Origin of the sequence: Pseudogemmobacter faecipullorum, assembly GCF_020539525.1 — a bacterium.
In the GTDB taxonomy this organism is placed as follows: domain Bacteria; phylum Pseudomonadota; class Alphaproteobacteria; order Rhodobacterales; family Rhodobacteraceae; genus Pseudogemmobacter; species Pseudogemmobacter faecipullorum.
This window is the reverse complement of the sequence record NZ_JACDXX010000021.1, coordinates 1-45,797: the sequence shown is the minus strand read 5'-3', so window position 1 is coordinate 45,797 and position 45,797 is coordinate 1. Positions and strand designations below refer to the sequence as shown.

Genomic DNA, 45,797 nt, shown 5'->3' with positions numbered 1-45,797 from the left:
TAGAGCACGCAACCATGTCTGACTATGTCCCCGAATGGGAAATTGCCCATCACTGCACGCTGCCCTATCAATGTTAAAGAACAAAGGGGACCTTGATGACCGATATCAACCTCGACGCGCTTTCGCTAAGCGAACTGAAACAACTGGAAAAGTCAGTCGCCAAGGCGATCACCTCCTTTGAAGATCGCCGCAAAGCCGAGGCCCGCGCCAGGGTCGATGAGTTGGCCCGCGAACTCGGTTATTCGTTCGAGGAACTTGCCGATGCGGCAACCGCGCGCAAACGCTCTCCCTTGGTAGCGAAATATCGTCATCCAGAAAACCCGGAACTGACCTGGTCCGGCCGGGGGCGCAAACCCGGCTGGATCGGTGACGCGCTGGCCTCCGGAAAGTCGCTGGAAGATTTCGCGATCTGATCAACAGGGCGGGGAACGACAGGCCCTCGCTCGCATTGCGAGAGGAGGAAGCCATGCCCACCGACCTTGAGCGCAAGATTGCCTCTGTCATGTCCAAGGCCATGGCGCTGATCTGTGTTCGCAATACCTGTCTTGAAACCCTGCATGCGGGTCCCGGCGTCGTCAGCCATACCGGGGACTATTCCGATGTGATCGTGACCGATGCCAACGGCCGGGAGTTCCAATGGTCGGAGGTCTCCAGGATCAGCGATGACGAGATGGGCGAATTGATGCGCGAAATCGTCAATCGGCTCTACTCATTCCAGCTCCGGGTCGGTGAACAAGAGTTCCGCGACTACCTGGACCTACAACTCACCTCGACCCAAAGCTGGGATGAACCCAGGCACGACTGGAACCTTGCAGGTCGAAAGCTGCGCGAGGCGATGGGCCTGATGCGCCAGTTGCCCCCGCGACCGAAGACCCTGGCGCCTGACCAGAGCGCTCTGGAACCGAGCAACGCAACATCTTGCTCCTAACCGCCTGAAACCGATATACTGCCCTTGGGGACGCCACGCGTCGTCCCCGGGGCGTGGAAACCCCTGAACCTGTCGGTATTGGCGTCGGCCGAAACGGCGCCGATTCCTTGACCATGCGGTCGGGGAGCCTGTGACGTATGTCCAGGCGCTCCGGTGCTAAAGGTCATAGGGACCGGACAGGTTCGGTTTTCCAACTCCCCGATCATGGGTCAGGAAGCGATTGCGGGGGCGTACCGCAGCATTCGCTTCTGCCCGGTAAAGGGTAAACCGAGTTGGACGGTGATCTGGATGATTTCGACAGACGCCTCGGCGAGAGGCTGAAGACGCTGCGGAAAAAGCGCGGCCTGTCACTGGCAGATGTCGCCTCCGAAATCGGCATCAGCTATCAACAGCTGCAAAAGCACGAAGCTGGCCGAAACAGCCTCTCAACGCACCGATTGCTGAAGATCGCCAAAGTTCTTGAAGTAGGCCCGCAAGCGATCCTCAACATGGCGGCCTCACAGGCGGATGCAGGGGAACTGTCAAAATTTTCGACCTTGCAGCGCCTCGGCGAGCGTCATCGGCTCCTGAAGGCCTACTTTGCGCTGCCAGAAGAAATCAGGCTCGTATTTTTGGGCCTCATCGAGAATTCAAGACGCCACAACAATCAGGAAAGCTGACACTGGCGGGCGGGCCTCAGCGGCTCATGCTCTACTTGAAAAGCGATGGTCGGCGAAACAAGGCAACACTTCAACATGACGCCCACAGTCTTGACCTTCACGAACGAAATGGGCGGAAAGCCGTCATTCAGGAAGTGGGTCCACCCGGGTGGTCAGCGAACAAAGCTGCCACTCGGTTTCAATGTCGACCACCTTAAAGCATTGAGACTGCATTTCCGCCATTCACTCAGCCCGCACGCCGGCGCCGCAGTTCTGACAGGCGGGGATCGGCCTGGGTTTCGCGCGCCTCGGCGAGGGCTTCAAGAACCTCCTCGGTGTTGTAAGGCCAGAGCATCGCATCCTCGGCGAGGATCGCCCAGAGAAGGTTGAGCATGACGGCAGGATAGATCGTCACCAGATTGTTTTCAGCCCCTGAGTGGACTTGCAGTCCACGCAGCACTCCCCCCCGCACAGGCACCAATCGCGGCAGGATCACTTCCACAATCTGCGGAAACAAGTCGCCGCTCGCCAAAGCAAGATGTACGAGGCGGGCGGACATTTCCGGCGTCCGCATCGCCCGGTGCCTCGGCCAGACATCCGTGAGGAATGGCACCAGGCGTGCGCGCCACTTGGCTTCCGGCTCCGTCGACCAACGCTCCAGATGCCACAGAATCTGCCCGCGCAGGTCATCATCACTCTCGACGAGAATCTCGCGAAACTCGGCACTTGTAACGAGTTGCTCGGGCGGATCGGCGTCGAGACTCCCGCCCCAGCCGCTCAGCAGGAAGCCACTGATGACACTGGCTTCGGCGCGACGCCGCTTGGGCGACATCGCACGCGAAAGAAGCCCCGGCTTCAGGCGCTCGTATAGCGTCCGGCTCGGCACTCGCGCCGCCCAAAGGATGCCATCCCATAGGGCGTCGCCGTCGTCGCCCTCGTCATTCACCACGGTCAGCAGGTTTGCCGTGGTCCAATCGGGCGCGATGGCGAACAGCCAGTTGATTTGAAACCCCAGCATCACGAGCGAGTGGCGGCGCATGTCGCTTGGCAGCGCAAGCAGTTGCTCCTGACGACGCGTCCAATCTTCGGGGAAACCCTGGCCAAGTTCGCGACCCTTGGTCGACGGATCCTGCATGAGCAGGCTGGAGAGCTTGCCGGCCGGCGCGTTCAACGCGTCGTTCGCCCAACTACTGTCGACGCGGTGCTTGCGGTCGTCATTGCGCAAAGGAAGTGCGGCCATCAAGGGGGCCCACAAGCGCTCCAGCACAGTTGCGAGTTCGACGAAAAGGCGCTCGCCTAGGCCATGCAGCCATTCGGTCACCGGATAGGCGACGGTGCTGAGTTCGGCCGGTTGTAAGGACGCGAGGCGACCGCCGATTGTCCGTGCGAGCCGCGCGGGATCGGACTTGCGCTTCTCGGCATGGAGGAAGGCAGACCAGAAGGAGAGCGGGACGTCGCCCTTGCGCGCGGCATCGGTGAGGGCTGCGAGCGCGCGGGCGGGTTTCTCCTCTGCGAGGCCAATGAATGGTCGGCGCCCGACATTGTCGAAGAAGTCAGATTCGCCTGCTTGCCGGGCACGGTCTAGGATCTCACCAATCGGCACATGGTCAAGCACGCGCGGGTTGGCATCAGTGTCGATGCTGCGGACGACCGGCGCATTCGAGTTCGCCGCCTCCTCGCCAGAGCGCTCGGACCACGTTTCCGCTATCGGACGAAGCGCTGCCATTTCCGCCTCGACGTCGAACGAGAAAACCAGTCCCTGGCGGGACAGCCAATGCAGGCGATCGAGCCGACGATGAGCCTCGACGCGCGCCTTGCCAGCGGGGGTGCTCTCCGCCCAAGGGAAAGCCGTAGTGAGGATGCGTTGCTCGAATCGAGCTCGATCTTCGGCCGAGAAGTCGGGCCAACGGTCGCGGATCGCATAAAGAAGGTCGCGCTGATGCTCCGAGCCCCAGAATAAATTGTCGGGGAAACCGAGCAGGATGTTCGCCGCTTCCGCTGCCGGGACGATCCTATTGCTCGCAGCCCAAATGCGCAGGCGGCCAAAAATATAGTGGTCGTCTCCGGGCCATTGGGCAATCTCGCTAAGTGCACGCTCGGGCGCAAAGTCAACCAACCGTTCCATCAGTTGGAGGAACAGCGCGATCGGGCCTGTGATGCCATAGCTATCATGGGCGATCGGAGGTCCGCCGTCGTCTGGCCGTGTCGTCTGCATATAGACATAGTCGTGGCCAGATATTTCGGCCTCAAGGGAACGTGCCAGGTCGAGGTTCTCGCGAAAGCGCGTGACCGCATAAGCGAGCCGTTCGTCGGGGATCGGCAACAGCTCGTAGGGATGCGGATAGTCGACATCATATGAGACCAACGGACTCGGACGGCTACTGTCGGTCCAGGAAAGCGGATGCGGCACGTCGAACTTGCGGTCGACCCGCAGCCGGGGCCGGAACAGCGCCGCATAGTCGCGCACGCGCGCTTCCGACCAGCCTTCGCGTGCGACCCGCGAGACAAGCTCGAAATAGCCCTGATTGGGTTCCACCCGGCTATCGGACCAACTTTCGAACAGGAAGCGCCAGCCGCGCCGAATGTCATCCGGCCAGCGGCTCGGGTCCTGACGGAGCCAGGCTTCGATCATCGCGACGATGCGCGGATGGAGGGGGCCACGTGCCGCCGCCCACCACAGGGCAACAGGCTGATGAGCGACGCGGTGGAACCAGATGCCGAGGTGGTCGAGGCGCGTGTTGAGCGGACCGGTTAGGTTGGCTTGGCCGCCGCAGAAGGCGCCGAAGCCGGCTTCCTGCCCATCCTCCTGATCGAAGCGGGTCGGCACGAACGCACTCCACGAGCCTTCGGGCACATGGCGCTTTTGAAGGGCATCGTCCTCGTCGATCGGCTGCGGCGGTGTGTCAAAGTCGAGCGACAGACTCTCATAGGGATCGATCCGCTCGCTGGATTCGCCATAGGGATCGATGGGAGCCGGCTTATCGAAGCGCTGGCGCGGATCGAGCGCCAGCAACCATGATGCCGGAAGTGGCGTGTCGGCGGTGCTGATGCGCCGGGCGCCCTCTCGGGTCGAAAGCACATGGGCGATTTGGCCGCGCACATGCGGATCGAGTGCAGCGGGTCCCGTAGACGCGGATTCGAGTAGACTGGCGTACCAACCATCGACGTCGCGCGCACGCTCGGCCCAAGCCGCAAGACTATCCCATAGCGGATCATAGCCCTGACTATTGTCGAACGGGATCGCTCGCACGCCGCGATGCTCCCAAAGCGCGGCATCGTCGGTATTGCTTCCTGGCTGGAATGCGAACAGCCGGCTGCGATTGCCGGCGTGGAGATTGAGCGCTTCCAGCAAATACTGAATAGGCGGATCGTCGGCACCGTAGCCGACGAAGACAATCTGAAAGCGCGTAAGCAGCGACTGCATAAAATGGGTCGCCCAGCCGTCGGACAGATAGGCGCGACCGAAGTCGGCGCTGGAGACAATGAACTCTTCATCGCCCGGGCCTGAATATTCGGCATTCACGCGTCCGTGGAGATGCACAATCCCGCTAAAGCCAGCACCGCGAGGATTGGGCAGGTCCGGTGGCCCGGAGCAGTCTATGGTGGGGGCTGCCGCCTCGAACAGCAGGTCGAAATTGGTGGTGACCAAGCGGACCGTGCCGTCGCGGCCCCGGGACAGGTCGATCAGGGTCCGGTGCGCGCTGAGGTCTGGATCGCCCGGGGGCTTGATGGCGCGCGCGACGGCATTCCGGACATCTCGCTGCTCGAACTCGCGTTCGAGCAGGCTGAAGATGCGATCAGTGGCAATGAGTCCGCCCACGCCGTCGATCGGATCGAGTTCCTTGATCCGGCGGAATAGCTTACGGGCGAGGCTTTCCTCGCCGGCTCCGAGGAGATCGATGACATCGCCGCCCAGCTTGAGAAAGTCGGGTAGACCAGCGCGGTGGCGGGACACGCCTGCGCCGCAGAAGAAGATGACATCGCCCGCGTCGCGCGCGATCAGAAGATCATCTGGGATAGAGGGACCGTTGGCGAAGAAGCGCATAGAGCAATGTCTAACCCGGATCGGTCAGTGTTGTCGAATGACTGCTACGGGGAACCCTACCATGTGGTATCCAGTAGGCGCGAGCGTCAGCTTTGGGCCGAAAAGGGCAATGCCTCGCACGCTCTGGCTCAGGACATTTCACTGAACATGGCCAGCACACGATGCGCGACTTCAATGAAAATCCCGGCTCGAGAACAGCTTCTTCGCCTGCTCCCTCGGGTGCCGCGCCCTCCCCGCCGTCCTGGTCGGCCTGACGGTCTCCCCTGCCCTCTCCGTCTCGGCCCCGATCCGCAGCTGGTGCCCGATGGTGGAAAGCCGTGCTGACAGATCCTCGATGCGTTCAGCGATCAGATGGGTGACCTGACCGTCGCGCTCGATCCGGCCGGTCACCCGCAATAGCCGCCCGGCGACCACAGCGGCGCGGAACGCCTCATAGACCTTTTTCCAGACCACGACATTCGCAGTGCCAGTTTCGTCCTCAAGGGTGAGGAAGACCACACCAGAGGCCGTGCCGGGACGCTGCCGGGTGATGACCAGGCCTGTGAGTTGAATCCGGCCCTTCGCCTGAAGGACTGACGCCGCTGGCAGGCATTCCGGCAGGTTAGGGCGCAGGATCTCTATAGGATGGGCGCGGAGCGACAGGCGCAGAGCCAGATAGTCTTCTATGATCTCCTGGCCGAGCGTCATACGGGGGAGCTCGACCAGCGGTTCATGCCCCCCTTCGCCATCCAGTCCGAACAGCGGCAGCGGTTTCCGCGCCTTCAGGGCCTTGGCCTGCCAGAGCGCATCTCGCCGGGAGAGGCCAAGGCCGGCAAAGCCATCCGCCTCGGCCAGCCGATCCAGTGCGTCTGGTCGCAGCCCTGCGCGGCGCCAGACGCTTTCGACATCTGGATAGCCGTTGCCGCGCGCGGCCTTGATCCAGATCGCATCCTCCTCGCGCATTCCTTTTACCTGGCGAAAGCCGAGCCGCAGAGCGTGAGAGCCATCAGCCCGGGGTTCAATGGTGCAATCCCAGACCGAGTCATTGACCGAAACCGGCCGAACCTCGACGCCGTGATCCCGCGCATCGCGCACCAGTTGGGCAGGCGCATAGAAGCCCATCGGCTGCGCATTCAGCAGCGCGCAGGTGAAGATCGCCTGATGGTGGCGTTTCAGCCAGGCCGAGACATAGACCAGCCGGGCGAAGCTGGCGGCATGGCTTTCCGGGAAGCCATAGCTGCCGAAACCCTCAATCTGGGCAAAGCAGCGCGCCGCGAACTCCGCGTCATAGCCGCGCTCCAGCATGCCACCGACAAAGCGATCCCGGAAACCGCCGATGGTGCCCATGCGCTTGAAAGTTGCGAGCGATCGGCGCAGCCGGTCGGCCTCGGCGGGCGTGAAGCCTGCCGCGACCACGGCGATCTGCATCGCCTGCTCCTGGAAGAGCGGCACGCCATAGGTGCGGCCCAGCACCTCCATCATGGCGGGACCCAGATCCTCGACCTTCTCCCTACCCTGCCGACGATTGATGAACGGATGGACCATGCCACCCTGGATCGGCCCGGGGCGAACGATGGCCACCTCGCAAACCAGATCGTAGAATCTCCGAGGCTTCATCCGGGGCAGGAAGTTGAGCTGCGCCCGGCTTTCGACCTGAAACACCCCGATCGCATCTGCCTTGCAGAGCATGTCATAGACCCGGCCGTCCTCGGGCGGGATGTTTGCCAGCGTCAGCTGCTCGTCCCTGTGATCCTCTATCAGGCCAAAGGCCTTGCGGATTGCTGTCAGCATGCCAAGCGCGAGGATATCCACCTTCAACAGGCCAAGCGCGTCGATATCGTCCTTATCCCATTCGATAACAGTGCGGTCCTCCATCGCGGCGTTCTCGATGGGGCAGAGCTCGTCGAGCCGTCCTTGGGTGATGACAAAGCCGCCGACATGCTGCGACAAATGCCGAGGGAAGCCGATGATCTCGCCGATCAGCTTCACGGCCAGGGCCACACGGTTGTCCTCGGGGCTGAGGCCTGCCTCGCGCAAGCGGTCCTCGCCGGGTGCCGAGGAGGACCAGCCCCAGATCTGCCCCGCGAGCCGGGCGATCACGTCCTGCGAAAGCCCCATGACTTTGCCTACCTCACGGATCGCGGCGCGGGAGCGGAAATGGATCACCACAGCGGTCAGGCCGGCGCGCTCGCGGGTATAGCGCTCATAGATCCACTGGATCACCTCTTCGCGGCGCTCGTGTTCGAAATCCACGTCGATATCCGGCGGCTCGCCGCGTTCTTTCGAAATGAAGCGCTCGAAGATCAGGGTGATGCTCTCGGGCGGAACCTCGGTGATGCCCAAGAGGTAGCAGACGACGGAGTTCGCGGCCGATCCCCGGCCCTGACAGAGGATGCCTTTCGAGCGCGCGAAACTGACGATGTCGTAGACGGTCAGGAAATAGGGGGCGTATTCGACCTCGGCGATCAGGTGCAGCTCCTTCTCGACACGAGAGACGATTTTTGGCGGCGGCCCGCCCGGATAGCGCCAATGCAGCCCTTCGCGTGCCAGTCGCTCAAGCCGGGACTGAGCAGGCTCCCCGTCCCGGGCCTCGTCGGGGTATTGGTATCGCAACTGGTCCATGCGGAAGGCACAGCGATCAGCGATCTCGACGGTCCGGCGCAGGGCAGCCGGATAACGGTGAAAGATACGGGCGAGTTCCTCGCCGGATTTGAGGCGGTGCTCGCCATTGGCAAGCCTCCGGTCGCCAATGCTGTCGATGGTGCAGCCCTCGCGGATGCAGGTCAGGACATCTGCGAGCGGCCGCCGGTTCGAGCGGTGCATCAGAACATCGCCTACAGCGACTTTGGGCAGGCCGGTCGCCTGCGAAATCTCGGCCAAACGATCAAGCCGCTCCTGATCCTGCCCGTCATAGCGGGGTGCAGCACCAAGGAAGCACTGGCCGGCAAAGCGAGCGGCGATCCTACGCAGATCCCGCTCGAAGCCGGTCGCTTCCAGCGGATCGGGCGGCAGAGCGATCAGCACCATCCCCCTACCCCATTCCTCGAGATCGGCGAGGCCGATATGGCAGCTGCCCTTTTCGGCGCGCCGCTTGCCGAGTGACAAGAGCCGCGTCAGCCGTGACCAGGCCGCCAGATCGGTGGGCAGCGCCACCCATTCCACCTTGCTGTCGGTCAGCATGAGCCGCGCTCCTGGGATCAGCCGGGGCAAAGGCGATCCCTGCCCCGCTTCCTCCGCAACCCGCGACAGTTCCTTCAGCGCCGAAAACGCCCGTACCACACCGGCGACCGAGTTCCGGTCGGTGATGGCTATGGCCGTGAGGCCAAGCTCGGCCGCCCGCTTTACCAGCTCCTCGGGATGCGAAGCACCGCGCAAAAAGGTGAAGTTCGAGGTCACGCAAAGCTCGGCGTGAGGAATCACAGGAATACCCCCTGCGCATACCAGTCCCGAGCTCCCGACTGTGGGGTGCGAAAGAGCCAAAGCCGGGGCCCCTCATTGGTTTCGATCCGCCAATAGTCGCGGACGCCAGAACGCCAGGCGGGGTCGTCAAACCACCATTCGGGGGTGATCCGCTCCGGGCCATGTGCCCGCAGGGTGGTGAAACCCATCCGCCGCCAGCTGAACCGGGCGGGCGGACTACCAGAGACCTGAGCTAGGACTTCCGCCGGAAAGAGAGTGATGGGACGGCGGGGGCGCCGCTTTGCCGGAAACGCTTCTGTTGCCGCATAGGCGGCCGGGACGGTCAGGAAGCTGCGTTCTGGAATGCGGCTGCTTGCCGGAAGGAAACGCTGCACCGCATCGAAGCCCAGCCGATTGCCGATCCGCGAGATCAAGTCAGAAAGCTCATCTTCGGCCCGCGCCTGCGCGTTGCCGATCTGCTCGGGAGCCAGCGATTCGGTCACCGTGGCGGTGAGGCGCAGCCCGTCGATCCCGAAGCCGGAATCCACCTCATCCACCCCCTTGAGGAACAGGGCCGAGATCCGGACCGGGTCGCGCATTGCGCGAGCTATACCGACGTTAACCACGGCAGCCGAACGATCTACGCGCATGAGTTCCAGCCGGACAGCCCGGGCCCCCATCTGGGCCGATGCCAGCTTGTCGCAAAGCCGGATCAACAGCCGGTCGAGCACCCCCATGACATCGGCTGTGAGCCCGATCGGCTCGGGCAGGGTCATCCGCACCCCGAAATGCAGGGCATCCGCCTCGGCAGCGACGGGTTCAGCCTGGGTCCCGAGCGCCTGATCCAGACGGCGAAGAAGTTCCGCGCCGAACCGGCGCGCCAGTGGTGCCCGGGGCACAGCGGTCAGGTCGGCGATCTTGTGCAGTCCGAGGCGGGTCAGACCGTCGGCGACCGGAGCTTCAATCCGCAGCGCGCTCACCGGCATCGGGCCGAGCTGAGAGAGCAACCCGCCTTCCGGGATCACGCCTCCTCCACGGCGGGCAAGTGCCCAGGCACCGCCCCGGGTCTCGGCAATGGCGCTTTTCGAGGAGACCCCTGCCCTCCGAAGGCGGATGTCAAGTCCGGCAATGTGAACGAGTGAGTAAAAAAGTAGAAGTAAAACAGTAACTTGCGGGCTTCGATTTTTGGGGTTAACACTCGCTCGAAAACCGCGTAAGCACTGCGTAAGCAGTAGGCACCCATAGCTCAGCTGGATAGAGCGCCACCCTCCGAAGGTGGAGGCCTCAGGTTCGAATCCTGATGGGTGCGCCATTCTCCCCTAATCGTTGATTGCTGGTTCTTCGAAACGGGCAGAGAATCTCCCGTGCTGCGGCGGATGGCGAGAATGTCAGCGGGAAATTCACCAGCGAACGATAATCCCTTTCTCGCAAGCTAGTCTCTACGGTGAAGGTGACATCGGCCAAGGTGCCTAGGTCAAGCACCTGCTCCATAGTTTTATCGGGGCGGAGCCGCAGACTTCCTGAGCGAACAGGACCAATCGACTAGCTGTGTGCGAACATGCTCGGGACGAAAGCCAAGTCCGATGAGGCGGCCGGTCAGCCGGGGCAACAGTGGCGACCGGGCAATCAGGCGCATGAAGAGAGGAGGCTTCGGACTTCGTGCGCTGTCTGCCTCACCCGCACGCTTTCGGCTGCGCATCATCAGTTGTAGTTTTTGGGTCGCTCTGGTTGGAAAGGCGCGTCGGCGCTGCACGGCCTCCAGCAAGCGCGTTTTCATTCGTCCTTCGCGCAAGGCTTCAGCCAGTAGGTTGGCCGTCGCTATAGCGTCCTGAATAGCGAGGTTCACACCAACGCCGCCAATCAGCGACATGGCGTGTGCGGCATCCCCGATAAACAACAGGCCGGGTTTCCACCACGTCTTCAGGCGGTCGATCCGAACGCTCAGCAGATGCACGTCATCCCAAGAGCGGATCTCCTTGAAGCGGTCCGCAGGCAAAGGTGCGACCTCAGCGATCCTTGCGCAAAGCGCACCAATTCCGCCGTCCTTCAGCGCGTCGACGGTCCCCTTGGTGATGACGTAGCCGCACTGCCAGTAGTCGCCTCGGTCGATCAGAACCAGCCCCTGTCGCGGGCCGGCATGGCTCATCGCTTGCTGGGGATCGCCGGCCTTTTTCGAGACCTTCATCCATAGAATATCTGTGGCCGTGCCAAAGCTCTGAAACTCAAGTCCCGCAGCCTTGCGGGTGGCGGAATTGCGTCCGTCGGCACCGATTACGAGATCGGCATCAAGAACCAGATTGCGGTCGCTCTGGCGAGCATTCACGCCGACAACTCGACCTGCTTCCCAACGGAGCGACGTTATCTCGGTCGACATCAGCAAGCGGAAGCGCGGAAATCCCGCTGCCTTCCGTGCCAGAAAATTCAGGAAATCCCATTGGGGCATGAACGCGATGAACTTGGCGCGCGTCGGCAGTTTGGAGAAGTCTGCGATCGTGACCTTGCGTCCTTCGATCTCAGCGTGGAGCTGATAGGCTTTCTGATGGGGAAGCGTGAGAAGTTCGTCGAGATAGCCAAGCTCGTGCATTGCTTCGAGTGTCGAAGGATGGATGGTATCTCCACGAAAATCGCGCAGGAAGTCCTGGTGCTTCTCGATGACCGTTACGTCGACCCCGGATCGGGCCAGAAGGAGTCCGAGCATCAGGCCGGCCGGTCCCGCCCCCACGACGACGCAGCTCTGGCTCCTTTCCAGATTGGAATAAAGGTATCTCAACTCCATACCTCCTGTCGTTTCGAGGCTAGTGGAGGGGCTTATCCGCATGATCTGTCGCCGTGCTGCAGCAATAGGGCGCGTCGTCCCCATCGCTCTCGCCTTCGGCGACCCGCTTGATCACCTTTTCAAGGTCTTCCAGTTGAGCGATCTTCTCCTCGACGGAAGCGAGCTGCTGTTTTGCGATACGGAGTGCCTCGGGCGAACGCGAGGCCGAGACGTCGGCTAGATGAAGCAGATCCCTGATCGCATCGATGTCAAACCCGAGATCCCGCGCCCGGCGAATGAACAGTAATCGTTTGACCGCATCATGATCGTAGCGTCTCTGATTGCCCTTGTTTCGCAAGCCCTCGGGCAAGAGACCGATCTGCTCGTAATAGCGGATCGTTGGAATCTTGACCCCCGTGATCTGGGAGAGTTTGCCGATGCCCAGGTCCATGGCTGTTGTCCTTTCTGAAGGGTGGTGCCAGTTCATGAATGGGTTTTCCGAGCGCGATGTTCGCCGTTGCTACGATTGGTTCCGGCCGGGCAAAGCCGCCCGTCAAGTTTGACGGACGGCTTCTTCGACGGGAGGGATCAGTAGCTCTCGGCTGGTATCAGGGGGCGTGAAGACGTGCCGTCGTCACGTTCGTCGTCGTTCGACTTCGCCCCCTTGAAGCGCAAGAGCCGGAGCGCATTCAGCGTCACGATCGCGGTGGCGCCGGTATCGGCGAGGACTGCGATCCAGAGGCCGGTGATCCCTAGGACGCTGGTAACGAGAAACAGGCCCTTCAGCGCCAAAGCGAAGACGACGTTCTGATGGATGTTGGCCATTGTCGCACGGGACAGCGCCACAAGATGGGCAACATCCGTCACTCGGCTCTTCAGCAGGGCGGCGTCCGCCGTCTCGATTGCCACGTCGGTTCCGCCGCCCATGGCGATCCCGACATCGGCGGTTGCGAGCGCAGGGGCATCGTTGATTCCATCACCGACCATAGCCACCTTGGTCGTTCGTTTCATCTCGTTCACGAGATCGAGCTTGTCCTGCGGCAGAAGCTCGGCGCTCCATTCGATACCAAGACCCTTGGCGATCGCCTGAGCGGTGCGCCGATTGTCGCCGGTCAGCATCACGGAACGAACGCCCATCGCTTTGAGCCGGGCAATCCCCTCGGGCGCGTCTCGCCGCGGTTCGTCGCGCAAGGCGATCAGGCCGATTGCTTCCCGCGTCCCCTCATCAAAGAGGACGGCAACGGTGTTGCCGCGATCTTCGAGCCCTTCGATTGCGCTCTGCTCGTGCTTACCGATCACTACCACGTTCGCGGCATGGCTCGGGGAGCCGACGGCAAGGCGGCGCCCGACGACCGTGGCATGGACTGCCTTCCCGGCCGTCGCAGAGGCGTCCTGCGCCGGAGGGACCGCTATGCCGGAAGCCTCTGCTCGGTTGATGATCGCCTTGGCAAGCGGATGGCTGGAACCCGTCTCGACCGCTGCCGCCAATGCGATGACGTCCTTCTCCTCGTTCTTGCCGAAGGCCACCGTTTCGGTGACGCGCGGCTTGCCCTCAGTAAGCGTCCCTGTCTTGTCGAAGGCGATAGCATTCACCTTGCCGATGGTTTCGAGGGCGTTGCCGCCCTTGATCAGCAGGCCGCGGCGGGTGCCGACGGCAAGGCCCGAGGCGATCGCCGCAGGCGTCGAGAGAACGAGCGCGCAGGGACATGCGATCAGCAAGAGCGCGAGGCCGCGATAGATCCAGGTGTCCCAATCGCCGCCCATCGCCAGTGGCGGCACGATGACGATCAGCGCAGCGATCAGCATCACGGCCGGGGTATAGTAGCGGCTGAAATTCTCGATGAAACGTGCGGTAGGAGCCTTGGCGGACTGAGCCTGCTCGACGAGCTGGATGATGCGCGAGATCGTGTTGTCGGCAGCGGCCTTTTCGACGCGAACCTTGAGAACGCCATCGACATTGATGGACCCAGCATAAATGCTCTCGCCCTTGGCTTTGGCGCGCGGGACCGATTCTCCGGTGATGGGCGATTCGTCGAGGCTGGAAGTGCCTTGGACGATCTGTCCGTCGGCCGGCACTCGGTCGCCGGGCCGCACAAGAACAAGGTCGTTCACGCGCAAGGAAGTCGCCGGGACGCTGCGCTGAGCGCCGCTGGGATCAAGCAGAATTGCGGTCTTTGGCACCAGCGACGCAAGGGCCTTTATGCCAGCGCGAGCGCGTCCGGCTGCAACGCTTTCAAGCAACTCGCCGACCGCGAACAGGAACACCACCGCAGCCGCCTCTTCGGCCTCGCCGATCACCAAGGCGCCGATCGCGGCCACGCTCATCAGTGTCTCAATCGAGAATGGCGACCCTGACGTCGCGAGAGCAAACGCCTTGCGGGCGAACGGCAGGACGCCTGCGACGACGGCGAGTGCAAAGATCCACTCTGCATAGAGGGGGATAAACTGGGCGATGAGGTAGGCCGAGCCCATCAGCAGACCGAGGCCGATGACGTGCTTGCCCTTGCGAGTCTGCCACCAGCGTTGATTGCGCATGGCTGGCGCGGGCGCAACGTCCACGGCGACGTCGGACGAAGACGAAAGTTCGCGTGTGTTGGATACCCCGAAGCCGAGGCTCTTGATGGTCCTTTCGATGTCGGCAACCTTGGTGCCCGAGCCGGGAACCAAGTTGAGTTCAAGCATTTCGGTCGTGAAGTTCACGCGAATGTCGGAAACATCGGGCATTCTTGCAAGTGCGACTTCGATCTTGCCGACGCAACTCGCGCAATCCATGCCCTCGACCCGCATCGAGACATTGGGCGGAGATGTCGGATCTGTGCGCGAGACCGGCGTTTGCGCGAGCTGACCATGATCGTGGCCACCGCAGTCGCTGTGATCATGATGATGCGCATGGTGGTGATCGTGCCCATGATCATGCTCACCGGAGCAGCCGCTGTGGTCATGCCCGCTGTGCGCTTCGGAATGCCGGGCGGGCGTCGATGGAATGACGGCGGGCGGTAGCTCGGTCACATCGAAGCCGAGCGCGCGGATCTTCCTGGCGATGTCGTTCGACGTCGTTGTGCTGGCCGTATCGCGGGAAAGCTGCAGCGTCTCGGTGGCAAAATTGACGGTAACGTCAGTGATGCCTCCCAGACGGTTCAGTGCAGTCTCGATCTTGCCGACGCAACTTGCGCAATCCATGCCCTCGACGCGAAAGCCCAAGCGCTCACCGCCGCTAGGTGCTGAAAGTCCCGTTGTCATTCCGATCTCCTTTCTCACCACGCGGTGGGCGCGTGCGCAGGCCCCGCATGGCCACGAAAGGAGTCAATACCACGATTGAACAACTATTCAAGCGTATGTTGATAGTATCGGCTTTCGCGGTTTCAGATCACTCCTCGGCGTGATCCTCGGAGATGTGCGTCGCCATGTCGTGGAGAACCTGACGGACATGCTCGTCGGCGATCTCGTAAAAGATCTGCTTGGCCTGGCGCTCGCCCTTGACGAGACGGGCACCGCGCAGCAGGCGCAGATGATGGCTGACCAGGGATAGGGACAGGTCGATTTTCTCCGCGATCTCGCCGACCGAAATCGGACCGGGCATGCAGCTCAGGAGGATTTTCAGCCGTGAAGGATCGCCGAGAAGCCGGAAGGTTTCCGCCAGGATCGTCACCTCGTTCTGCGAGAGCGAGGAATGGTCGAGGTGGCTGCGTGTCTCTGTTGCGCTCGGGGTTGCGGCCTCGGCCTGCTTTTCGACCCGTAGTTTCGGTTTACCGGCAGTCATCAGCGATTTTCACCTGTGTCTTGAGGCGGTTCACGCCCGTTTGATGGCAACGTGTCGGCCACGTCGATTTGTCTCGTCCAATCTACCGGAAGGCTGCGCGATCTCAATGCGCAACAGGCCCGATACTTCCCGATCAGCGAGTCGGAGCGATCGTAGCCGGCACCACGTCAGTCTTCATCTGCTGATGTCGTCCTGCGCTTCGGAAATTTCGACCCCGGAGCAAGAACAGCCTTGACTTTACAAGCGCTGGAAGCCGCACGCTGACGGCAATCCACTCTTCCGGGAGGCCGTTTGACGGTCTGCCGGAAGCCAATCCACGTCTAAAGCAAGAAGGGCAAGGACATGCCAGAAGCCAACACGCCACACATCCTCATCTATACGACGCCGACCTGCCCGGACTGCCATGCACTCAAGCGTTGGCTGGCCCAGCAGGGTCTCGCCTATGAGGAGCGTGACCTGACCGACCCCAAGATCGCCGAGGAGGCAAAGGCACGCACGGGTGTCAGGGTCGCTCCTATTACAATCGTAGGGTCGGAAGTTTTCTACGGAACCTTCCCAAGCCAGAAGCCGGGACTCGTCAAGGCTCTAGGTTTGACCGGGAGTGCATGATGACGACCAGGTTCGTTGATATTCGGCAGGCACGGGTCAGTCTGGAGGTCCAGGAGGGACAAACCATCCTCGACGCAGCACTTGCCGCAGGCATACCTTATCCCCACGGCTGCCGTTCCGGCCGCTGCGGCTCGTGCAAGTCACGTCTGATCGAGGGCGAGGTGGAACTGCTCCAGCATTCTCGCTTCGCCCTCAGCGAGGAAGAGAAGGCCGACGGCCTGATCCTGGCATGCCGCGCGGTGCCGCAGACCGATGCGGCTGTCGCCTGGCTTGGCAGCGATGACGATGATGCGGTTGAGGCTCCTCGACGGGTGGAGGCCATCGTGTCCGGCCTCGATGACCTTACCCACGACATCAAACTGGTGCGAATCTCGCCTGTGGATGGCTCCCCGTTGCTCTTCACGGCCGGACAGTATGCCCAGGTCGGATTCGATGGTGTGCCCGCGCGCAGCTACTCCATGGCCAATCGTCACGGCGACGACAGCCTCGAATTTCACATTCGCAAGGTTCCGGGCGGCGTCACCTCGCAGCACGTCCATGAGGCACTGAAGGCCGGTGACAAGCTGACGCTCGAATTTCCACTAGGCTCCTCCTATCTGCGCCAGCATCATTCCGGCCCGATCCTGTGCATCGCCGGCGGTTCCGGTCTGGCGCCGATCAAGTCGATCGTGGAAACAGCCCTTGCGCACGGCATGAAGCAGCCGATCCATGTCTACTTCGGCGCACGCGGCGCGCGTGATCTCTATCTCGTCGAGCATTTCGAGACCCTGGCGGACCGCCACAACAATCTCAGCTTTACGGCTGTCTTGTCCGATACACAGGTAGCCCCCCATCGGCACGGGTTCGTGACCGACGCGGTGGCCGAGGATCTCGCGGACTTCGACGGGTGGAAAGCCTATGTCGCAGGCCCGCCCCCGATGGTTGATGCGGCGATGGCAATGGCATTTGCGCGCGGGCTGCGACCCGAGGACATGCACGCCGACGTTTTCTTCACGCCCGAAGGGCAGGAAGGCTAGTCGCCTCGTTCAATGAAATCAGGCGAGAGCCTGCGCTGCGAGGAATCGCGGCGCAGGCTTTTTTCATTCATTTCAGGCGGATATGCTGAGCTCGGTCATCATGCCGGTCTGGAGATGCGGCATATGATGGCAGTGCAGCATCCAGCGCGCCGCCTCTCCGGCGTCGAGCGCGACGGTCACCATGGCCATCGGAGGAACATAAACGGTGTCGCGCCGTGCCCCATCGAAGCGCTTGCCGTTGATGTCCACGACCTGGAAGACATGGCCGTGCAGATGCATCGGATGCCCCATCATCGACATATTGTGAAACATGATCTCGACCCGCTCGCCCGTCTTTGCAAGGAGGGGCTTGTGATCTCCCCAGACCTTGCCGTCGATGGTCCAGACATAGGGCTGCATCGAGCCGCCCAGCATAACCATGTGGCTGCGCTGTGGCGCACGCGAGGGAAGGCCGTCCGAGGCGCGCAGCTTCAGCTCTTGCGACAGGTCGATGTCGAACGCAGGCGCATCCGCTTCGCCAAGCGCCGGGATCTTCTCAATGGTCGCGCCGGGCGTGGCGAGGATCAACCCCGTGCGCTCCTTCGACCCCTCGCGCGACGCAAGCACGGGCCACGCCCCTTCACCGGCAAGCTCCAGATCCAGATCGAGGCGTTGGCCCATGGCGATACCGAAACGACTGCCTTCGAGGCCCGCGATGGCATGGCCGTCGACTGCCACGAGTCTCGCAGACAGCCCACCCGTATCGATCCAGAAAACAGTGGCCGAGGCGCCGTTGATCACCCGCAGCTTTACCCGTCCGCCCTTCTCGACCATGATGATCTCCGGGTCGGACAAGGTGCGGTCGTTGGTCAGGTAGGCGTCCCAATTGTAGTCATTCAGATCCATGGCCATGCCCTGCATCGAGGACATATCCATCTGCATGCCTGAATGGTCCATCGAGGCGCCGGGGGCGGCGTGGCCTCCCATGGCGCTCATATCGTGGCCGCCGCCGTGCCCGCCGGTGATCTCCTGCATGACCTCTTCGGGCGCCTTGAACGAGAAGTCATGGAGAAACATCACGACTTCCTGGCGGTCGGCCGCCACGTCTTCGGCGCTGCGCACGATCAGCGGCGCGGCGAGCAGGTTCATCTCCTGGAGCGGGATGTGCGCGTGCATCCAGTATGTGCCGGGGAGCGGCTCGTAGTCATAGGAGCGCGTTTCGTCGGGTTGCAGCATCGGCTGTGGCAGATCCGGGACGCCATCCTGCTCGTTGGGCGGGATCTGGCCATGCCAATGGATGAGGGTCGGAACATCCAGGCGATTGGTAAGACTGGCGCGAAAGCGTTGGCCTGGATTGAGAACCAATCCCTGTCCACTCGGGCCTTCCAAGCCGAAGACTGTGGCGGCGCGTCCATTGACGTCCAGCACCCGTGTCGCGGCGCTGAGCGATATGGCGTTTTGCGCCATGGCAAAGCGCGGTAGAGCTGCTGTGGACAACGTGGCAGCGCTTGCGGCAAGAAAGCCGCGTCGTGAAATAAGTGTCATTTTCGGTCTCCTGGGAGAACTATGCTCCCTCTGAGTTCAGATCGGCGTGCGCTTATGCAGCCACTGGTTTTCAGCGAGACTGGGATTGGGAGGGCGTTCATTCCGTTCGGGGCTGAGACCGGCGAGGTTCGTCGTCTCCGGTAGTGCCCAACGCGCCGAGGTAGGCTGAATCGCATTTCCGGGCTGGTCAGACACGAACCAAGAGCCCATGCCAGAGCATACGAAGTAGCAGAAGCCATCGCTTCCGGAACAGATTCGATCTTCCTGACATGCCTCGGGAGAGGAGTATGCGGTGCGATGCGGCGCTTCGTGTTTTGAGGCGATCGTTTGGGAGACGGTGGCCATGCGGGCGCCGTGCGCCGGCACAGCCAACGCCACCGTGACGAAGGAGAAGATCATCAGCACTGCGATGAACAGACGACGCATCGGCGTCAAAACTCCTTGTCAGACAACATTCCGCGCATCCTTGGCTGGATGAATCTTATATGTCGCAACCGCCGCCGCGCATCATTGCTGACGCACCGCGGCGGTTCCTACATATCAAAATCACTGGCCGCGCGCGGCGAGCCATTCCCGCATCATAGCGATCTCACCTTCTTGGGCCGAGATCACCTCCTCGGCGAGTTTGCGGACCTCGGGGTCAGTGCCGTATTGCAGCACGATCCGCGCCATGTCGATCGCGCCCTGGTGGTGCGGGATCATGCCGCGCATGAAGTCGATGTCGGCGTCGCCGGTGAAGTCGACTGTCATGTCGGCGTGCATACGGTTATTGGCTTCGATGTAAGCCTGCGTGGATGGGTTGTCGGAGGCCGGCATCGAATGCCCCGGCATGTCGTGGCCTTGCATGGTGGTATCCGTGTTCAGTTGGCTTTGTGCGATGGCGAGGCCGGCGCTGATGGCGAGTGCGCCGCCAATGAAAATCGGGGTCAGCTTGTGCATGATCTTGCTCCTGTTCACTTCACGGTCGCCGGATAGCCAGCCTCTTCGAGAACCTGCCGAAGGGCTGCCGGGGTTGCGGTCGTCTCGACCTTGACCATCCGCTGGGCGGGGTTGGTATCGATCTTGGCGGTCGGATCGACCGACTGGATCGCCTTGGTGACGGACTTGGCGCAACCGCCGCAGGTCATGCCTTCGATCTTGAGTTCCATGAGCTTTCTCCTTTGGGTTCGGTTCTCATGGTCCTCAAGTTGGGGTTTCCAACGATGGTAAGGTCAAGAGGAAACGAAAAGGAATTTTTACCCTTGACCTTCCCATCGTTGGAAGGAGCATATCAGTGTCCGAACTCGAATTCTGACTTAGAAAGGAGGCGGCAATGGATGCCCCTGTTCGAGCTGCGGACAAGATGAATGCAGCAATTTCCCTGCCTATCGAGGGCATGACCTGCGCATCCTGCGTCGGCCGTGTCGAGAGAGCCCTGAAGGCCGTCCCCGGCGTCGCCAACGCGGTCGTCAATCTGGCGACCGAGAAGGCCAGCATCACGACGAACGACACGGTTGATCGCATAGCGCTCGTCAAGGCGGTCGAAAATGCTGGCTATGAAGTGCCGGCCAGCTTCAGTGCGCCGAAAGCTGCCCTCCTTGAAGTGCCGATCGAAGGCATGACCTGCGCTTCTTGTGTGGGGCGGGTGGAAAAGGCCCTCAAGGCCATCCCCGGCGTTGCCAATGCCGTGGTCAACCTCGCTACCGAGAAAGCCAGCATCACGACGAGCGGCCCGGTGGACCGAGCGGTCGTCGTGAAGGCCGTGGAGGACGCAGGCTACGCGGTTTCGGCAAGTTTCACCGCGCCGGCGGCGGCTTCGCTTGAGGTCGCGATCGAGGGCATGACCTGCGCCTCCTGCGTGGGACGTGTCGAAAAGGCGCTCAAGGCCGTGCCGGGCGTCACCAACGCCGTCGTCAACCTCGCCACCGAGAAGGCCACCGTCCAGGGAACCGCCGATGCTGCGGCCATCGTCGCGGCAATCGCGAACGCGGGCTACGAGGCCAAGGTGATCGCGGCGGCGACCGGGGCGGGCCAGGCCGAGGTCGATGACCGCGCCGAGAAGAAGGAAGCCGAACGCCGTGAGCTGACCCGCGATTTCACCATCGCGGCGGTTCTGACCGCGCCGGTCTTCATCCTGGAGATGGGGTCGCACCTCATTCCGGGCGCGCACGACATGATCGCCGCGACCATCGGCATGCAGAACAGTTGGTATCTTCAGTTCGTGCTGACGACGCTGGTGCTGTTCGTGCCCGGCATCCGCTTCTACGACAAGGGCCTCCCGGCGCTCTGGCGGCTGGCTCCCGACATGAACTCGCTGGTCGCCGTCGGCTCGCTGGCCGCCTACCTCTATTCGCTGGTGGCGACCTTCGCGCCGGGCTTCCTGCCCGCTGGGACGGTGAACGTCTATTATGAAGCCGCCGCGGTTATCGTCACCCTGATCCTGCTCGGCCGGTTGCTCGAGGCCCGCGCCAAGGGGCGCACTTCGGAAGCGATCAAGCGGCTGGTCGGACTTCAGGCCAAGACCGCGCGTGTCCGCCGCGACGGCAAGACGGTCGATCTGCCGATCGATTCGGTGCTGTCCGGCGACATCGTGGAGGTCCGCCCCGGCGACCGTATCCCGGTCGATGGTGAAGTCATCGAGGGCGAAAGCTATGTCGACGAGTCGATGATCACCGGCGAACCGATCCCGGTGTCCAAGACGAGCGGCAGCGAGGTCGTGGCCGGAACCGTGAACCAGAAGGGCGCCTTCGCGATCCGGGCCACGGCGGTCGGCGGCAACACGGTGCTGTCGCAGATCATCCGCATGGTCGAGGAAGCACAAGGGTCGAAGCTGCCGATCCAGGCGCTGGTCGACAAGGTGACGATGTATTTCGTGCCGGCGGTCTTCGCCGTCGCCGCCCTCACCTTCGCTGCATGGCTCTATTTCGGCCCGTCGCCTGCGTTGACCTTCGCGCTGGTCAATGCCGTCGCCGTGCTGATCATCGCCTGCCCCTGCGCCATGGGTCTGGCAACGCCGACCTCGATCATGGTCGGCACCGGCCGGGGCGCGGAGCTGGGCGTGCTGTTCCGCAAGGGTGAAGCGTTGCAACTGCTGAAGGATGCCAAGGTGGTGGCCGTCGACAAGACCGGCACGCTGACCGAAGGCAAGCCGGCGCTGACCGACCTCGAACTGGCCGCCGGCTTCGACCGGACGACGGTGCTGGGCCTGGTCGCAGCCGTCGAAGCCAAGTCGGAACACCCGATTGCCCGCGCCATCGTGGATGCGGCCGAGGCGGAAGGCATTGCACTGCCCGCCGTGTCGGACTTCGAGTCGGTGACCGGCTTCGGCGTGAAGGCCGTGGTCGACGGCAAGCGCATCGAGATCGGCGCGGATCGCTACATGGTCGAGCTTGGCCATGACGTGGCGGGCTTCGCCCAGGTTGCCGAACGTCTGGGCAACGAGGGCAAGTCGCCGCTCTATGCGGCGATCGACGGCAAGCTGGCGACGATCATCGCCGTGGCCGACCCGATCAAGGAGACGACGCCGGCGGCGATCAAGGCGCTGCACGACCTCGGCCTGAAGGTCGCGATGATCACCGGCGACAACAAGCGCACGGCCAAGGCCATCGCGGCTCGCCTGGGCATCGACGAGGTGGTGGCGGAGGTGCTGCCGGACGGCAAGGTCGACTCGATCCGCCGGCTCAAGGCCGAGCATGGCAAGGTCGCCTTCGTCGGCGACGGCATCAACGACGCTCCGGCGCTGGCCGAGGCGGATGTGGGTCTCGCCATCGGCACGGGCACGGACATCGCCATCGAGGCGGCGGACGTGGTGCTGATGTCGGGCAGCCTGACCGGGGTGCCGAACGCCATCGCGCTGTCCAAGGCGACGATCGGCAATATCCGGCAGAACCTGTTCTGGGCCTTCGCCTACAACACGGCCCTGATCCCGGTCGCCGCGGGTGCGCTCTATCCGGCCTACGGCATCCTCTTGTCGCCGGTCTTTGCCGCCGGCGCCATGGCCCTGTCGAGCGTCTTCGTCCTCGGCAATGCGCTCCGGCTCAAGACCTTCAAGGTCCAGGGCTGATGAAACCAGACAGCCGATCCTATATTTAGGGTCGGCTGTCCTTACATATGGGAGATTGTTCATGAACATCGGACAGGCAGCAAAGGCATCGGGCGTTTCGGCCAAGATGATCCGCTACTACGAGCAGACAGGTCTCATCCCGGCTGCTGATCGGAAGGACTCCGGCTACCGCGATTATTCGGCTACCGATGTCCACATGCTGCGCTTCATCCGCCGCGCGCGCGACCTCGGTTTTTCGGTGGCCGAGATCGGCGACCTGCTCAACCTCTGGCGCGACGAGACGCGACAGAGCGCAGAAGTGAAGCGCTTGGCGCAGGGCCATATCGACGCGCTGGAGAGGAAGATCGCGGATATGCAGGACATGGCCCACACGCTCACCATGCTGGTGAACGCCTGCCAAGGGGATCATCGGCCGCATTGCCCGATCCTACAGCGCCTTGAGACCGATCAGGACGATGAAGATCTTTCGATCCGGCCTCGGTCCGGCGCGGTCAATCGCTCGCTGCAATAACCGCATGCCCAAGCAGCCTTTCGGCTGCGAGGGCGCAGAGCGAGGACCTGACCCGGTGCGTCCCCGCCAAAATGGCGGGGACATTGCGTTTCAGGCTTGCGGTTTGCGTGCCGCTTGCCAGAGCAACGGCACGAGGATCAAGGCGACCGGCGGAAACAATAGCCAGTTGATTGCCGCCCAGCCCGAGTTGTGCAGGACGCTGCCTGCCAGAAACGAGACGGCGGCGGTCGTGCCGAAGACCATGAAGTCGTTTGCGCCCTGCGCCTTGGCGCGCTCGCCCGGCGTATGGCAGTCTGTGACCATCGCCGTCGCTCCGATGAAGCTGAAATTCCAGCCGATGCCCATGATGGCCAGAGACCCCCAGAAATTGATTAGCTCAAGCCCGGCCAGCGCGACGATGGCCGAGACGGCGATGAGCAGCATCCCCGCCGCCGTCACACGCTCCTTGCCGAAGCGTGTCATGAGGCGGCCGGTGACGAAGCTCGGCGCGAACATCGCCAGTAGATGCCACTGGATTCCGAGTGCTGCGCTGTCGACCGAATGGCCGGTATTGACCATCGCGATCGGTGCGGCCGTCATGACGAAAGCCATGAGGCCGTAGGAGACGACGCCGGCCGCGACGGCAAGCATGTAGCGGGGCATCATCAGGATCTGGATCAGGGAACGGCCGGAGCTTTCCGACGCGGATTGCGAAGCGGATTGCGGCGTGCGCAGCATCAACAGAATCGGGATCGACAACAACGGAAGCGCCGCCTGGCTGAGGAAGCTGCCGACATAGGGGGTGCCGGGGAAGGAATCGCGTGTCCAGATGACGAGCTGCGGACCGATTACAGCCGCGATCAGCCCACCGACCATCACCCAGGAGATTGCTCGTGCCTTCAAAGCGCCTTCGGCAGCATCGGCGGCAGCGAAGCGATAGCTTTGGACGTAGGAACCGTAGAGACCGGCGGTAAAGCAGCCGACGCAGAACAGTAGGAACGACGATACGAAGATGCCAAACGCCGCGATGAGTCCCGCTGCGAGGCCGAACAACGCGCCGAACAGATAACCGCCACGGCGCCCCCAGGCGCGCATGACGAAGGCGGCGGGCAGCGTGCCGATTGCGAGGCCGAGACCGAAGAGACTGACCGGCAGCGTCACCCATGCGGGGTTGTCGGCAAGCTGCTGGCCGACCAGGCCGCCGAGCGACATGACGATCGGCGCGCTCGATCCTCCGAGCGCCTGCGCGGCAGTAAGGACGGTGATGTTGCGCCGGACAGTTACCGTATCGTCCATTGGACCTCCCACGATTATTTGCTTCGACGTTGACATGCCGGCAAAACTCTTGGGTTTTGCGGGAACCAAACTTTTGCTCTAACGTATATATACCCATACCGGGTAGGGGTAGCTGGATGTGCAACAAAAATTCCAAGCAGATCATCGCGTCGCTCAACCGGATCGCCGGGCAGGTTCGCGGTGTCGGCCAGATGGTCGAGGACGAGCGATACTGCATCGACATTCTCAACCAGATCCACGCGGTTAAAGCCGCGCTCTCCAAGGTGGAGAACCAGGTGTTGCGATCGCATGCCGCCTGCTGCGTCGAGGAGGCGATCGCATCGGGCGATGCAGACCATCAGCGCGCCAAGTTCAATGAACTGGTGGAGGTGTTCGCGAAAGCGAAACTTTAGATCGAAGGGATCAGACTATGGCGACCCATGCAGCCAAACGCGCCGAACTTCATAGAATGGTGATGGAAAACCATACCTGCCCCTACGGGTTGAAAGCGCTCGATCTGCTCAAGCGGGAAGGCTACGAGGTCGACGATCACCATCTGACGACCCGCGCGGAGACGGACGCCTTCAAGGCAAAGCATGATGTTCAATCGACGCCGCAGACCTTCATAGGCGGCAAGCGGATCGGCGGTTACGATGATCTCGTCCGGTTCTTCGGCGGCAAGGTCGAGGACAAGGATGCCGTTACCTACAAGCCGGTGATCGCGCTGTTCGCGATGGCTGCCCTAATGGCTTTGGCCGCGAGTTGGGCGGCGTTCGGGAACCTCGCGACGGTCCAAGCCGCCGAATGGCTCATCGCCATCGCGATGTGCCTTCTTGCCCTTCAGAAACTGAAGGACGTGGAAGGCTTCGCGACCATGTTCCTGAACTACGACCTTCTGGCGCAGCGATGGGTCCGATATGCCTACATCTATCCCTTCGCGGAGGCGCTCGCCGGCGTCCTGATGATCTCCGGTGCCCTGATGTGGGTGTCGATCCCCGTCGCGCTGTTCATCGGCGGCATCGGCGCGGTCTCGGTGTTCAAGGCGGTCTATATCGACAGGCGCGAGCTGAAATGCGCCTGCGTCGGTGGCGACAGCAACGTGCCGCTCGGCTTCGTGTCGCTCACCGAGAACCTCATGATGATCGGCATGGCGGTCTGGATGATCTTCAAGCCGATGGGCATTGGACACTGACAACCGCGAAAGGACGATCAAATGGCGAGCGACCACATGGCTCATGGCGGGCATTCGGGGAATAGCCACGGCTCCCATGGCCGTCCCTATCTGATGTTCTGGATCAACATGATCCTCGGCCTCATCGTGATGTATGTCGTGATGTTTTCGATGATCGACGGCTGGGGCGACTTCCGGAACAATCTGAACATGCTTTACATGGCGATAACCATGTGGGCGCCGATGGGCATCTTCATGCTGGCGACGATGCCGGGCATGTTTCCGAACCGCAGCGTGAATATTGTCCTCTATGTGCTTTTTGTCGTCCTTACCCTGGGATCATTTTGGGCGACTCGATCCCAAGCCATGATCGATGACCGCCAGTTTATCGACTCGATGATTCCGCATCACTCGGGAGCCATCTTGATGTGCAGAGAGGCCAACCTGTCGGACGCCGAGCTTCTGGCGTTGTGTGAAGAGATTGAGGTCGCCCAGCGTCGCGAGATCGAGCAAATGCAGGCGATTGCTGGCCGGCTGAACGATTAGTCGGGGCTTGGTTCGCATGCGGTGGCAACCTGCATGCGGGGAGATAAGGGAAGCGGAGGCTTACTATGGTTCACGACCATAACCATCATCAAGGCGCCGCCCATGCCCATAACAAGGGGCACGGTGGCGGATCGGGCCATCACACCGCGACTGCGGAGGCAAGCGATACTGTGAAGGACCCCGTTTGTGGGATGTCCGTGGACCCCACAACGGCTAAGCACCGAGCCCAATACCAGGGCGCGACGTATTATTTCTGCTCCGAGAACTGCCAGACCAAGTTCATGGCCGATCCGGGCAAATATGTTGGACCATCGGAACCGACCCAGGCAGCGGTAGTGCCGGAGGGCACGATCTTTACCTGTCCGATGCACCCCCAGATCCGTCAGGTCGGTCCAGGATCATGCCCGATCTGCGGGATGGCGCTGGAACCCGAAATGCCGACGGCCGAAACCGGACCCAGTGCGGAACTGGTCAACATGACTCGACGGTTCTGGGTGGGTGCCGCCCTTTCTGTTCCGGTGGTCTTCCTTGGGATGGGCAGCGAACTTTTCGGCCTGCATCGTTACATTCCTGGCCAGATCAACAACTGGCTGCAACTCATACTGGCGACGCCGGTGGTGCTGTGGGCAGGCTGGCCGTTCTTTCAGCGCGGCTGGGCGTCCGTGGTGAACCGATCGCTCAATATGTTCACGCTCATCGCGATGGGCGTAGGCGTTGCCTGGATTTACTCCGTGGTGGCAACGCTCGCCCCCGACCTGTTCCCGGAAACGGCGCGGATGATGGGAGACACCGTTGCGGTTTACTTCGAGGCGGCCGCGGTGATCACGGTGCTGGCGCTGCTCGGCCAAGTGCTGGAGCTACGCGCGCGCGAACAGACCTCGGGCGCGATACGCGCGCTTCTTGACCTGGCTCCGAAGACAGCCCGACGTATCCGGCCAGATGGCACCGACGAGGAGGTGGCGGTCGAGCATATTGCCGTCGGCGACAAGCTTCGTGTTCGCATGGGCGAGAAAGTTCCGGTGGACGGGACGGTGCTGGAGGGGCGTTCGGCCGTCGATGAATCGATGATTACCGGCGAATCGATGCCGGTCACGAAAGAGCCGGGTGCAAAGCTCATCGCAGGGACCATCAATCAATCTGGCGCTCTGGTCATGGATGCGGCTCGCATTGGTCGCGATACCATGCTTTCGCAGATCGTCCAGATGGTGGCGCAGGCGCAGCGGTCCCGCGCCCCGATCCAGCGCTTAGCAGACCAGGTGTCCGGCTGGTTCGTTCCACTGGTCATCGTTATCGCCTTGATCGCTTTTGTGGCCTGGACCCTTTTTGGCCCGGAACCCCGGTTGAGTTACGGCCTGATTGCGGCTGTTTCTGTTCTCATCATCGCCTGCCCATGCGCCCTTGGCCTTGCAACGCCGATGTCGATCATGGTTGGCGTCGGCAAAGGCGCCAATCTCGGATTGCTGATCAAGAACGCCGAGGCGCTCGAAAGGCTGGAGAAGATCGATACCCTCGTGGTCGACAAGACCGGCACGCTTACGGAGGGGAAACCGGCCGTCACGGCCATCGTTCCGGTCGATGGGCGGAGCGAGACGGAACTTCTTCAAGCCGCGGCGAGCCTTGAACGTGCGAGCGAACATCCGATTGCACAGGCTATTGTCCGTGCCGCGGTGGAGAAGCAGCTCGCACTGTCGGAACCCTCGGACGTCGACTCTCCTGTCGGTCGGGGAGTCTTGGGAACCGTCGCCGGTCAGCGCGTGCTGATCGGTAGCGCCAAGTTTTTGGAGCTGGAAGGCGTTCAGCCGGGCGCAGCGGCGATCGAGGCGGACGTCATTCGCTCACGCGGGGCCACCGCCGTCTTGGTCGCCATCGACGGCCGGCCCGTCGGCGCCATCGGCGTGGCCGATCCCATACGATCCACTACGCCGGCAGCGCTGGAAGCCCTCCGAAAGGACGGCATCCGCGTGGTCATGATGACTGGTGACAATAAGCTCACGGCTCAGGCGGTGGCAAAAGAGCTGGGCATCGCCGATGTGGAGGCCGAGGTGCTTCCAGAACGCAAGAGCGAGGTTGTTACACGTCTTCGCAAGGAAGGCCGTATCGTCGCCATGGCGGGCGATGGGGTGAATGACGCCCCAGCGCTTGCGGCTGCCGATGTCGGCATAGCGATGGGCGGAGGAACGGATGTCGCCATGGAATCCGCGGGAGTCACGCTGCTAGGCGGTGACCTATTGGGGATCGTGAAGGCGCGTCGCCTGTCGGGAGCGACAATGCGCAATATCCGGCAGAACCTGTTCTTCGCATTCTTCTACAACTCGGCAGGCGTGCCGGTGGCGGCCGGGTTACTGTATCCCGTGATGGGGCTGCTGTTGTCACCGGCGCTTGCCGCACTGGCCATGGCGCTCTCTTCGGTCAGCGTCATTGCCAACGCTTTGCGATTGAGAACTACCAAGATCGACATTTAGTGTCACAGGCCAGCGAAGGGCTGCTCAAGAACGAGGACCGATGATGTCGCGTTTTGGGTCGCCTTCCCTTTCCTCACGCGCATGCGAGAGCATGTCGAGCAGAACGTCACCGACATGCCTGTCGGTGACCTCGTAGAACATTTGCTTCGAGTGGCGAACACGGGTCACCAGGCGCGCGCCACGAAGAAGACGCAGGTGATGGCTGACGAGCGACTGCGAAAGCTCCAGCGCCTCGGAAATATCGGTCACGGATTTCGGACCGTCTTCGCAGTGCAGGAGAATCTTCAGCCTGCTGGGATCACCCAGCAGGCGGAAGGTTTCAGCGAGAAAGTTCAACTCTTGGGACGAAGGGGCTTCTGCGATATTCATGTCGAACCTTCCCGATCAACTGAGTGAACCATCAGGCGCGACCGATCAGTGCGAATGACCCGCATGGGATAGCGCCGCGGTGTTCGGCTCCTCCAAGGTGCAACTGGCTACTCCGTCCCAGTCGATGCCGATCGTCGGGTGTTCGATTTTGAACTTCGTTTTCAGTTCGGCCTCGACCTGTTTCATGACGCTGCGAACATCGACGCCTTCCATCGGCTGCACCTGAAGCGTCGCCAGCACACGACCGGAGGTCAGCGACCAGACATGGATATGGTTGACGCTCTGGATACCAGGAACAGTCTTGAGAAGATGCTCGGAGATCTTGTCGGCGCCGGCGTTGTCAGGTGCGCCTTCGAGCAGGATATGCAGAGTGTTCTTGAGCAGGCTCCATGCACTGCGCAGGATCAGCAGAGACACGAATACCGACAGGATGGGGTCGATAGGAGTCCAACCCGTATACCAGATGACGACAGCGGCGACGATCGCACCCACCGAGCCGAGCAGGTCGCCCATGACGTGCAGGACAGCGCCCTTGACGTTGACGTGTTCGGAATCTCCGCGCGTCAGATACCAAAGCACGAAGAGGTTCACGAGCATGCCGATGATGGCTACGACGAACATCGAACCAGCGAGGACCGGCTGGGGCTCCTGGAACCGTTCGATAGCCTCATAGACGATAAAGCCGACGATGCCGAACAACGTAAGAGCGTTGACCAGGCCGGCGATCACCTCGAAGCGGGCATAGCCGAAGGTGCGCTGGCCGTCCGCGGCCCGCCGACCGAGGCGGAAGGCGACATAGGCGAGGCCGAGCGCGATTGCGTCGGTCAGCATGTGGCCGGCATCGGCAAGCAGCGCGAGCGAGCCCGAGATCACGCCGCCGACGGCCTCCACGATCATGAAGGTGAAGATGATGAAAAAGGAAATGAGGATTTTGCGCTCGTTGTCCTTCGTGACTGTCGGGACATGCGAGTGGTCATGATCGTGATCGTGACCATGATCGTGGCCGCCGCCGTGGTTATGGTCGTGCTTGGAGTGGTCGTGACCGTCATGGTCGCTGTGGGAGTGTGATGAGTTTGCCATTGCTCGTTTCCGGTTGCATCAAGTCAACACTTGAATAGTTGTTCAAGTGTATGCTTGTCAACCAGCCGTGCGAATTTTTTTGCCATCTGCCCGAAGCCTCTAGGACCGACGGGTCGTGACGGCGCACAGGGCAATGCCGACGCCTTCGACGTTGAAGATCTGGCTGATCCTAGAAATCAAAATGGGCAGCCCGAGGACTGCCCATTTTGACACTGCAATGAACCGGGGGACACCTACGGGAGCAGCTTGACGCTCATGATCAGTGGGCAGGAGGTAGCATCAGGCGGCTGCCGGGGCGCCTTCGGCCGGATAGCCCGCCTCGGTGAGAACGGCACGCAGGTCCGCCTCGGTCGCGGATGATTCAACACGGACCTCACGCTTGGGCGGATCAGTCTCGATCTTCGCGGCGGCATCGACGATTTGCAGCGCCTTGGTTACCGACTTGGCGCAACCGCCGCATGTCATGTTGGGAACGGTGAAGAGATACATGGAGGGCTCCTTGATTTGAGTCCTCTGGAAAATGGGGCTTTCCACCGTTGGAAGGTCAAGGGGCAAAATTCAGAAAACTTTCTGCTTGACCTTGCCACCGTTGTAAGCCGCAAGCATCCGTCATGCCACGACCGCAATCCTCAAGCGCCACGGGCTCGTTTTGAGACTTCGGCATCTTGACCTGGCGGTGGCATCGCCTCTCTCGATTATCTTCCTCTTTCATACAAATATTGAACAGTTGTTTATGTGTTCAAATGTTGTATGATCTGGCTATGACCCGCTACGCGCGATACGTCTCGTCATCGCGTGAATGCTCGACAATCGGAGAGGGACAGTTGGCTTGCCTATGGTCCGAGAGCATATGTCAACGGCGGAGCAAAAATCGGCCATGGCGGCGGAGTAAAACCAGGCCAGTTGGTGAGGATGTGCGCCATGGCGCGCGCGCTTCCCAGATAGCTGGCGCGTGGCATGGTGCACTGGCCGGTCAGAGCCAATGATGCGCAGTTTTTTGGATGGCGATCAGGGCCGTTTACGGGCAGAACTGTTTGCGAGGCGGTAGCTCTCGCCGTTCATCTCAAGGATGCTGACGTGGTGGGTCAGCCGGTCGAGAAGCGCACCGGTCAGGCGCTCCGAGCCGAATGTCTCGGTCCATTCATCGAAGGGCAGATTGCTTGTGATGAGGGTCGATCCGCGCTCATAGCGCTGCGAGATCAGTTCGAACAGCAACTCGGCACCTGTTTTCGACAGGGGCACGAAGCCGAGTTCGTCGATGATGAGAAGCTTGTAACCGGCCATCTGCTTCTGGAAGCGCAGCAGGCGGCGCTCATCGCGGGCCTCCATCATCTCGCTGACCAGCGCTGCGGCGGTGGTGAAGCCAACCGAGAGGCCCTTCTGACAAGCGGCCAGCCCGATGCCGAGGGCGACATGGGTCTTGCCGGTGCCGGACGGGCCGAGGGCAATGACATTCTCGCGCCGTTCGATCCATTCGCACCGGGCCAGATCCAGCACCTGCATCTTGTTCAGCTTCGGAATGGCCGCAAAGTCGAAGCTGTCCAGGCTTTTGACGGCCGGGAATTTCGCGGCTTTGATGCGCCGCTCGACCATTCGCCGTTCCCGGTCGATCAGCTCGAGTTCGACAAGCCGTGCCAGGTATCTGACATGGTCCAGCCCTTCCACCGCGCATTGGCGGGCCAGCTTCTGATGCTCGCGCAGGAAGGTCGGCAGCTTCAGCGCCTTGAGATGATGGGCGAGCAGAATTTCCGGGGCATCACTCATGCCGCGTCCTCCGCATCGCCCGACAGCAGCCGCATGTAAGACCCGGCTCGGGTCTTCTCGACCGTTGCCTTCGGCAGGTAGGGATAGCAGTCGAGGTCAAGTCGCGGCGGACGATGCTCCACCCGGCACAGCAGCAGATGCTTCACCGCATCGAAGCTGAGCGCCCCCATCCGAAGAGCCTGGAGCACTGCCGCCCGCACGTCCGCCAGATCGAAGGCCTCCAACAGCCGCAGGACCTGAACATATTCGCGCCGACCCTGTCGGTTCATCCGCACCTCCATCAGGCGGCGCAAGGTGGCGAACTCCTCCGGCAGGTCCCAGCCCTGTAACGGGGCGGCTTGATCCAACGCATTGATCTTCTGCTCGATCAGCGGGAGATAATGGATCGGGTTGAAGACCAGTTCGTCGCGATCCCAGCATCGGGGATGGCGGGCGATCACCTCGCCCCGGCAGCCAATCACCACCTCATGGATATAGCCCCGGATCCAGACATCCTGGTGGCCGTATGCAACCGGCACCGAGTAGTCGTTGGTCTTGTAACGCACCAGAGATTGCGACGAGACCCGGCCGTTGTCCTGATCGCAGGCATCGAACGGCGCCACCGGGAGGGCGCGCATCGCAGCAAGGTCACGCTGCAATCTCTCACCGATCGTCTCGCTTTCGCCGCGCAGGACTGCGCGCTGACGCTTGCGGCACTGCTCCTCCAGCCACAGATTGAACGCGTCCCAAGTGGCGAACTCCGGTAGCGGCACCATGAAGTTACGCCGAGAGTAGCCCACCAGGCCTTCGACATTCCCCTTGTCGTTGCCCTTGCCTGGCCGGCCATAGCGATCTCGGATCAGGTAGTGCGACAGGAACCCGCTGAACAGCGAGGCGCGCTTTCTGGTTCCATCCGGCAGGATCTTCGCCACCAGGCACCGGTCGTTGTCGTAGAGCACAGACTGGGGAACCGCGCCGAAGAACGCGAAGGCATGGATATGGCCATCCACCCAGGCCTCGGCCACCGCTGCAGGATAAGCCCGGACGTAGCAGCCATCACTGTGCGGGAGGTCCAGCACGAAGAAGTGTGCCTTCTGCTCGACCCCGCCGATCCGAACCAGGGCTTCGCCGAAGTCGGCCTGAGCGTGGCCCGGCGCATGCGACAGCGGCACGAATACTTCCTGGCCACGTCGCTCACGTTCCCGGATGTAATCCTTGATGATCGTATAGCCGCCGGTGAAGCCACACTCATCGCGAAGCCGGTCGAATACCCGCTTCGCCGTATGCCGTTGCTTGCGCGGCATCGTCCTGTCCGCTTCCAGCCAGCCCTCGATGATAGGGATAAACGGATCGAGCTTCGGGCGCCGGACCTTGACCGTTCGTCGGTAGCCCGGCGGAACAGAAAACGACATCATCTTCCGAACCGTGTCCCGCGACACGTTAAACAACCGTGCCGCTTCCCGCTGGCTCATGCCCTCCGCACAAGCCTGACGAACTCTCAGATATAGCTCCACGCTGTAAATCCCCACGCCCTCCCTGCTGCTGCAGAAAGGGAAAACTGGACGACTTTTAAGCCGCCCGCAGCCGCATCATGCCGCCGCTACCGTGGTCGAATTTCGCACCGCCGTTCTCAGACGCCTCCAACCAATAAATCTTCCGATGTGTCGGAATATATATTGGAGGCGCCCCAATTTCAAGGCTGACCCACGATCCGCCAGCCGTTTCCGCCATCCTCAAGCCGCCAGAGGCTGCGCCACGTCGGCGGTTCTGTCGTCGTTGCCTGCTGCCTTCTGAAGGAAGCGCGCGAGCGACGTCTTCCGGGAGTCCCGATCCAGCGCGTAGGCGGTCTGCTTGAACTCGATGCCATCGAGCAGGCCCTGAATGTAGCCAGCAATCGTGTCGGCCGCCATGATGAGGGCCGTGTCGACGGTGTGGATGTAATTGCTCGTGACAGACCCCTTGGCGTGACCGACGAGAGCGGCGATGGTGATCTCCGTGAACCCGAGATCATTCGCTATGCTCGCGAAGCTATGGCGAAGAACGTGGGGAGTGACATCGGCAAGCGGGGAGTCCGTGAAGATCTTCTTCCAGTGATTGGGGAAGCTGCCGAACGCTCTGTCCTCATCACGGCCGGGAAACACATAAGTGCCGATACGCGACTTGGCGCGCTCTTCCAGATACTCCACGACAGGCAGCCCGATGGGCCGAATGGAATAGCCTTCCTTGCTGTCTTCAAGGCGCAGGCAACTGGCTTGGGCGTCAACTTCGCTCCAGCTTAGCCCGATCATTTCCGATCGGCGGCAACCCGTCATGGTGATCTGGCGGATGATCTCGACGGTCATGGCATAATTCTCGTTCTGCGCTGCTTTGCGCAGCAAGACACCAAGTAGGCGATACTCCGCCTCGGACAGCCGACGCTTGCGGACGTTATCCTTCGGTTTCTTGATGCCATGCGCCGGGTTCCGCTCGATGATCCCAGCATCGACGGCATAGGTAAGAATACCGCCGAGAAGGCTGACGGTTCGAGCGGCAGTCCCAGGACCGCCGCGGACAATGGCCCTGCCTCTAAGCTTATCGGTCTTGACCGAAATCCGAGTTTTACCCGCCATGACGTCTTTGAGGAGCTTGTTGACGTCGGATTTGGTCAAGTCACGCACCCGCCGACTGCCCAAGAGCGGGATGATGTGCCGGTTGATCCGCCCGGTATCGGTCACAATCGTGCTGTGCTTCTTTGGACGGCCGCCTTTCCCCATGATGAGACCGGCGTTCATGTCATTCAGATAAAGAGTGCAGAGTTCCTTGACCGACATGGACTTGCGATCGAGCTGCTTTTCCTCGGCCGGGTCTTCGCCCCGAAGTTCATCAGCAAAATTGATAAGTGTTTGATTTCATTTATGGCGAGTAGCCAAAAATGTTACAACGAGGACGCTGTCAGGCGGGTTTTGGCAAGTTGAGTGTGTCGAAGAGGTGCAGTTGCTCCGGTGTGGTTTTGCTTGTTCCATGGAAGCTGCGGCTTCCGGCATATGCCGTGTGTTTCTGAATGCGCGACAGGATGTCGAGCGCGACTTGGGGGCTTGCGTGGTGGCCCTTGGCCTTCAGGCGCATGCGAATGACGCGATAAAGGGTGAGGGCGAGAAAGCAGATCAACGCATGGGCGCGAATGCGGTCGGGCAGCCTGTGATGAACCGGCGCAATCTCGATGTCGGATTTCAGCACCCGAAAGCCACGCTCGATATCGGCCAGCGCCTTATAGCGGGCGACGGCGTCGGCTGGTGTGATTTCGGGGACATTGGTCAGCAGGACGAGCTTGCCATCAAACAGGGCCGCACGGGCGATGGCGTCTTCATCCATGTCCCAGCTGAAGCGATCCGCCGTTAGATCCGCCTTGATGAAGCGCGTCAGTTCCGCATCTGCAACGGCACGGACAAAGCGGCTATAGGCCCCCCGGTCTGAGGCGCGTCGCCCTTTCTCGCCTTTGCCCTCATCCTGTCGGTCAAGCTTCGCGACCATGGCATTCCCCATGGCGTCGAGTTCTTCAATCCTGGCACGACGAGCCTCGCCCTGTTCTTTTGCGCGCGCGGCATCATGTGCGACAATCAGGCGCTGCCCTTCAAAGCTGGCCTCGCGCAGCCCGTCGCCCTCGCTGAAGTCAAAACCCCTAAAGGTTTCCACCAGGTCGCTGTAGCGGCGCGCAGGCACGGCGAGGATGAACTCGAGCTTGCGTCCGTCCTGATCGGCCATCTCTGTCAGATGATGGATGTTGTCGAGGCTCAGCAGGCCGCGATCTGCGACCAGAATGATACGCTGGATGGGGAAGCGCTTCAGAACTGTGGAGAGCATGCCCTGCAGGGTCTTGGCTTCGGACACATTTCCCGGATGCACGGTGTGCATGAGTGGCAGGCCTTCGGCGGTCTGCACCACGCCCAGCACGAATTGCCGCGCGATGCCGCCTGTTTCCTTGTTCAAGCCAAAGGCACGGACATCATCTTCCAGCCGGGCCTCGCCGTGAATGCGCACGGTCGTCAGGTCGTAGAAGACCATCGTCAGATCATGATCGACAAGCGGCCGGATCTGGCGGGCCAAAGCCTCCTCGACGCCCTCTGCGTTGTCCATCAACGCGTCCATAGCGCGGAGCAAATGCTGATGGGTGACAGTCTCGGGCATGGCGGGCATAGCCACAGTTTCCAGCCAGCGCAGGCAGCCCAGTTTGCTTGCGGCATCACAAAGTCGGTTGAACACCATGGCTCGCACGAGGGCCTCTGCATCAATGCTGCGCTTTCCCGAGCGCAGCGCCCGGTTGAGAGCGTGGTCGAACCCAAGATCTTTCCACAACTCATGCAGGGCAAAGACCGTGCCATAGGTGCGGGCGGGATCGTGTGTGATCTCATGCGCTGTGTTCTCAAGCCGCCCAACGGCTCTGTTCAACCCATTGATCAGCGGATCGAGCTTCTCGGGCGACAGCCTGTCCAAGCGGCCGAGGTTGGCAACAACCTTGATCCTAACCTTACCTTCCGCGTCACGATGCCCCTCCACCAGCTGGAGATAGCTGCGACCGCCTGATTTTGAGATGCGCGTATACATTGGGCGAACAATAAGTCGAAATATGACATTCATGCAAGCGACATAATGCTGATACGTGTTACAACATAGCCCCGCCGGAATGGGATCCGCTGGTGCAGTAACTCATTGAAAAATAAAGGCGCGGAAAAGCGCGGATGCCGAACTTCCGCGATTTGCTGTCGAACTTCGGTTCGCCGCGCGCGATCCTGCCAAGTTGGACCTTGGCCTCCTGGCGGGCCAGTTCTGGCGTCCAGATACCATGCAGGCCGATGGTGTAGCGCCGCGACCGTCCTCCCTGGCGATACTGGATCACATAGCTGCGCTTGCCTGATGTGAAGACACGAAGCCCGAAACCGGGTAGCTCATCGTCCCAGATCACGTAATCACTGCGACGGCTTTCCGCCGCATCGACGACGCGTTTTGTAAGTTTAGCCATGGACTTCCTCCGTCACATGCCCGAAAACCCGCGTAAGCACCACGTAAGCAGCAGGGCGAAAACCGTGGTGAACAGAAGGATAGGCTTGTCGGCGAAGGAAATCAAATTCCTTTTTATTTACAGTAACATAGCGCATCATGGCGTGCCCCTTTCGGTAATCGACGGAGCTAGTCGTAATCCCTCTCGAGCCGCGCCTCGAGATCGGCCAGAAGCTCGACTTCACCGCCAAAGAGATGCGGCACGCCCGAAACATCGACGATCAGGCCGTCCGATCCATCTTTCGCCGCATGTGGTCCGTAACGGCTGGCCCATCTGCGCAGACCTTCAAGCGCCCTGCCCTCGCGGATCAGATCAGCGGGCCGCGTGGAGAGGACCGGACAGACGGCGCGCGCATCGGCCAAGGGCATGCCGCGATGGAGGCCGGCTGCGCTCGCGATGCCGTTGAGGCAATGAAGATGATCCGCGTTCGACGCCCGGAGCGTCAACGCGAAAGGCCCCTCAACGGGGCGGACCCTCAGGCTGATGTCGCTCGCCAGCCTGGGGAACCAGATGGACAGCAGCCGTCGTGCCATTCCAACTCACATCATAGATTCCAATTGTTCCTCTTCTGTTCTTATTAAGGATCCAGCGATGACGAGTCGAGTCCAGAGGCGACGGCAGCGGATTACATTTCCAGCGGGTCTCGGCGGCATTGCTTCCCCTGCCCTCCTGGATCAGCATCAGGCCTGTGGTATCTCCGGCTTCGGCCGCCAGCTGGAGCCGCCTGCCCGCGGTCAGCGAGATGGGCTTCTCTGGAGCGGCAATGACCAGAGACACTGGCCGCGCCCGTAGCGCTTCCTCGACCGTCCAGAGCAGATCGGTCTCGCTCCTCGCCTCAATGAAATGCAGCCGCTCGGCAACACCGTCTGGCAGCGATCCTGGCATCGGCCGATCGCGATCATGCGCCAGCACGATCCAGAAGACCGGCCCCGCCAGTCTCGTAGCCTGGAATAGTGCAAAGCCGTTTCGCCCTCGTCCTTCGACTTCGTGGACGCGGCCCTTCAGAAGCTGAAGCAGATCATCACTTCCGGCCTGCAGCCGGTCACGCAGGGTACGCACGCGTCCCCTCCCCGACTACTTCGAGAAGACCATTGGCCAGCGGCCGTTGAAGCTTCAAAGCCTCGCTCGTGTCCGCGGTCAGCCAGCAGCGCCATTCATCCGAGCGTGTGAGGATCACCGGCATGGCTTTGGGATGTATGGGGCGAACTGCATCATTTGGTCCACAGGTCAGAAACCCGAAGAACTCAGCGGTCACCTCGCCCTCCTTCAGTTTCCTGACCGAGGTCCATTCGGTGCGGATGCCGGCGAAGAAAGCGAGCGGGCGATCATGGCCAAGGGCAAACCAGACCGGGTGATTGCGAAGCGCACTGGGTCGAGCGTCGAGTTCGGAAAAGCTGGTGAATGGAACGAGACAGCGATGTTCCACGCCAAGCCATCTGCGCCAATGGGGTGAGCTGACATTGCGGATATTTGTGACGCCGGGGTCTGTGCGCTTGCCGGCCAGATAGACGGGTGGCGTCGGCATCCCCCATCGGGCCGTGGTCAAAGTCCAATCCCGTCCTTCACCGCGGGGAATGATCGGCGCGGCATAGTCGGGAAAGATGCCGGATGCAGGCGCGAGATTGCCTGCGGTATCGATCAGATCCTCACCGTCTTCGAGCACGCCCCGAAAGACCTGACGCATCGCGTCCTGGCTTTTGGTCTGAGCGTAAAGATTGCACATCACTCCACCTCGCAGCGTTTCCGCATGAGAACAATCAACGAACCTATCCGATTCCTCACAAACGGTCTATCCTGCTGTTCCAGGGCCATCCGATCACGGTCAGGGATCACGCCCGCAGGACGGATCTCACATAGGCATCAGGGTTGAGGATGGTTCCGATCTGCTTTGCCATGCCGTTTTCAAGCCTGAGAAGTTCCCAAAGCCCGAGCCTGCTCGCCGCGCTGGCGAGGATGTCCTGGCTTATTCTCAGCATGCTTCCGAATTCGAAAGCGATACGTGTTGCTTCTTGGGCGCTGGTTGGTTCTTCATAGAAGGCGCTGACCTCGGTCAGGGCTGTCCAACCTGGAAGGTCATCGACTTCTCGCTTTCTTTTTTTTGTATCTGAGTCTTGTTCTATGTGGCGGACATTCTGTCCGTCAGAGGCGGGCTTTTGTTCGGTTGGCGGCAGGCTGCAAGTTTCTGCGGTGAGGGTCTGAAAGGTTTGGAGTATCGCTTTGTCTGGGGCGCGGTCCATGGTGGTCTCGGCGCAGGATGCAGCATCAGCGGCATCCGCGTTGGAAGGCAGGGGTTGCTCAATCTCTTCGATTTGGCAATGGACGACTGCTTGTGGGGCTGCATGTGACGAGAGGACAGCGGTCAGTTGCGAGAGAGCTGCCCGAGCCTCCAGGAGTGTCAGTGAGGTACGCCGCACGAGGTTGCGTAGTCCGTCGATGAAGGTGGCGACAGTGTCGCTCAAGTGGAGTTCGGCGCAGGCCGCGCGAAGTCTGAGGATCTGGGCCCGCAGCCCGCGCAACTCGTCTGTTTCCTCGCGGCGTCGCAGGGCAAGGGCGAGCAACTCGTCGGACTGCGCGAAGAGGGGGGACAGGTCCAGCCCGAAGGCGCCGATCGGTTTGCCGTGCTGCATCACAGGGAAGCGCTTGCCATTTGCGCTGTCACGGCGGCGGATCAGCCCGGCGACTTGCAGCGCCTCAAGATGCCGACGCAGTTGACGGTCGGTGAGACCCTTCGCGCGGAAGCACAGGGTTTCGTTGCTGGCATAAACCGTGAGTAGGGTGGTCGGGGAGACTGGCATTTCTCGGCCATCTGCGCTCTTGCAGGGAAGACAGCTCAACAGAGCGTCCAAGACAATGACCGCGCCTTGCCGGATGCCGAGATCGCGGCTGCATGTGTTGACCGCGGCCATGATGTCACGACGAGAGATAGGTCGGAATGCTGGCTGCAGGGTGATCGAGCCCATGCCGGGGAGCGAGTGCTCCGCGGATTTGGCACAGTTCGCCTGCGCCCCGGCCGCAATGGCCGTGGATGTGATGTGCTTCATAATGATCAGCAGACAAAACTATCCCGTTCGCTCGGAAGCGTTGCTCTTGATTCGTGATTCGGGGGCTGCTAGATTCAGGGTGTCTAATCGAGAATGCGCTTCGGCGCGGCAGCCTCCGGAGCTTCACAGCTTCGGGGGTTTTGTTTTGTAAGCCTTTCCTCCTTTCTGCTCTGCCTCGTTTGGTTATTCGTCGTCCTGCGGAGAACTTGATCTGAACTCCGCGTAGGATTGTTTGATGAAATCCTGAAGCCGGGTGTCCAGCCAGGAAGCGAACTCGGCAGTTGCTCCGCTTCGCTTTACGGTTAGCGTCACCGAGCTGCGTCCAGAACGGATCGTGACGCCGTCGACTGGGGTGCTCTCGGCGATGTCGTCATGTCGTGCACCGCGCTTTGTCGCCTCGCGAATGAGATGGTCCAAGCGCTCGTCGGAGGTCAGGCGTTCATTTGCGGTCCTCAGGATTCGATCAGCCGTCTTCTCGGTCAGCTTCCCAGCGATGAAGAGTTCTGCCAGCGCAGTCCATTTTGGTCGTCCGGACCTCTGTGCGGCACCAATGAGCGAACCGACGTCTGCAGGTACGGCCTGGGTGACTTTTGTTAGGTGGGAAAGACCTGCGGAGGACAGGTTAAGCACCGCCTTCGCTGTTGTTGGTTGATGGCCGGCATCGAGGATCGCTTGGGCGAACCGGGCCCGCTCATAGAAGGATAGGTTCCTTCGGGCAGCGTTCTCGAGGCCCTTAGCTATGAGCGCTGTAGCGTCATCCAGATCTTGGACGTTGGCTCTGACTTTAATGCCCAGATCACGACACGCGGCGAGCCGGCGTCGTCCGTAAATGACCTCGTAGCGACCTTCTGCCTTCGCCCGACGGATCAGTATTGGCACCTGCTGTCCCTGATCCCGGATGCTGTTCGTAAGGCTCTCGAGGCCGTCATCCGCTTCATCATCGTTTACAGCTGTAAACGGTGTAAGCCGGTCAACAGGTCCCCAGTCGTCGATCAAATTAGGTTCAATCTCGCGAATTGCGGCGAGAGATCCCTGCAGGGCGCCGAGTGCAGGCGCGGTGATCTTGGTCGACCGCTCGGATGGCGAGGTGGTGGAGCGCGCGATCGTACTGGCGATGCCTGTCATCCCGCTGAGTGATTTGCGAGCCATTACTTACGCCCCCAGGTTTGCCGGACCATCGTCTCGATCTCGCGGCCGATAGCGTCCATCGAGCCCCGAGCCCTGTCATATGTTGCCCTGGTCATATCTGAGCGAACTACCTCATAGAGAGACTGTTTGAGCATGGTCGCGTCACTGATTGCCGTGCTCTTGAGAGCGGTGGCTGACATGACGCGATCCTGAAACAGGGCCCGCATGAACGAGGTGATCTGCTGAGATGGGATGTCCGTGGGTTCATCGCGGGTGATGAGAAGCTTAAAGTGATCGTAGTTGAGCTCCGCGCCGGCATCTTCGATGACGCCCATGTAAGCACCTGCCAGTTCAAGGAACTGCGCAGTGGACGAAACGTCCAACATCGATGGGGTCATCGGGACAATTATCGAGGTCGCGGCGGCCATACCGGAAATCGTCAGGAAGCCAAGTTGCGGAGGGCTATCCATCAGGACCAGGTCGTAGTCAGCCTCGACCTGGGCGAGTGCATCGCGGATCCGGAAGTAAAACGGCCTTTCGGGGTTGGAATGAACCGCGGATTCCGTCTCGAACTCTGACAGGACAAGCCGGGAAGGGGCGATCGCGAGCCCGGGGAAATAGGTTTGCACGATCACGTCGGCCATCGGCGAAGGGTTTTCATATTTGATCGCATCATAAATCGTGAGCCCATCGAACTCGATCTCGGGGCTGATACCACACATGGACGTCAGCGAGCCTTGGGGGTCGAGGTCAACGACCAGTACCCGGTAGCCTTGCAATGCGAGGTAGTGGGCAAGGTGGATCGTCGTCGTGCTTTTGCTCGACCCTCCCTTGAAGTTCATCAGCTGCCAGACTTGAAGCTTTTCGCCCTCCATCCGGCGTGGCAAGTAGTGACCCTTCTTCCGGGAGGTTCGCTCAAGAATCTCGCGCGCCTGCAGTATCTCCTGACCGGAGTAGTAGCGGCGTCCTCCACGGTTGGTTGCTGGTTCTGGCAGAACGCCGTCTGCATGAACTTTCCGCATGAACTGCCCGGAAACATCCAGCAGTTCCGCAACCTCTGGGGCCGAGAACTCGCGAAGTGTCTTGGTGTTGTCTGGAGCGAATGCAGCAAGGAGATGCTCCCTGATCGCGGCGTTCAGTCGCTCAGAGATGTCAGTAGCGAGTGCTGACGGGCGATCCGCGGATAGCGGTGTCACGGGAATCATCTGGTTGCCTCAAATCCGAAAATGTGGCCTTTTTCACGCCACTTGATGACAATGGCGGTGATTCACGGACTTATGTCAAGAGTTTCCTGCATATAGTGTCTATGCTGGCGCGCAGAGACTAGATGCATGGCGAGGCTGCCCGAACATTTTACAGTTGTAAACGGTCGCCGCAGATTGCTGAGCTTCTAGGCATGGCTGCCGTCCTGCTGGGGTATGTCAGGAAAGCAAACAAGAGTAAGCGAATCTCCTGAAACCCGCCGCCTTGGACGTGGCCTCTCGACGTTTCTGGCCGCTGCCGAGGCCCCGCTTACCGTACCTGAAGGCTCCGGTGCTCCTTTGGGGCAAGTTGTCTCGGTCTCGAAGGTTTCTGCCAACCCAGATCAGCCCAGAAAGAAATTCGACAGCGAGTCACTGGCTCAACTAGCGGAATCAATCCGGCAGAAGGGAGTGATTCAGCCACTGGTAGGAAGACAGCTACATCAAACTGGTGGCTACCAGATTGATGCAGGAGAGCGCCGTTGGCGTGCGGCCCAGTTAGCCGTCCTTTCGGTGGTGCCGGTGGTCGTCAGAGACTTCGACGATGATGAAGTGCTTCAAGTGGCGCTGATAGAAAACATTCAACGGGCAAAATTGAGTCCTCTAGAAGAGGCCGAGGCGTATCGACTGCTGATCTACCGATTTGGGCATACTCAAGAGCAGCTCGCAGATGCGATATCCAAGAGCAGGAGCCATATCGCCAATCTTCTCCGCTTGCTGTCGCTGTCTGAGCCAGTGCTAGAGATGTTGCGTGACAAGCGGCTGCCGAGGGGGCAGGCATGTGCGCTGATAACGTCGAAGCTGCCCATTGAGCTCGCACAGTAGGTAGTGGAACAAGGTCTCTCGGTTGGCGAGGTTGAGCTTCTCGTCAAGCGCGAGGATCTGCGTCCAGTCGTGAAGCAAAACGTCGGCGGGCAAGTTCAAAATATCAGCCCTGAGCTGCTGCATCGTGTATCGATTGCCATGGGTATGCCTGTCGGCATCTCCCTGACGCGCGGTGGACGGAGAGGAGAACTTGTCGCAAGCTTTGACAGCACCGCTGATGTCGAGCGACTCTGCGAATTGCTCGAGCGTGCAGGGTCTCTGGAGCCGTAGTCGCATCCCGGACGTTTAGTTATAGACCTGCTGCTTTGGTCAGGTTCACCCTGAACCTATCGCGGCGGCGCTGATACCTGCGGGTCATCTCGGCGCTGGCGTGGCCGAGCTGCTTCTGGACATGACGCTCGTCGACCTCGGCTGAGGAGGCGAGACCAGCGCGAAGGCTGTGGCCGGAGAAGAGGGCAGGGCGGTCCTTCTCGGGCAGATCACCCCGCAGTCCCGCTGTTTGAGCGGCCCGCTTGACCAGCCTTGCGACCTCGCGGTCATTAAGGCGGAACGCGCCGGGTTCCTTTCCGCCGCCGGTGACACGACGGAACAGTGGTCCCTGGCTGATACGCGCGAACTTCAGCCAGTCCTCCAGCGCCTTGACCGGGCAGGTTGCGGGTGACGACCCGCGACCGATCTCGACCTCGCGCCAGCCGGTTTTGCCGCGCAGAGTGACGAGCAACCCGCCGGGCAGAACCTCGATCCAGCCGCGCCCGTCCTCGGTCTGATCCCGGCCCGCGTCCAGCCCGGTGATCTCGGACCGTCGCAATCCCCCGGCAAAGCCGATCAGCAACATGGCCCGGTCCCGCAGGCCCCGCAGGGTGCCCCGATCGCAGGTTTCCAGCATGGCCAAAAGATCCTCGGGCAGGATCGCCTCCTTCTGGCGCGGCGGGGCGGCATGGCTGTTGCGGATGCCGGCAAGGACCGTCGCGATATGACGGTCGCGCCGGTCAAGGTTCAGGCCCCGTTGGGTATAGGCCCAGACCAGCGCCGAAAGGCGGCGCTCGATGGTCGAGACCGCGTTCTTGCGCCCGCCAACCGATTTCGCGCCGGAAGCGCAGGCGGTGATATAGAGGCCGACGACCTGCGGGTTTGGCGTCAGCGCGTCCAACCCCTCGCGCCGGCCCCATCCGGCGAAATGCTTCCAGTCGGCAGCATAGGCCTTGCGGGTGTTGGCCGAACTTGCGGCCGCAGCATAGCCGCGCGCCCGCTCAGTGAGATCTCGCAGGGCAGGGGGCTGGTGGTCGAGCTGGGCAGGGGAGGGGGCGCCCCTCTTCGCGTCTTCCAGATCGGATGCCTCATCTGTCATGGCCATCTCCTTGGGCGGCACGCGCCAGCGTGTGCGCGCTGAGGCGCGATGCCGCCGGAAAAGCGCAGACAAAAGCCCGCGTTCTGCGCGGCGGCCTTGGGGCGTCTCGGGTGGGCTTTAGGGCCATTTTCGGGGTTCTCGATCGCATCTCTCTATAGAAGAGCATTTAGTCCGATAATGCAATCTTATTGGACATTATAGGGAGAAGACAGGTGCGGCGGATAAGTTAAACTATACTGGTATAAAGCGCCGCTCCTTGCTAGCGTTACCGCATGTACCGTGCCGTGAAACCTCCTCCGCCTGCCCTAATCCCACCGGCCGTGCCGCGATGGATACGGCAGGCCGTGGGTCGTGATGACCCTGAAATTGCAATGCTTTCTGCCGGGGCAGCGCTCGCCACTTTGGATCCGTTCGTGCGTTCTGACGATCTCGTTGGGATGCTCTGGCGCAAGCGGTTGGCGCTTACTGCTGCAGCGGCGATCTCAGGGTTTGAGGGTCGCCGGGAAGGGGAAGCCGAACTACGCGATGTCCTGGCTTTTTGTAAATCTGGGGATGACCCTGGCCCGGCCGGGCGAATGCTGATCGGCTGGCGTGCTTTGGGCGAGGCGCGTGCCCTGCGCTCGGCGGAATGGCCGGCGCGGCTGCCCGGCTTCTTTGATCTGTCGCCCGAGCCGGTATCAGTGCTCTTGCAGGACCTTGGGGCGCGGTTTGTTGGTCGCGCCCATCCGTTGCGCTTTGCGGCTCAGGCGGCCAGGGACGTTCTTGCCCTGGGCCCGGCCTATCGCGGTCTCGCCCTCTGGCTGGCGGATGCGGCTTTGGCCCGGGCGCTTGGACAGGATCGTCCTGTGCCACTGCTCGCGCCCCATCTGCCGCGTTCGGCTTTTCGGCTGGAGGGAGACGCATGGCTTGCCGCTTGCGCGCGCGCCTGGGGCAGGGGAGCGGTTGCGGCTATTGATCTCCACGTCGATCTAGCCCGCCGTGCCGATGCCCTGCGCGCTGCAAACCTGCGGCGGCCGGGAAAGGACACGGCCGCGATCATCACCGCCCTTCAGTCCGAGGATGCGCTGGCGGCACAGGCGGGGAAGGAGGCCAGTGATCGTGCGGCGCGGCGCTTGCTCGGCAGGCTGACATCGCTCGGGCTGGTGCGCGAGCTGACCGGCCGCCCGACGTTCCGGCTGTATGGGTTATGACCATGGCCCCTAAATCATCTGAGCCGCTGGACGCGGAACTCGCCGATCTGCCACAGGCTTTGCGCTGGCGGGAGTGGATGGCGCGGGTCGAGGCCGTGCTGTTCGCCTCCTCCGAGCCTGTGGGCCGGGAGGTGCTGGCGCGTGTGGTGGGCCGGGAC

Annotated in this window: 42 protein-coding genes, 1 tRNA gene and 1 pseudogene; 16 read left to right on the top strand and 28 right to left on the bottom strand. The window is 61.5% G+C overall.

Annotated features, from left to right (window positions below):
• Positions 1 to 95: 95 nt before the first annotated feature.
• The 3 genes from H0485_RS17950 to H0485_RS17940 all read left to right on the top strand — a co-directional run bounded on the left by H0485_RS17950 (position 96) and on the right by H0485_RS17940 (position 1,587).
• A complete protein-coding gene (locus H0485_RS17950; protein WP_226937303.1) occupies positions 96 to 413 on the top strand; it encodes an H-NS histone family protein in 318 nt (105 codons plus the stop codon).
• A 53-nt stretch (positions 414 to 466) separates the two neighbouring features.
• Positions 467 to 928 carry a CHAD domain-containing protein gene (locus H0485_RS17945; RefSeq protein ID WP_226937302.1) on the top strand — a complete coding sequence of 154 codons (462 nt, stop codon included), beginning with the start codon at positions 467 to 469 and terminating at the stop codon, positions 926 to 928.
• Between the two features lie 272 nt (positions 929 to 1,200).
• Complete coding sequence (locus tag H0485_RS17940) at positions 1,201 to 1,587, top strand: helix-turn-helix domain-containing protein (RefSeq protein WP_226937301.1); 387 nt, start codon at positions 1,201 to 1,203, stop codon at positions 1,585 to 1,587.
• Positions 1,588 to 1,813: 226 nt separating this feature from the next.
• Here H0485_RS17940 and H0485_RS17935 read toward each other — a convergent pair whose 3' ends face one another.
• The 3 genes from H0485_RS17935 to H0485_RS17925 form a co-directional block, all read right to left on the bottom strand.
• Entirely contained in the window at positions 1,814 to 5,611 is a 3,798-nt protein-coding gene (locus H0485_RS17935; RefSeq protein ID WP_226937300.1) for an SIR2 family protein, read from the bottom strand.
• Between the two features lie 171 nt (positions 5,612 to 5,782).
• Entirely contained in the window at positions 5,783 to 9,010 is a 3,228-nt protein-coding gene (locus tag H0485_RS17930) for an error-prone DNA polymerase (protein WP_226937299.1), read from the bottom strand.
• Positions 9,007 to 10,014: a Y-family DNA polymerase gene (locus H0485_RS17925; protein WP_226937298.1), complete on the bottom strand. Its 1,008-nt coding sequence runs from the start codon at positions 10,012 to 10,014 to the stop codon at positions 9,007 to 9,009. The genes H0485_RS17930 and H0485_RS17925 overlap by 4 nt, the downstream gene beginning before the upstream one ends.
• Positions 10,015 to 10,224: 210 nt before the next feature.
• Between H0485_RS17925 and H0485_RS17920 the strand changes: the two genes are divergently transcribed.
• Positions 10,225 to 10,301: transfer RNA gene (locus H0485_RS17920), tRNA-Arg, on the top strand.
• Positions 10,302 to 10,484: 183 nt separating this feature from the next.
• On the opposite strand, the gene H0485_RS17915 is transcribed toward H0485_RS17920, so the two are convergent.
• The 4 genes from H0485_RS17915 to H0485_RS17900 form a co-directional block, all read right to left on the bottom strand.
• Positions 10,485 to 11,759, bottom strand: coding sequence for an FAD-dependent oxidoreductase (locus tag H0485_RS17915; RefSeq protein WP_226937297.1), 1,275 nt, complete (start codon positions 11,757 to 11,759; stop codon positions 10,485 to 10,487).
• 25 nt (positions 11,760 to 11,784) lie between these two features.
• Complete coding sequence (locus H0485_RS17910) at positions 11,785 to 12,195, bottom strand: MerR family transcriptional regulator (RefSeq protein WP_080620529.1); 411 nt, start codon at positions 12,193 to 12,195, stop codon at positions 11,785 to 11,787.
• Positions 12,196 to 12,332: 137 nt separating this feature from the next.
• A complete protein-coding gene (locus tag H0485_RS17905; RefSeq protein WP_080620528.1) occupies positions 12,333 to 14,984 on the bottom strand; it encodes a heavy metal translocating P-type ATPase in 2,652 nt (883 codons plus the stop codon).
• 127 nt (positions 14,985 to 15,111) lie between these two features.
• Positions 15,112 to 15,504 (bottom strand): ArsR/SmtB family transcription factor, encoded by a 393-nt coding sequence (locus H0485_RS17900; protein ID WP_080620527.1) that lies wholly within the window; start codon positions 15,502 to 15,504, stop codon positions 15,112 to 15,114.
• 342 nt (positions 15,505 to 15,846) lie between these two features.
• On the opposite strand from H0485_RS17900, the gene H0485_RS17895 reads away from it, so the two are divergent.
• Both H0485_RS17895 and H0485_RS17890 read left to right on the top strand, forming a co-directional pair.
• Positions 15,847 to 16,113 (top strand): glutaredoxin family protein, encoded by a 267-nt coding sequence (locus H0485_RS17895; protein WP_080620526.1) that lies wholly within the window; start codon positions 15,847 to 15,849, stop codon positions 16,111 to 16,113.
• Entirely contained in the window at positions 16,113 to 17,129 is a 1,017-nt protein-coding gene (locus H0485_RS17890; RefSeq protein WP_080622751.1) for a 2Fe-2S iron-sulfur cluster-binding protein, read from the top strand. The genes H0485_RS17895 and H0485_RS17890 overlap by 1 nt, the downstream gene beginning before the upstream one ends.
• Before the next feature lie 72 nt (positions 17,130 to 17,201).
• On the opposite strand, the gene H0485_RS17885 is transcribed toward H0485_RS17890, so the two are convergent.
• The 4 genes from H0485_RS17885 to H0485_RS17870 form a co-directional block, all read right to left on the bottom strand.
• Positions 17,202 to 18,653: a multicopper oxidase family protein gene (locus tag H0485_RS17885; RefSeq protein ID WP_080620525.1), complete on the bottom strand. Its 1,452-nt coding sequence runs from the start codon at positions 18,651 to 18,653 to the stop codon at positions 17,202 to 17,204.
• A gap of 36 nt (positions 18,654 to 18,689) precedes the next feature.
• Positions 18,690 to 19,079: a hypothetical protein gene (locus tag H0485_RS17880; RefSeq protein ID WP_127898013.1), complete on the bottom strand. Its 390-nt coding sequence runs from the start codon at positions 19,077 to 19,079 to the stop codon at positions 18,690 to 18,692.
• Positions 19,080 to 19,199: 120 nt separating this feature from the next.
• Positions 19,200 to 19,592, bottom strand: coding sequence for a CopM family metallochaperone (gene copM / locus H0485_RS17875; protein WP_080620524.1), 393 nt, complete (start codon positions 19,590 to 19,592; stop codon positions 19,200 to 19,202).
• A gap of 14 nt (positions 19,593 to 19,606) precedes the next feature.
• Entirely contained in the window at positions 19,607 to 19,801 is a 195-nt protein-coding gene (locus tag H0485_RS17870; RefSeq protein WP_080620523.1) for a heavy-metal-associated domain-containing protein, read from the bottom strand.
• Positions 19,802 to 19,965: 164 nt separating this feature from the next.
• Here H0485_RS17870 and H0485_RS17865 point away from each other — a divergent pair, with 164 nt between their 5' ends.
• Together H0485_RS17865 and cueR are read left to right on the top strand one after the other, a co-directional pair.
• Positions 19,966 to 22,695, top strand: coding sequence for a heavy metal translocating P-type ATPase (locus H0485_RS17865; protein WP_226341156.1), 2,730 nt, complete (start codon positions 19,966 to 19,968; stop codon positions 22,693 to 22,695).
• A gap of 61 nt (positions 22,696 to 22,756) precedes the next feature.
• On the top strand, positions 22,757 to 23,206 hold the full coding sequence (cueR, locus tag H0485_RS17860) for a Cu(I)-responsive transcriptional regulator (RefSeq protein ID WP_080620522.1): 450 nt from the start codon (positions 22,757 to 22,759) through the stop codon (positions 23,204 to 23,206).
• Positions 23,207 to 23,296: 90 nt separating this feature from the next.
• On the opposite strand, the gene H0485_RS17855 is transcribed toward cueR, so the two are convergent.
• Positions 23,297 to 24,481 (bottom strand): MFS transporter, encoded by a 1,185-nt coding sequence (locus H0485_RS17855; protein WP_080622749.1) that lies wholly within the window; start codon positions 24,479 to 24,481, stop codon positions 23,297 to 23,299.
• A gap of 116 nt (positions 24,482 to 24,597) precedes the next feature.
• On the opposite strand from H0485_RS17855, the gene H0485_RS17850 reads away from it, so the two are divergent.
• From H0485_RS17850 to H0485_RS17835, 4 genes are all read left to right on the top strand, one after another.
• On the top strand, positions 24,598 to 24,873 hold the full coding sequence (locus tag H0485_RS17850; protein ID WP_226937296.1) for a metal-sensitive transcriptional regulator: 276 nt from the start codon (positions 24,598 to 24,600) through the stop codon (positions 24,871 to 24,873).
• A gap of 17 nt (positions 24,874 to 24,890) precedes the next feature.
• Positions 24,891 to 25,652, top strand: a complete 762-nt coding sequence (locus tag H0485_RS17845; protein ID WP_080620521.1) for a MauE/DoxX family redox-associated membrane protein — start codon at positions 24,891 to 24,893, stop codon at positions 25,650 to 25,652.
• Between the two features lie 21 nt (positions 25,653 to 25,673).
• Positions 25,674 to 26,177, top strand: a complete 504-nt coding sequence (locus tag H0485_RS17840; RefSeq protein WP_226937295.1) for a DUF305 domain-containing protein — start codon at positions 25,674 to 25,676, stop codon at positions 26,175 to 26,177.
• 65 nt (positions 26,178 to 26,242) lie between these two features.
• The gene (locus H0485_RS17835; RefSeq protein ID WP_089389385.1) at positions 26,243 to 28,639 is read left to right on the top strand and encodes a heavy metal translocating P-type ATPase; all 2,397 of its coding nucleotides are present in this window, start codon (positions 26,243 to 26,245) and stop codon (positions 28,637 to 28,639) included.
• A 24-nt stretch (positions 28,640 to 28,663) separates the two neighbouring features.
• On the opposite strand, the gene H0485_RS17830 is transcribed toward H0485_RS17835, so the two are convergent.
• The 15 genes from H0485_RS17830 to repA form a co-directional block, all read right to left on the bottom strand.
• Positions 28,664 to 29,008, bottom strand: a complete 345-nt coding sequence (locus H0485_RS17830; RefSeq protein ID WP_080620518.1) for an ArsR/SmtB family transcription factor — start codon at positions 29,006 to 29,008, stop codon at positions 28,664 to 28,666.
• 45 nt (positions 29,009 to 29,053) lie between these two features.
• Positions 29,054 to 30,088 (bottom strand): cation diffusion facilitator family transporter, encoded by a 1,035-nt coding sequence (locus H0485_RS17825; RefSeq protein WP_080620517.1) that lies wholly within the window; start codon positions 30,086 to 30,088, stop codon positions 29,054 to 29,056.
• 279 nt (positions 30,089 to 30,367) lie between these two features.
• Positions 30,368 to 30,577 carry a heavy-metal-associated domain-containing protein gene (locus H0485_RS17820; protein ID WP_080620516.1) on the bottom strand — a complete coding sequence of 70 codons (210 nt, stop codon included), beginning with the start codon at positions 30,575 to 30,577 and terminating at the stop codon, positions 30,368 to 30,370.
• A 519-nt stretch (positions 30,578 to 31,096) separates the two neighbouring features.
• Positions 31,097 to 31,852: an IS21-like element ISPve1 family helper ATPase IstB gene (gene istB, locus H0485_RS17815; protein WP_226937294.1), complete on the bottom strand. Its 756-nt coding sequence runs from the start codon at positions 31,850 to 31,852 to the stop codon at positions 31,097 to 31,099.
• Positions 31,849 to 33,345: an IS21 family transposase gene (gene istA / locus H0485_RS17810; protein ID WP_226937304.1), complete on the bottom strand. Its 1,497-nt coding sequence runs from the start codon at positions 33,343 to 33,345 to the stop codon at positions 31,849 to 31,851. Before istA ends, istB begins: the two co-directional genes overlap by 4 nt.
• A gap of 219 nt (positions 33,346 to 33,564) precedes the next feature.
• Complete coding sequence (locus H0485_RS17805; RefSeq protein ID WP_226937293.1) at positions 33,565 to 34,641, bottom strand: tyrosine-type recombinase/integrase; 1,077 nt, start codon at positions 34,639 to 34,641, stop codon at positions 33,565 to 33,567.
• A 121-nt stretch (positions 34,642 to 34,762) separates the two neighbouring features.
• Entirely contained in the window at positions 34,763 to 36,412 is a 1,650-nt protein-coding gene (locus H0485_RS17800) for an IS1634 family transposase (RefSeq protein ID WP_226937292.1), read from the bottom strand.
• A 58-nt stretch (positions 36,413 to 36,470) separates the two neighbouring features.
• Positions 36,471 to 36,827: an Arm DNA-binding domain-containing protein gene (locus H0485_RS17795; RefSeq protein WP_226937291.1), complete on the bottom strand. Its 357-nt coding sequence runs from the start codon at positions 36,825 to 36,827 to the stop codon at positions 36,471 to 36,473.
• Positions 36,820 to 36,966, bottom strand: a complete 147-nt coding sequence (locus tag H0485_RS17790; protein WP_226937290.1) for a hypothetical protein — start codon at positions 36,964 to 36,966, stop codon at positions 36,820 to 36,822. Before H0485_RS17790 ends, H0485_RS17795 begins: the two co-directional genes overlap by 8 nt.
• Positions 36,967 to 36,994: 28 nt before the next feature.
• Positions 36,995 to 37,399: a Y-family DNA polymerase gene (locus H0485_RS17785; RefSeq protein ID WP_226937289.1), complete on the bottom strand. Its 405-nt coding sequence runs from the start codon at positions 37,397 to 37,399 to the stop codon at positions 36,995 to 36,997.
• Complete coding sequence (locus tag H0485_RS17780; RefSeq protein WP_226937288.1) at positions 37,326 to 37,925, bottom strand: ImuA family protein; 600 nt, start codon at positions 37,923 to 37,925, stop codon at positions 37,326 to 37,328. The genes H0485_RS17785 and H0485_RS17780 overlap by 74 nt, the downstream gene beginning before the upstream one ends.
• On the bottom strand, positions 37,909 to 38,589 hold the full coding sequence (locus H0485_RS17775) for an SOS response-associated peptidase (protein ID WP_226937287.1): 681 nt from the start codon (positions 38,587 to 38,589) through the stop codon (positions 37,909 to 37,911). The genes H0485_RS17780 and H0485_RS17775 overlap by 17 nt, the downstream gene beginning before the upstream one ends.
• Before the next feature lie 106 nt (positions 38,590 to 38,695).
• On the bottom strand, positions 38,696 to 39,907 hold the full coding sequence (locus H0485_RS17770; RefSeq protein WP_226937286.1) for a helix-turn-helix domain-containing protein: 1,212 nt from the start codon (positions 39,905 to 39,907) through the stop codon (positions 38,696 to 38,698).
• A 183-nt stretch (positions 39,908 to 40,090) separates the two neighbouring features.
• On the bottom strand, positions 40,091 to 41,056 hold the full coding sequence (gene repB / locus H0485_RS17765) for a plasmid partitioning protein RepB (RefSeq protein WP_226937285.1): 966 nt from the start codon (positions 41,054 to 41,056) through the stop codon (positions 40,091 to 40,093).
• On the bottom strand, positions 41,056 to 42,240 hold the full coding sequence (gene repA, locus H0485_RS17760; RefSeq protein ID WP_035714014.1) for a plasmid partitioning protein RepA: 1,185 nt from the start codon (positions 42,238 to 42,240) through the stop codon (positions 41,056 to 41,058). The genes repB and repA overlap by 1 nt, the downstream gene beginning before the upstream one ends.
• Positions 42,241 to 42,453: 213 nt before the next feature.
• Between repA and H0485_RS17755 the strand changes: the two genes are divergently transcribed.
• Positions 42,454 to 43,101, top strand: a complete 648-nt coding sequence (locus H0485_RS17755) for a ParB/RepB/Spo0J family partition protein (RefSeq protein ID WP_226937284.1) — start codon at positions 42,454 to 42,456, stop codon at positions 43,099 to 43,101.
• Between the two features lie 3 nt (positions 43,102 to 43,104).
• A complete protein-coding gene (locus tag H0485_RS17750; protein ID WP_226937283.1) occupies positions 43,105 to 43,371 on the top strand; it encodes a hypothetical protein in 267 nt (88 codons plus the stop codon).
• 19 nt (positions 43,372 to 43,390) lie between these two features.
• Here the strand turns inward: H0485_RS17750 and H0485_RS17745 are convergent, their stop codons facing one another.
• A complete protein-coding gene (locus tag H0485_RS17745) occupies positions 43,391 to 44,449 on the bottom strand; it encodes a site-specific integrase (RefSeq protein ID WP_226937282.1) in 1,059 nt (352 codons plus the stop codon).
• Positions 44,450 to 44,721: 272 nt separating this feature from the next.
• Here H0485_RS17745 and H0485_RS17740 point away from each other — a divergent pair, with 272 nt between their 5' ends.
• Both H0485_RS17740 and H0485_RS17735 read left to right on the top strand, forming a co-directional pair.
• A complete protein-coding gene (locus H0485_RS17740; RefSeq protein ID WP_226937281.1) occupies positions 44,722 to 45,639 on the top strand; it encodes a DUF1403 family protein in 918 nt (305 codons plus the stop codon).
• Positions 45,636 to 45,797: pseudogene (locus H0485_RS17735) on the top strand (SMC-Scp complex subunit ScpB); the annotation flags it as partial. The gene H0485_RS17740 and the pseudogene H0485_RS17735, both read left to right, overlap by 4 nt.

Excerpts from the sequence above, each read along its gene's own strand:
- H0485_RS17805 (WP_226937293.1), bottom strand. The coding sequence starts at position 34,641 with ATGTCGGTCAAGGAACTCTGCACTCTTTATCTGAATGACATGAACGCC.
- repB (WP_226937285.1), bottom strand. The coding sequence starts at position 41,056 with ATGGCTCGCAAATCACTCAGCGGGATGACAGGCATCGCCAGTACGATC.
- H0485_RS17740 (WP_226937281.1), top strand. The coding sequence starts at position 44,722 with ATGTACCGTGCCGTGAAACCTCCTCCGCCTGCCCTAATCCCACCGGCC.
- H0485_RS17890 (WP_080622751.1), top strand. The coding sequence starts at position 16,113 with ATGACGACCAGGTTCGTTGATATTCGGCAGGCACGGGTCAGTCTGGAG.
- H0485_RS17775 (WP_226937287.1), bottom strand. The coding sequence starts at position 38,589 with ATGTGCAATCTTTACGCTCAGACCAAAAGCCAGGACGCGATGCGTCAG.
- H0485_RS17755 (WP_226937284.1), top strand. The coding sequence starts at position 42,454 with ATGTCAGGAAAGCAAACAAGAGTAAGCGAATCTCCTGAAACCCGCCGC.
- H0485_RS17820 (WP_080620516.1), bottom strand. The coding sequence starts at position 30,577 with ATGTATCTCTTCACCGTTCCCAACATGACATGCGGCGGTTGCGCCAAG.
- istB (WP_226937294.1), bottom strand. The coding sequence starts at position 31,852 with ATGAGTGATGCCCCGGAAATTCTGCTCGCCCATCATCTCAAGGCGCTG.
- H0485_RS17795 (WP_226937291.1), bottom strand. The coding sequence starts at position 36,827 with ATGGCTAAACTTACAAAACGCGTCGTCGATGCGGCGGAAAGCCGTCGC.
- H0485_RS17835 (WP_089389385.1), top strand. The coding sequence starts at position 26,243 with ATGGTTCACGACCATAACCATCATCAAGGCGCCGCCCATGCCCATAAC.
- repA (WP_035714014.1), bottom strand. The coding sequence starts at position 42,240 with ATGATTCCCGTGACACCGCTATCCGCGGATCGCCCGTCAGCACTCGCT.
- H0485_RS17885 (WP_080620525.1), bottom strand. The coding sequence starts at position 18,653 with ATGACACTTATTTCACGACGCGGCTTTCTTGCCGCAAGCGCTGCCACG.
- H0485_RS17830 (WP_080620518.1), bottom strand. The coding sequence starts at position 29,008 with ATGAATATCGCAGAAGCCCCTTCGTCCCAAGAGTTGAACTTTCTCGCT.
- H0485_RS17790 (WP_226937290.1), bottom strand. The coding sequence starts at position 36,966 with ATGATGCGCTATGTTACTGTAAATAAAAAGGAATTTGATTTCCTTCGC.
- H0485_RS17945 (WP_226937302.1), top strand. The coding sequence starts at position 467 with ATGCCCACCGACCTTGAGCGCAAGATTGCCTCTGTCATGTCCAAGGCC.
- H0485_RS17825 (WP_080620517.1), bottom strand. The coding sequence starts at position 30,088 with ATGGCAAACTCATCACACTCCCACAGCGACCATGACGGTCACGACCAC.
- H0485_RS17800 (WP_226937292.1), bottom strand. The coding sequence starts at position 36,412 with ATGTATACGCGCATCTCAAAATCAGGCGGTCGCAGCTATCTCCAGCTG.
- H0485_RS17905 (WP_080620528.1), bottom strand. The coding sequence starts at position 14,984 with ATGACAACGGGACTTTCAGCACCTAGCGGCGGTGAGCGCTTGGGCTTT.
- H0485_RS17895 (WP_080620526.1), top strand. The coding sequence starts at position 15,847 with ATGCCAGAAGCCAACACGCCACACATCCTCATCTATACGACGCCGACC.
- H0485_RS17845 (WP_080620521.1), top strand. The coding sequence starts at position 24,891 with ATGGCGACCCATGCAGCCAAACGCGCCGAACTTCATAGAATGGTGATG.
- H0485_RS17785 (WP_226937289.1), bottom strand. The coding sequence starts at position 37,399 with ATGGCACGACGGCTGCTGTCCATCTGGTTCCCCAGGCTGGCGAGCGAC.
- cueR (WP_080620522.1), top strand. The coding sequence starts at position 22,757 with ATGAACATCGGACAGGCAGCAAAGGCATCGGGCGTTTCGGCCAAGATG.
- H0485_RS17770 (WP_226937286.1), bottom strand. The coding sequence starts at position 39,907 with ATGAAGCACATCACATCCACGGCCATTGCGGCCGGGGCGCAGGCGAAC.
- H0485_RS17935 (WP_226937300.1), bottom strand. The coding sequence starts at position 5,611 with ATGCGCTTCTTCGCCAACGGTCCCTCTATCCCAGATGATCTTCTGATC.
- H0485_RS17745 (WP_226937282.1), bottom strand. The coding sequence starts at position 44,449 with ATGACAGATGAGGCATCCGATCTGGAAGACGCGAAGAGGGGCGCCCCC.
- H0485_RS17865 (WP_226341156.1), top strand. The coding sequence starts at position 19,966 with ATGGATGCCCCTGTTCGAGCTGCGGACAAGATGAATGCAGCAATTTCC.
- H0485_RS17950 (WP_226937303.1), top strand. The coding sequence starts at position 96 with ATGACCGATATCAACCTCGACGCGCTTTCGCTAAGCGAACTGAAACAA.
- H0485_RS17870 (WP_080620523.1), bottom strand. The coding sequence starts at position 19,801 with ATGGAACTCAAGATCGAAGGCATGACCTGCGGCGGTTGCGCCAAGTCC.
- copM (WP_080620524.1), bottom strand. The coding sequence starts at position 19,592 with ATGCACAAGCTGACCCCGATTTTCATTGGCGGCGCACTCGCCATCAGC.
- H0485_RS17855 (WP_080622749.1), bottom strand. The coding sequence starts at position 24,481 with ATGGACGATACGGTAACTGTCCGGCGCAACATCACCGTCCTTACTGCC.
- H0485_RS17840 (WP_226937295.1), top strand. The coding sequence starts at position 25,674 with ATGGCGAGCGACCACATGGCTCATGGCGGGCATTCGGGGAATAGCCAC.
- H0485_RS17850 (WP_226937296.1), top strand. The coding sequence starts at position 24,598 with ATGTGCAACAAAAATTCCAAGCAGATCATCGCGTCGCTCAACCGGATC.
- H0485_RS17900 (WP_080620527.1), bottom strand. The coding sequence starts at position 15,504 with ATGACTGCCGGTAAACCGAAACTACGGGTCGAAAAGCAGGCCGAGGCC.
- H0485_RS17910 (WP_080620529.1), bottom strand. The coding sequence starts at position 12,195 with ATGGACCTGGGCATCGGCAAACTCTCCCAGATCACGGGGGTCAAGATT.
- H0485_RS17880 (WP_127898013.1), bottom strand. The coding sequence starts at position 19,079 with ATGCGTCGTCTGTTCATCGCAGTGCTGATGATCTTCTCCTTCGTCACG.